Origin of the sequence: Streptomyces sp. NPDC092369, from assembly GCF_044755245.1 — a bacterium.
Lineage (GTDB): Bacteria > Actinomycetota > Actinomycetes > Streptomycetales > Streptomycetaceae > Streptomyces.
This window is the reverse complement of sequence record NZ_JBIVQP010000008.1, coordinates 374,771-430,061: the sequence shown is the minus strand read 5'-3', so window position 1 is coordinate 430,061 and position 55,291 is coordinate 374,771. Positions and strand designations below refer to the sequence as shown.

Genomic DNA, 55,291 nt, shown 5'->3' with positions numbered 1-55,291 from the left:
GGGTGCCGGAGGCGTACACGCTCCCGATCACCGTCCCGGCCCTGCTGGTCGGCCACCTGCGGCGAAGCCGCGATCCGCGGACACAGTCCTGGACGGCGTACGGCCCCGGCCTCGCCGCGACCCTCCTGCCGAGCCTGGCCGCGGCCTGGACGGATCCGGAATGGCTGCGCCCCTTGCTGCTGGGCACCGCAGCGCTCCTCCTCACCCTGCTGGGCGCCCGCCACCGCCTCCAAGCCCCACTGATCCTCGGCGGTTCGGTCCTCACCCTGGTCACCCTGCACGAACTGGCCCCGTACCTGGTCCAGTTGACCGGCGCCCTCCCCCGCTGGGCGCCTCCCGCCCTGGCCGGCCTCCTCCTGCTGGCCCTGGGTGCGACATACGAACGGCGGATCAGGAACGTCCGCCAGGTACGAGAGTCCTTGGGCAGGATGAACTAGCTGAGCTCTCCAGCCCAGTTCCCCGCACCCGACTACGAAGGCATCCTGTCCCCGAGCAGCGCCAGATTCTCGATCGCGGCAAGCCCATACAACGCCGTGTCATTCGTGGACACCCAACGCGCCTCACTACCGGCAACCAGAGCAACCGGCCCCCTCAACTCCTCCGTCTTCCACGGCGAGGACTCCGTGTACCCGTCGGACCCGTAGAACTTCGCCCACGCCCGCTTGGCCAGCGCAGCATCCCCCGTCTGGACGGCCGCGTACGCATCGAGCCGCGAATGCCCCTGGAACAGCAGCAGAGTTCCGAAGTTGGAGCCATAACGGGCGGCCTGCTCCGCCTTACTGGCATTGAAGTACCGGCAGTAGTCGAAGTACGCCTCGTTGAACGCAGGCATGTCCACCAGGTCGATCAACTCGGCGCACAACTCATTGAGACCGAACACGGCCGAGAGATGGGACACGGAGACAACAGGCGCGGCGGCAATCGCGAACCGGCCGGTGTCGAGGTCGTACAACCCACTGCCCTGCACAAACCCATTGGGCTGCGCAGCAATCGTCGACATCGTGGACAGCACCCGCGCCCGCGCCTTCTCCCACTTCGGCCCCTTGCGCTCCCACTCCGTCAACCACGCCGACACCAGCCCGCTCCAGTCCGTCCCGAACCCGATCGACAGAGCGTGCCGGTCAGGCGTGTACGGCTCCGTACGGATCTTGCGGATCGGGTCGAGCACGAGAAACGTCTCGTCCGAGTCGACGTTGGCGTGCATGAGGTCTCCGACCCGCTCGTCGGCGGTGAGGAAGTAGTAGTAGCGGCGGTAGGTGGTGTTGGCGATGCGCTGTTGCTTGGCACTGTCGGCGTAGTGCTGCACACCGTGCCGGGTACCGAGGCCCGCCCACTCCCCCAGGTGGTACACGTCCACCTCACCCGTGTGCCGGGTCATCGACTCCGCGAACCGGAAGATGTCGGCGCGGCCCGAGCGGAGGTACGCGAACCAGAGCCACAGGTCGGGCGAGAGCTCGGAGTTGTCCCAGGCGTAGCCGCCGATGTCGTACCGCCACTGGTGTCTGACGGTGTCATAGGTGTGCATGATGTCGCCGTAGTCCCAGAAGCCGTACCAACGGCGTTGCTCCACCTGGTCCTTGTAGTAGGTGAAGAGGAAGTCGAGGTGGTCCTCGATCTTCGCCTTGGCGGGTGTGGAACGGTCCGGCTCGGAGTAGAGACCCGGGCCGAAGACCTTGGCCTTGATGAGCTGCTTCGGCGGGGCGGCCAGCTGCGGCAGCACCCGTACGGCCTCGACCTGTTGAGCCAGAACCTCCGCCGACGGGGTCGACTCGTTGGCCCAGAAGAGGAGTTCGGAGGTGCGGGCGATGCCGTACGGGGTGCCGAACCCGGGTTCGTAGTCCTCGTAGGTGATCTCCAGGCCCTGGAGCTGTTCGGCGTAGGTGTCCTGGCCCATGCCGTCGTGGTAGAAGCGCAGGTCCATGGGCTGTGCCTCGGGTGACCAGAGCCAGAGGGTGACCTCGGCCTCGTCGGTTTGGGCGTCGCGGATGTCGAGCTGGGCGGGGTGCTTCTCCCAGAAGTACCGCAGTCCGAAGGAGAATCCGCCGCTCGCGCCGCCGACGTACCCGAACCCGGACGCCCGCCCGCCACCGCCGGCGCCGATCCAGCCGTGCCCCTTCTTGGTGCGCTTGCGCAGGGTGAAGCCGTCGGCGGAGAGCTGGGAGAGGGTGTAGTCGCCCCACTCGGGGATGTACTGCAGGCGGGTGGTGACTCGTTGGTCCCAGGTGGCCGGGTCGGGGAGCTTCTGGCCCGCGTACTGCGCCGCCTGTACGGCAGCGCCCGGGTCGCGGCGCAGTCCGGTGATCCCCTTGACCGCCTCCCGTAGCAGGCCGGTGCCCTCGCCGCCGATGCGGATGTGCCGGTCGTAGGCCTCGTCGCGCATCGGCACGCCGAAGCGGACGCCGAGCCCGCGGATGAAGTCGCCACTCGCCTTGCCCGGTTCCTGCTTCCCGTCGAAGGTGATGGTGTGCACCATGCGGAAGGAGTCGGCACCGGCGTAGAAGTACAGCCGGATGGAGAACGGCAGCCAACTCCGGCCGCCCTTGCGGTGCTTGCCGTCGATGCGGACCACGGCCCGCACTGGGCCGTCCTGTTCGACGGTCACCGCACCGATGGCGCTCTCGAAGCGCTCGTACTTGACCGTGCCCTGGTCGCCGTCCTCGATCTCGGGCTGGCGCAGCAGCACGAGCCGCCCGTTCCTGGCGATCTCCGTCGAGCCGCGCTTGACCGATTTCACCAGTGTCGAGCCCGACTTGCCGATCTTCACGTCGATGACGCCGGTCGAGACGTCGATGGTGCCGCCGCTCCGGTCGACGGTGACCTTCTTCTCGGGCGCACTCGTCGCACCGGCGGTGAGGGTGAGCTTGCCGGCACCCGAACTCAGCGCGTGGGCCGTCCACTTGAGGGAGCCGTCCGGCCAGTAGGCGATCGGCCACGACTGCACGGGCACGGCCTTGCCGTCCGCGTCCGTCAGCGCGAAGGTCTGGTCGGCCGGGTACGCGCCCTTCGGCCAGGGGACGCCGACGGTGGAACCCGGGGCGGCACCGAGACCGCCGTCCTCCAGCCAGTCCAGGGTCACCGGATCGGCATCGGCCGCCTCGGCTGCGGGCGCGGCCTGCGCGTCCCTGGCGCCCAGCGCCCAGCTGAACTGCGCGGCGGCTCCGGCGACGGCGGCCGCCTTGAGAAGGGACCTGCGAGGGATGGGGGACATGACCTTCCTCTCCACAACTAGTCAGGGGCATGACAGATCGAGAAACGGCGCTCAGGGCACCGACTCCGGTCGAGGGCACCGTCCGTCAGCGGCGCCGACGGCGCTCCTCCACTGCGACGGCCGCCGCGACCACGGCTCCCAGGACAGGCACCGCGAGCGGCGCGACGAACAGGGCGGTCAGCGTGACGACGGCCAGCCCGCAGACGACCAGGAGGGATCCGGCGGGATCCAGCACCGTCCGCCGGCCGGCGTCCGCGAGCAGCCCCCGCCAGGCGGCACCCGGCGTCCATACGGCCGCCGCCCGCAGCAGGGCCACGGCGAGTCCGATCGCCGCGAAGATGCCGACAGCTCCGACGAGCCGCCCACCGGGAATCCCGGCCCGCGCGGCCAGGACGTCCACCCAGACCGCGCCGAGCGCCACCCACCCGACCAGCCCGACGACCCATCCCCCGCGCACCGCCGTACGGACGTCATCCACGAACTCCCGCCAGCCGCCGACCTGATGGGACGTCCGCCGCCGAAGGTGCCGTGCCCCGGCGGCGATTGCCGCCGGGTAGGTGACAACTCCCAGCGACGCCACGGCGATCCACACCCCGGTGAGCAGGCATTCGGCGAAGACCGCGAACCGTTCGGCGAGCGCCGATTCCTTGCGTGCTTTCACTCGCGCCTGGGCCATGGGTACCGCCTCAGCCCTTCAGTCCGGAGGTCGCCATGCCGTCGATGAGGTAGCGCTGGAAGGCCATGAAGAAGGCGATGACCGGCACCAGCGCCACGAGCGACATCGCGATCATGCCTCCGTAGTTGGAGACGCCCTCCTGGTCGCGGAACATCATCAGGCCGAGCGAAACGGTGTATTTGGAGGGGGTGTTGAGGTAGATCAACGGCCCCATGAAGTCGTTCCAGGCGTTGATGAAGGTGAAGATGGCGGCGGTGATGACGGCGGGCCGGCACAGCGGCAGCACGATCGACCAGTAGGTCCGTAGATGGCCGCAGCCGTCGAGCTTCGCCGCCTCGTCCAGTTCCCGCGGCAGCCCTCGCATGAACTGCACCATCAGGAAGACGAAGAACGCCTCGGTGGCAAGGAACTTACCCGCCACGAGCGGCACCAGGGTGTCGACGAGTTCGAGCTTGCGGAACATCACGTACTGCGGGATGAGCAGGACGTGGTAGGGCAGCAGCAGGGTGCCGATCATCAGCGTGAAGAGCAGGTTCCGCCCCGCGAACCGGATCTTGGCGAAGGCGTAGGCGGTCAGCGAGCTCGACACGACGACGCCGACCACCGCAAGGACCGCGTACATCAGCGAGTTGACGAAGAAGCTGCTGATGGAGATGCCGGAGATACCGTCGGCGAGCCCGGAGAAGTTCGACCAGATCGGCTTGGCGGGCAGCAGGTCGAGGCCGGCGATGATGTCCTTGCTCGGCTTGAAGGAAGCGCCGAGCACCCAGATCACGGGGTACAGGACCACCGCGAGCAGGAGGAGCGCGCCCACGTGCCACACGAGCGATCCGGTGCGCCGCCGCTCGCTGCCGGTGCGTACGACTGGGCTGGTTGCACTGGTCACTTGGCGGCCTCCTCGTAGTGCACCCACTTCTTCTGCGACCAGAACAGGACCGCCGTGACGAGCGCGACCGCGACCACCAGCGTCCAGGCCATCGCGGAGGCGAAGCCCATCTGGGCCTCCTTGAAGCCCTTCTGGTAGAGGTAACAGGTGTAGACGAGCGTGGCGTCGGCGGGCCCGCACCGGGTGTCGGAGACGACGTACGCGGAGCCGAACACCTGGAACGCGTGAATGGACTCCAGCAGCACGTTGAAGAACAGCACCGGGGAGATCATCGGCAGCGTGATGTTCCAGAACCGCCGCAGCGGTCCTGCCCCGTCCACCTCGGCGGCCTCGTACAGCTCCCGCGGGACCTGCTTGAGCCCGGCCAGGAAGATGACCATCGGCGCCCCGAACTGCCAGATGCTCAGCGCCACCAGGGAGTACAGGACGTAGTCCGGGTTGCCGATCCAGCCGCCGACGTCGACCCCGAAGATCTTCTGCGTACGGTCCACGACGGCGTCGTCGGAGAACAGCGCCCGCCAGACGAAGCCCACGGAGACGCTGGCGCCGATCAGGGAGGGCAGATAGAAGGCGGCCCTGTACAGCCCCTCCCCCCGCCGCTTCTGGGCGAGCAGCAGCGCGACGCCCAGCGCGAGCAGCAGCTTGAGCGGGGTGGCCACGACGACGTACTTCAGCGTGACCTCGACCGACTTCTGCCAGCGCGGGTCCTGGAACATGGTCGTGAAGTTGTCGAGGCCGACCCACTTGGGCGGGGTGAACAGGTTGTAGCTGGTGAACGCGTAGTACAGCGACGCGATCATCGGCCCCGCGGTGAGCAGCAGGAACCCCGCGATCCACGGTGACATGAAGAGGTAACCGGCGAGGTTCTCGCGCCGCCGCCCGCGCCGCCCGGCGACGGGCGGCGCGGCCCGCTTCCCGGCCGGGCGCACGGGCGCTTCCTTGACGAGCGTCATGGCGGTATGTCCCCTCAGCCCGCGAACGCGGCCTTGGCCTCGCCGAACAGCGCCTTGGCGGCGTCGGCCGGCTTGGACTTGCCCTGGGCCACCTCGCCGCCCAGGCGCAGGAACGCGGCCTCGATGACGTCGGCGCCGGAGGGGTGCGGGGTGATCTTCCCGAGCACACCGGCGTCGGCGACCTCGGTCTCGTAGGCCGCGACGCCCTTGTTGTTGGCGTCGGTGGGCTTGAACGCGTCGTACTGTTCCGTGGTGGCGAGGATGCCGCGGTCGTAGCCCATGATCTTTCCGACCTCGGGGTCGTGGACCATGAAGTCGATGAACTGGGCGGCTTCCTTGGGGTGCTTGGTGCCGGCGAAGGCGCTGAGCATCAGCGAACCGAGGTACTGGCCGGTGTCCTTGCCGTCCGTCGTGGGGATCGGCGCGAGCCCGTAGTCCGACTCGCCCTCGCCCTCGTAGCGGATGGAGAAGTTGTCCCAGGTGAACTCGGACGCGGCCAGGCCGGCCGAGAGGCCGGACTTGGGCTTGACCTGCTCGATCTTCTTCGGGTCGGCGACCAGCCCGGACTTCACGCGCTTGTAGCCGTCGGCCCACCACTGGGTCAGGTCGTCCTCGGTGAAGCCGAGATCGGAGTCGGTGAAGAAGGCCTTGCCGTGCTGGCGCAGGTAGAGGTCGTAGAGGTACATGATGCTGAAGTAGCCGGTGTCCCCGGCGATCTTCAGCTTGTCCTGGATCGTCTGGAGGGTGTCGAAGTAGTCGTCCCAGGTCCAGCCGAACTCCGCCGTCACGCCCGCCTTCTTGAAGGCCTTGAGGTCGATGACGAGCGCCATGGTGTTGGCGCCGACGGGCACACCGAGCTGTTTTCCGTCGGCCTGACCGGCTGTCAGAACTCCGTTGCGGAAGTTCTCCAGACTCAGATTCCCCGAGTCCGCCTGCGTCTTGAGGTCCATGAGAACTCCGCGCTTGTCGTACTTGCGCAGAAAGCCGACCGCATTCTGGAAAACGTCCGGCGGATTCCCACCGGAAGCCTGCGTCTGGAACTTCTCCCAGAACGCCTCGTAGTCGGTGAATTCGGGCTTGATTTTGATCTTCGGATACTTCTTCTCGAAGAGCGCGATGGTCTTCTTGATGGCGATGGTGCGCGGTTCGCCGCCCCACCACGCATAACGGAGCGTCACATTCCCGTCTCCGGAACCGCTTTCCCCGCCGCAGCCCGTCGTCGCCGCCAGCCCGAGCGCGGCCGCCGAAGCTCCGGCGGCCTTGAGGATCGTACGTCTCTCGACATTCCTGCTGGTTCCCACAGTCGGGCCCCTCCCCGGCATCGTTGCTGCTCGCGTGAATCGTTTCAAGTAAGCGCTTGCTGGCACAAGGTACGGAGGGTCCAGGGGCGCGTCAACGATTCGGACAGGAATTTCTCAACGGCCGGTAAGGCGCGGCAGAGGGCTCAGCGACGGGAGGAGGCGGCCGGCGTGACGCCGCCGCAGGTGGGAGGCGTGCGACCGACGGGTCGAACGGGAGGCGGCTCTCTGGGAAAACGCCCTGGAGCAGGTGTTTGAGAGGGCATCAGGGACGGCCGTACGGACGCGCACACGACTGCGGCCCACCTGCACTGAAGCAGATGGGCCGCCGTCTCCGGGTGGGCGATACTGGGTTCGAACCAGTGACCTCTTCGGTGTGAACGAAGCGCTCTCCCACTGAGCTAATCGCCCGGACGCAGGAAGAAGATTACCCCATGTCAGGGGGTACCCTGACCGTCGGTGAGCCGCGGCGGAGCCTCCGCGCCGGTCACTGGTCCTTGATGTTCCAGGGCATCTCGAAGCCGAACTTCCACAGGTAGACGCCGACCAGGGCCGCGATGATCACGAGGCCGATCGAGGTCAGGATGATGTTGCGTCGCCGCACCTTGGGGTCGAGGGCCTTCTGGGCCGCCTCGGTGACCTTGCGCTTGGTCCAGCGCAGCACCAGCTGGGCCCAGACGAACTCGGTCGCCCAGATCGCCATGCCGCCGAAGATCACGACCCAGCCGGGTCCCGGCAGCGGCAGCATCACGATGCCGGCGGCCACGACCGCGAGGCCGATCACGAAGATGCCGACCTGCCAGCTCAGATGCAGGACGCGGCGCGCCTTCACGAACTCCGGCGCCTTGGAGCCGAGGCCCCGCTCACCGTCTGTGGCGTCCGTCTTCGTCACGTCCGCGCCGTTCCCGTCCGATGCCACGGCGACCTCGCCGGGCTCGTCACTCCCCGTATCCATACGGCCAAACCCTACCGGACGGAAACCGGTCACCGGAATGGTCGTACCGTGCGAACAGGCTCTCGGCCGGAAGAGTTACGTAAAGGCACGCAAAACACTCAGAGGGGTTTACAACGGCACCGTAGGTGGCATGTCGATTTCGCCGACGTGCGAATCCCCGAGCGCACACTGAGCGAAAGGCCCTGGCGCTTATGAACACCACGGTCAGCTGCGAGCTGCACCTGCGCCTCGTTGTGTCGAGCGAGTCATCCCTGCCTGTCCCCGCAGGCCTGCGGTACGACACGGCCGACCCCTACGCCGTGCACGCCACCTTCCACACCGGAGCCGAGGAGACCGTCGAGTGGGTGTTCGCCCGCGACCTCCTCGCGGAAGGCCTCCACCGGCCCACCGGCACCGGCGACGTCCGTGTCTGGCCGTCGCGCAGCCACGGTCAGGGCGTCGTGTGCATCGCCCTGAGCTCCCCGGAGGGCGAGGCCCTCCTGGAGGCCCCGGCGCGAGCGCTGGAGTCCTTCCTGAAGCGAACCGACGCCGCCGTGCCTCCCGGCACGGAACACCGGCACTTCGATCTCGATCAAGAGCTCTCGCACATCCTGGCGGAGAGCTAGGCCCGCGGCCCCGCAAAGCCGCCCGGCGCCGTCGACTCGGGGAGACGGCTCGGGCTTCGACATCCGCATACCGTGCGCACCGGCGCCGTCACCGCGATCCCTCGCGGTGACGGCGCCGGTGCGTGGGCGCGAGGAACTCCGGCGGGAAGGGCTCCCGCACGAAGGGTGAGGGGCCGGAACCCGTGCCTCGACCGGCCGAGCCATTACCATCGGCCAGCAACGGCGGGTGTGTGCCCGACCCCCAGGCCAGGGAGCGAAACGTGCTCATCACCCACGACACCCGGTGCGCCCTAGACACTGTGGTGGACCTGGTGAACACCGCACCGGAGGACGAGGCGACCCCGGAGGGGCTGCCGGACACCGCGGCTCTCGAGGAGTTCGTGCGAAACCACGAGATCAGCGACGTCGGGATCCTGTCGGAGTTCGACCTCTCGGCGGTGCGCAGGATCCGCGGCAGGTTCGCCGCGGTCTTCGCCGAGGCGGACCCCCGCGCCGCGGCCCGGCAGATCAACGAGCTGGTCGCCGCCGCGGGCACCACCCCGCGCCTGACGGACCACGACGGCTACGACTGGCATGTGCACTACTTCGCGCCCGGCGCCTCCGTCGCCGACCACCTCGCCGCGGACTGCGGGATGGCGCTGGCCTTCTTCGTGGTCGCCGGTGAGCAGGAGCGGCTGCGGCGCTGCGAGGCACCGGACTGCCGGCGCGCCTTCGTCGACCTCTCCCGCAACCGCTCGCGCCGCTACTGCGACAGCCGCACCTGCGGAAACCGGTTGCACGTGGCCGCGTACCGGGCGCGTCGCAAGGAAGCGGCGGGCTGAGCCGGCCCTGACATCGAGCCGGCCGTGGGTACCGAGGGTGGTGTCGTCGTGGTCCCCGACGGGTGACGTCGGGAACCACGGGTACGGCTCACAGCAACAGCAGGTCGTGCAGCGCAGCCATGAGCAGCAGACACCCGATCACCGCAAGGAAGATCATCAGCGGTGGCTGGGAAAGGGCGAAGAGGCATCCACGCGGCTCGTTCTCCGGCGGCGCGGCTTCCCTCTGGGGCGTGTCCAGCATCTCGCGGCGATGATGTCCTAGACCGCACCCCCCGCGCGATCAACACGCCCGGAATGACTGGGAGTTCGCCGAATTCCGTGTTGTCCGTTTCGGGTCGTGATCACTTCCGGACAGCGAGGTGATCCACTGTGTCGTTTCAGTCGTCATGCACCGGACATATGCGCCGCCGCGCGATTCATATGCCGTGCTTCTTGAGGATGGCCTCGATGTCGCTGAAATCGTCCCCCGCGCCCGCGTTCGCGCGGGGCGCGTTCGCCGGACGGGTGGACGCCCGGGTGCTCGGACCCAGCGAGGGTGCCGAGGCCCTCGGGGCGACCGGCGCCTCGGACTGCTGCGCGGCCCGGGCCGCCCTGCGCTCCTTGCGGGTGCCGCCGCGACGGCGCTCCACGGCGCGCGTCCCCATGAACAGCAGCCACGAGGCACCGAGCACCACGAAGCCGGCCCAGGCGGTCGGGCTGAACGCGGTGTCCGCCACCCACCCCACGACACCGGTCATCACCAGGCCGACGGGCACGAGCGAGTAGGCCGCGATACGGGCGGCGGAGAGGAAGCGCTTGCGGTACGCGGTGACCGCCGCGATGCCCAGGCCGGCCGCGGACACGGCGGAACAGACTGTCTCGGCAATCATCCGGTCCTCCTGGCGGGCCTCGGTCGGGCGCGGTCGCTTCGTCCCTTCCATCCTGCACCGCCCGACCCCCGCGGGGCCATGCTCCGGCCGGACATCAGGGACATCTCCGGGTCGGCTCATCCGCAGGTGCCGGTCCCGGGCCCACCGCGAGGTGCCCCATCAGGTATTTCGATGGCGGGCCGCCCGACGTCCGATTGGGGCGTGCGGGCCCGGGCTGGAAGACTGTGGCCATGAGTGACTCCTCCCCCGAACTGCCCGCCGCACCCGTTCTCGAGGTGTGGTGCGAACTCCAGTGCCCCGACTGCCGTGCCGCCCTGACGGATCTGCGCGCCCTGCGGGCCCGCTACGGCGACCGGCTGGAGCTGCGGCTGCGGCACTTCCCGGCGGAGAAGCACCAGCACGCCTTCGCCGCCGCGCAGGCCGCGGAGGAGGCGCTGGAGCAGGGTCAGGGGTGGCCGTACGTCGAGGCCGTGCTGGAGCGGGTCGCGGAGCTGGACCGTAAGGGAGAACCCTTCCTGGTCGAGGTGGCCGGTGAACTCGGTCTGGACGCCGAGGAGTTCGACACCGCGCTGATCGACGGTCGGCACATCCTGATCGTCGACGCCGACCAGGCCGAGGGCAAGGCGATCGGCGTGACCGGCACCCCGACGTACATCATCGGCGGGGTGCGCCTGGACGGCGGCAAGAGCCAGGAGGGGCTGCGCGAGCGGATCGAGGAGATCGCGGACCGACTGCTGGCCGGACAGCAGGACGCCTGACCGGCGGCTCCGGCCGCGGCTCGTGCCTACAGCAGTGACTTGTACAGGGCGTACCGCGTCGTCTCGTAGCCGAGGGACTCGTACAGCCGCTCGGCCGGGGTGTTGTCGGCGAACACGTTGAGGCCGAGGGTGCGGCGGCCGGCGGCGATCGCCTGGGTCTCCGCGAGCAGCATGAGCGAACGGCCGTGTCCGCGGCCGCGGTGGGCGGGGTCGGCCTCGACGTCGTAGACGAAGGCTCCGTCCGGCGTCAGCGCCACCCACAGGGTGCCCACCTGTGTGCCCTCGTGTTCGAGGACGCTGAACAGCATGTTCTCGGTGGCGAGCCCGCGCGGCAGCAGGGTCTCGTGGTCGCGCCGGGCCTTCGCGTACGCCTCGGCCTCGGGGACGCCCCGGTCGATCCACACGCGCGCGTACGCCTCCGACTCGTGCGCGTGCCACGCCTCGAAGTCGGCCTCGGTCATGGGTCGGCCGTGGCTGCCTGCGGGCAGGGCGGGCGGGGTGTCGCCGAGCGGCTTGCGCATGCCGCGGTTGCGCGGGACGTAGCCCACCGCCTTGACGAGCCGCAGGGCCGCTTCCGCGTCCGCGGCCACGCTGATCTCGATCTGGCGGCAGCCCCAGCCGCGCGCCACCTCCTCCGCGGCCAGCGCGGCCACCGTGCCGCGGCCCCGACGGCGGTCCGGCTCCTCGATGCGCAGGTCGACGATGCGGGCCACCGCGTCACCGAAGGCGGGCGAGGTGCCGAGGTGGAGGGTGCCGACGGGACGGCTGTTCACGCACACCTGGTAGTGGCGTGAACGCGTCCCGTCGACGGCGCGCTGGAGCGGCTCGGTCGGCCGCAGGGTGGTGGTCATCAAGGGAGTTCTACCCGCAGTCGCCGCCGACGTCTGCCCAATTTATTCGGCTCACGGATCTTGGTCGTCGCCCGACCGCTCGTCGAAGATGCGCATGGCCTTCGCGGTCACCGGGCCCGGTGCGCCCGGGAGTTCGCGGTCGTCGACGCGGTGCACGGCCTGGACGTCGCGCAGGGTGGAGGTGAGGAAGACCTCGTCGGCCCGCTGCAGGACGTCGAGCGGCAGGTCGGTCTCCTTGGCGCCGGTCCATTCGACCGCCAACGCGCGCGTGACGCCCGCGAGGCACCCGGAGGCGAGCGGCGGGGTGTGGATCTCGCCGTCCAGGACGACGAAGACGTTCGAACCGGTGCCCTCGCAGAGCTGCCCGACCGTGTTGGGGAACAGCGCCTCGGACGCGCCTTCACGGTGCGCGCGGGCCAGGGCCACGACGTTCTCGGCGTACGAGGTGGTCTTCAGGCCGGTGAGGGCGCCGCGTTCGTTGCGGGTCCACGGGACGGTGATGGCCGCCGTGGAGTCGGCGCGGCGGGTGGTCTCGCCCAGCGCGACGACGAGGGTGGGGCCGCGGTCGCCGCGGTCCGAACCGAGCGGGCCGTGGCCGCCCGTGTACGTGATCCGCAGGCGGCCGAGCGGCATCGGGTTCGCGGCCAGCACGGCGGCACAGGCGCGGCGGACCTCGTCGTGGTCCGGGTCCGGCAGGCCGAGGCCGCGCGCGGAGCGGGTCAGCCGGTCCAGGTGCCGGGTGAGCGCGAACGGCCTGCCGTCCACCGCCTTCAGTGTCTCGAAGATGCCGTCGCCCACGGTCAGTCCGTGGTCGAAGACGGAGACGCGGGCGGACTCGATGTCCTGGAGCCCGCCGTCGAGCCAGATCTTCACGTCAGTCCCTCTCCACTCACCTCGTACGCCCCCGACGCTATCGCGAGCAGCCGGCCCGCCTTCAGCTCGGTCTCCCGCCACTCCCCCTCGGGGTCGGAACCCCAGGTGATGCCGGCACCGGTGCCGAAGCGGAGCTCCCCCGCCGCCCGGTCGATCCAGAACGTACGGATCCCGACGGCCAGTTCGCCCGTACCACGGTCCCCGTCGACCCAGCCGATGCCACCGCAGTACGGGCCGCGGGGTGCCGTCTCCAGGGCGTCGATGATCCGCAGGGCGCTGGACTTGGGCGCGCCGGTGACCGAGCCGGGCGGGAAGGCGGCGGCGAGCAGTTCCGGCCAGCCGGCGCCGTCGCGCAGCTCGCCGTGGACCGTCGACACCAGGTGCACGAGCCCCGGGTGCTTCTCGACCGCGCACAGGTCGGGCACGGTCACACTGCCGGTGGCGCACACCCGCCCGAGGTCGTTGCGGACCAGGTCCACGATCATCACGTTCTCGGCGTAGTCCTTCTCCAGGAGGTCCGCCTCGGTGCGCCCGGTGCCCTTGATCGGCCCGGACTCGACGATCCGTCCGGCTCGGCGCAGGAACAACTCCGGGGACGCGGTGGCGATCTCCACACCGTGCTCCGGCAGCCGGATCGTTCCTGCGTACGGCGCCGGGTTGCCGCGGGCCAGCAGCGCGGTCAGGGCGTCCACGTCGGCGCCGGCGGCGACGGGCGCGGCGAGCACCCGGCACAGGTTCGCCTGGTAGACCTCACCGGCCGCGATGTGCTCCCGGATCCGACGCACCCCCGCCGTGTACGCGACGCGGTCGAGCGACGACGTCCAGTCACCGACCGCCGGCCCCCGCCACCGCCCCGGCACCGGCGCGGGCACCGGCTCCTCTCGTACGTCGCTGAAGCGCGCGCAGGTCAGACGGCCCTCGAAGTCCGCGGCGACGGCCCAGAAACCGGTCGAGTCCAGGGCCGCGGGGTCGTCGGTGACGTCGAGGAGCCCGGTGGCGACGCGGTCACCGAAGCGGGCGAGGGGCGGGAGGTCGAGCACGCGGTCGAGTCTATGGCGGGTGTCGGGGAGGTGGCCCGGCCGTGTCCCCGAGGATGCCCAGGCCACGCGCGTGAGCGGGCGCAGCGCAGCACGCTGCACAAACGCGTTTTTGTACTGGCCCCGGAATCCGCTAGAGTTCAACACGTCGCCGGGCCGCGCACGCGAACCGGAAACGACAAGCGGACGTAGCTCAGTTGGTAGAGCGCAACCTTGCCAAGGTTGAGGTCGCCAGTTCGAACCTGGTCGTCCGCTCGCAGGAAATGGGGGATCTTCCCGACCCCCGCACTCCTGGTGGAGTGGCCGAGAGGCGAGGCAACGGCCTGCAAAGCCGTCTACACGGGTTCAAATCCCGTCTCCACCTCCAAGGACGATTAGCTCAGCGGGAGAGCGCTTCCCTGACACGGAAGAGGTCACTGGTTCAATCCCAGTATCGTCCACTGGAGCCTTCCGGCTTCTGGAGCCGTGAGGCTTCGACCCCGCGCGATTAGCTCAGCGGGAGAGCGCTTCCCTGACACGGAAGAGGTCACTGGTTCAATCCCAGTATCGCGCACGCAGTACTCGTGATCTCCGGGTCACGGTCCCGAGGACGATTAGCTCAGCGGGAGAGCGCTTCCCTGACACGGAAGAGGTCACTGGTTCAATCCCAGTATCGTCCACACACCGAAGCCCCCAGCCGTCTCGGACGGTTGGGGGCTTCTTCGTGGTGCGTGCGTGTGGTTCCGGTCAGCTGGAGAACAGCATGTGGCCGAAGCTCTTGTGTCGGTGGTGACCGCCGTGACCGCCGTAGTGGCCTCCGCCGTGACCGCCGCCGTGCGGGGCGCCCCAGGCGGGTGCGACCGGGGCGGGGTAGCCCTGCGGGCCCGGGGGCGGCGGGGCGGGCTGCTGCCACTGGGACTCCACGCGGGTCAGCGCCTCGAGCTCGCCGTAGTCGAGAAAGATCCCGCGGCAGTTGCTGCACTGCTCGATCTGAACGCCGTTGCGGTTGTACGTCTGCATCGACCCATGACACTTCGGACACTGCATGGCCGGCTCAACTCCTCGCCCGTCGGACCTGTTTCCCGTTTCGCCAGGACAGACTCCGTCCGGCGGCGGTCGGTTGCACCCTACTTCGGGAAACCGGGGGTCAACTCCGGTGGGGTCGAACTCATTCGGGCGCATGCGTCGATCACGGACATCTCGATCTCGTCCAGGGGGCGGTGCTCGGTGGTCGCCTTGACGATCGCGCGGGCCGCCGTCTGGACGGTGAGGGCGCGGGCGGGGACGTCAAGGGCGGGCCAGGGGTCGCCGTCGGGCGGGACGGCGGGGCCGCCGGCGACGCGGTACGCGGTGAGGAAGCGGGTCCACTCGTCGGGTGGGAGGAGGCCACAGGCGTACCAGGCCGCGGGGCGGGCGAGGTCCCAGGCGGGGACGCCGGTGCCGAGGTCGTCGACGTCGATGAGGAGCCATGGGCCGTCAGGGGCCGGGTGGCGGACGAGTTGGCCGAGGTGGAGGTCGCCGTGGCAGAGGGTGGTGCGGTCCGGCATGGGGGTCTCGGCGCGGGCCCAGGTGGGGAGGGTGGACCAGGCGGCGAGGACGGGGGGTACGGCGGGGCTTTCGGCGGCGGTGGCCTCGGCGGCGGCGCGGAGGCGGGCTACGGCGTGGGCCGCTTTGGCGGGGCCTTGCATGGGGGGCAGGGGGGTGCGTGGGGTGGGGGCGAGGGATACCAAGGGGGTGCGGTGCAGGTGGGCGAGGAGGGTTGCCGCGGCTTCCCAGGGGGCCGCGTCGGGGTCCTTCGGGTCCACGGGGGTGCCGTACGGCCAGAAGGTCACCAGGCGGCCGTGCAGGTCGACGGGGGCCGGGAGGAGTGGGGGGAGGAAGACGCCGGGGAGGTGGGCGGCTGTGGCGAGGCGGGTGGTGAGGTCGGGGAGGGGGGTGGCCGGGGCGTGGGCCTTCGCGACGGTGTCCGCGTGGCGGACGACTGTGGCGTCGGGGCGGTCGGCGAGGGTTTCCGTGCGGTCGCTTCCGCGGAGGCAGGGGCAGGTGGGGGTGCGTGTGTGTGCCGTGGCCCTGGCTCGGGTGGTGAGTTCGGTGAGCAGGGGGGTGGTGGGCACGGGGCTCCCTGGGGGTGGGTGGGGCTGTTGCACGAGCGTACGGTTTTCGCCCCCGCCGCCCCTACCCGTCCCATCCTCCAGGGGCTTTGCCCCTTCGACCCCACTGGGGGCTGCGCCCCCAGACCCCGCCACGGCCCTGAACGGGCCTTGTCCTCAAACGCCGGACGGGCTGGATGATGCGGACCGGTGTGCAAGAGGCGCAGCCACCTCGGGGTGGGTGGGGGTTCGGGATGGCGAAGGCTCGGTTTTGAACTCCGGCTGGCTCGAAAGCCAGAAGAACGCGTCGTGGCGTTTTCGGGCAAAGCAACGCCGGCGCAGCTCCCCAGCTGCGCCGGCGTTTTGCCGTCCGCCGCACCCCCGTCCCCACGGGGTTTCATGGGTGGATGTCCCCGCCCGGACCGCTCTTCCGGGCCTGGGGTCGCCGCTCAGCGCCCCAGCATCACGCCCACGGACGACGCCTGTGTCGCCACTGTCTCCCAGCCGTCGAAGACGAGGAGCAGCAGCGCGGCCAGAGGGAGGGCCATGAGTGTCGCCACCAGCGGGTGGCGGCGGCCCTGACGGCGGGGGCGGAAAGCGGTGTGCGCCTTGCGCTCCAGCGTGCGGATCTGTGCCCGCGGTGCCGTGTAGGCCATGGTCCCTCTCCTGACCGAACTCAGTTGTCGTTGGCAGCGGCGGGTGTCTGACCTCGGGGGACGAGTGCTGCACCCGCCGCTTGACCTCAAATCTAGGCGTCCGGCCCCTGGCGCACGTCATGCCCTCGTACCGATTCCCGGGCCTCCCGGAGGATGAGCCGTGACCTGGGAACTACTCCCCTGGGTGGAGACGGAGTCCTAGGTCTCAGGGTCTTCCCGGAGGGGCTGTCCGGTGTGCCCTGCCTTCTCCGAGCTGTCCTCCCTGGGCACCGGCTGTTCGACCAGGGCCAGCACCCGGGTCGCCATGAAACGGGCCGTGCGGACCACGGAACCGCTGCGGGTGACTTCGCTCACTTCCACGACACCTCGGCGCACCGCCGTCTCGACCCGACGGCCCGCCCTGCTCGCTACCACCTCGTATGTCCTTGTCGTGTCCCCGGCGTCCACGACTATCTCCACGCGATCACCCTTCACGCACTCAATCCCCCTTCTGTGGCGGGTGGTTGGGATCACAGCGCGGGCGAAGTCCCGCTGTTCACGCGGTCCCTGACCACTCTTCAAGTCTCCCACCCGGCACTGACAATCCATCTGGGCGAGAGGGCGCGGCCTCTGCGCGCGGGCGGCCGTGGAAACGTAAGCTGTCGCTCGTCACACGGACCGGGCAGCGGGGATGAACATGGCGATGATGCGCCTGAGGCGCGAGGACCCGCGTGTCGTCGGCTCGTTCAGGCTTCACAGACGGCTCGGCGCGGGTGGGATGGGCGTTGTCTATCTGGGCTCCGACAAGAAGGGGCAGCGGGTCGCGCTCAAGGTGATCCGGCCCGATCTGGCGGAGGATCAGGAGTTCCGCTCGCGGTTCGCCCGTGAGGTCTCCGCCGCGCGACGGATCAGGGGCGGGTGCACCGCTCGGCTGGTCGCCGCCGATCTCGACGCCGACCGGCCGTGGTTCGCCACGCAGTACGTGCCCGGGCCCTCGCTGCACGACAAGGTCGCCGACGAGGGGTCGCTCGGCGCGGCCGAGGTGGCCGCGGTGGGCGCCGCGTTGTCGGAGGGGCTCGTCGCCGTGCACGAGGCCGGCGTGGTGCACCGGGATCTCAAGCCCTCCAACATCCTGCTGTCCCCCAAGGGGCCGCGGATCATCGACTTCGGCATCGCCTGGGCGACCGGGGCCTCGACGCTCACCCACGTCGGTACGGCCGTCGGCTCGCCCGGCTTCCTCGCGCCCGAGCAGGTGCGGGGGGCCGCCGTCACGCCGGCCACCGACGTCTTCTCCCTCGGCGCGACCCTCGCGTACGCCTCGATGGGTGACTCGCCCTTCGGGCACGGCAGTTCCGAGGTGATGCTGTACCGCGTGGTGCACGAGGAGCCCCAGCTGCACGGCGTCCCGGACGCGCTCGCCCCGCTGGTGCGGGCCTGTCTGGCGAAGGACCCGCAGGACCGGCCCAGCACCCTCCAACTGTCGCTCCGCCTCAAGGAGATCGCCGCCCGCGAGACCCAGGGGCTCGGCGACGTCCGGCCGCCCGCGCCGCGCGCCGGCGAGGCGGACCGGCCCACCGGGCGGCTCTCGGACACCTATCCGGACCAGCAGCGGGCCGTCCAGCGGCGGCCTTCGCAGGGGACGAAGGGTTCGCAGGGGGGACAGCAGGGCTCGCAGTCGGGGCATGGGGGGCAGGGCAATCCGGCGGGCTCGCAGGGTTCGGCCGGGCCGCGGGGCAACGCTCCTTCTCGGGGCAGCGGTGCGTCCCGTGCGGGCGGTGGCGGTCCGTCGTCGTCCCGCGCGGGGAGCCGGAACACGCCTCCGGCGCGGAACACGACGCGTTCCGGCAACGGCAGTGGGAGCCGGCCCGCGCCGCGCAGCGGTGCTGGGCGGCCGGGGCCCAGGAACACGGGTACGGGTCGACGGCCCGCCAATCCACGGCTGTTGAGACAGCGGCTGTTCGTGTTCGTCGTGGTGACGCTGCTCGTGGCGCTCGGCATCGCCGCCGCGCAGGGGTGTCAGGGGCCGTCAAGGGGGCTCGGCGGGGACCGGGATGTCGTACGGCAGGAGCAGCCGCCCGCGGACCGGGCGTCTCAATAGGGCGTCGGCCCCGATGGGGTGTCAGAGGGTCGGCAGGATCCGCTCGAAGAACTCCCGGTCGGCCTCGAAGACCGGGCTCAGCGCGAGGTACTCCTCCGGTGTGACCCAGCGGGCCTCGGTGACCTCGTCGCCGTCGGGGACGGGCTCGTCGGTGGAGTTCTCGGCGGTCCACCAGTGCAGGCGGAAGTGGCCGTCGTCGGTGAGTGACTCCCAGACCTTGGCGCCCGGGGAGACGGTCAGGCCGATCTCCTCGTGGACCTCGCGGACCAGGGCCTGCTGCTGGGTCTCCCCCGGTTCGAGCTTGCCGCTGAGGGGTTGCCAGTAGCCGGGCCGGGCGACGGTGGGGCCGCGCCGGACGACCAGGACTCGGCCGTCGCGGCGCAGTACCGCCACGATCGCCTCGCGCCGTGCCATCGGCTACGCCTCGGGGCGGCCGGTGGCCACCGCGTAGAAGGCGACCGCTGCCGCCGCGCCGACGTTCAGGGAGTCGACGCCGTGGGACATCGGGATGCGGACCCACTCGTCGGCGGCCACCAGGGCCTGCGTGGAGAGGCCGTCGCCCTCCGCGCCGAGCATCAGGGCGACGCGGTCCATCCGGTGCGGGGCCGCCTCGTCGAGGGATCTGGCCTTCTCGTCGGGGGTGAGGGCGAGGAGGGTGAAGCCGGCCTCGCGGACCGACTCCAGGCCCTTGGGCCACGTGTCGAGACGGGCGTACGGAACCGAGAAGACCGCACCCATGGAGACCTTGACGCTCCGGCGGTAGAGCGGGTCGGCGCAGTCCGGTGAGAGCAGGACCGCGTCCATGCCCAGGGCCGCGGCCGAGCGGAAGATCGCGCCGATGTTGGTGTGGTCGTTGACCGACTCCATGACGACCACGCGCCGGGTGGTCTGGAGCAGGTCGGCTGCCGTCGGCAGCGGCTTGCGCTGCATGGAGGCGAGCGCGCCGCGGTGCACGTGGTAACCGGTGACCTGTTCGGCGAGCTCCGGGCTCACCGCGTAGACGGGGGCGGGGAGTTCGTCGATGACGTCACGCATGACGTCGACCCACTTCGCGGACAGCAGCATCGAGCGCATCTCGTAACCAGTGTCCTTGGCCCGTCTGATGACCTTCTCGCCCTCGGCGATGAACAGGCCCTCGGCCGGTTCGCGCTTACGGCGCAGCTCTACGTCGGTCAGGCCCGTGTAATCACGCAGGCGCGGGTCGTCGGGATCCTCAACGGTGATGAGATCGGCCACAGGGTGATACTGCCTTGTCCTGGGTGTGGTGCCAACGGCTGGAACGGGGTTGGGTTACCCGTGGTTACGCGTGCCTCTTGGGGCCCACGTCCACGACCTCGCCGATGACGATGACCGACGGGGCCTTCACTTCCTCCGTACGGACCGTCTCGGCGACCGTCGCGAGGGTCGCGTCGACGCGCCGCTGACCTGCCGTGGTGCCCTCCTGGATCACGGCGACCGGCGTATCGGGGGACTTGCCGTGCGCCACGAGCGTTTCGGCCACCTTCCCGATCGTGCCGACGCCCATCAGGATCACCAGCGTGCCGGTCAGCCGGGCGAGGGCCGGCCAGTCGACGAGGGAGCGCTCGTCGTCGGGGGCGATGTGTCCGCTGACCACGGTGAACTCGTGCGCGACACCCCGGTGGGTGACCGGGATGCCGGCCGCGCCCGGGACCGAGATCGAGCTGGAGATGCCGGGGACGACCGTGCACGGGATGCCGGCCTCGGCGAGCGCCTGGACCTCCTCCATCCCCCGGCCGTAGACGAACGGGTCGCCACCCTTCAGTCGTACGACCGACTTGCCCTGCCTGGCGTGTTCGATCAGGGCGTTGTTGATGGCTTCCTGGGCCATGAAGCGGCCGTAGGGCAGTTTCGCCGCGTCGATCACCTCGACGCTCGGGGAGAGTTCGGCCAGGAGGTCGCGGGGGCCGAGGTGGTCGGTGATGACCACGTCCGCCTCGGCGAGCAGGCGGCGACCTCGGACGGTGATGAGGTCCGGGTCGCCGGGGCCGCCGCCGACGAGGGCGACGCCGGGGGTGCGGGTGCGGTGGTGGGGGGCGACGAGGGTGCCGTCGCGCAGGCCCGCGACGACCGCGTCCCTGATGGCGGCGGTGTGGCGGGGGTCGCGGCCGCGGGCGTCGGTGGTGAGGACGGCCACGGTGACGCCCTCGCTGTGGCCGGTGGCCGGCGTCCAGGCGGTGGCCTGGTCGGCGTCGTCCGAGCGGACGCACCAGACGCGGTGGCGCTCCGCTTCGGCGGAGGCGGCGGTGTTGGCCTCGGGGTCGCTGGTGGCGATGAGGGCGTACCAGGCGTCGGCGAGGTCGCCTTCCGCGTACGGGCGCTGCTGCCAGGTGATCTCGCCCGCGTCCGCCATCGCCTCCACGGAGGGGGTTGCTTCGGGGGATACGAGGAGGATGTCGGCGCCGGCCGCGATGAGTGCGGGGAGGCGGCGCTGGGCTACCTGGCCCGCACCCAGGACGACGACCCTGCGGCCGGTGAGGCGGAGGCCTACGGGATAGGCGGGGTGTTCGGCCATGGGGGTGCGGCTCCCTGGTGTGGCGGTGGTGCGATGCGGATGCCCTGACGTGCAGATTTTAGAGGGCGGGGAGATTCGCGGCGGCTCGGGTGTGCGGTGGCTGAGCTCTGGTGCCGGGTGCGCAACCGAGGCTGCGTACGGGAGTGACCCGGAGTAGTAGCACCCCGGGTCAGCCAACCTGCCGCCCCTACTTCTCCGTTACCCCCGCCGAATCGAACGTCGCCACCTCGTGCATCGCCCTGGCCGTGCTCTGTACCAGCGGCAGAGCCAGTAGCGCGCCTGTGCCCTCGCCGAGGCGGAGGTCGAGGTCGACCAGGGGACGGAGGCCGAGTTTGTTCAGGGCGGCGACGTGGCCCGGTTCGGCGCTGCGGTGGCCGGCGATGCAGGCCGCGAGGACCTCCGGGGCGATGGCGCGGGCGACCAGGGCCGCGGCGCCCGCGCTGACGCCGTCCAGGATCACCGGCGTACGCAAGGACGCGCCGCCGAGGAGGAGGCCGACGATGGCGGCGTGTTCGAAGCCGCCGATCGCGGCGAGTACGCCGATGGGGTCGGCCGGGTCCGGCTGGTGGAGTTCGATGGCGCGGCGGACGACCTCGGTCTTGCGGGCCAGCGTCTCGTCGTTGATGCCGGTGCCACGGCCCGTGACCTCGGCCGGGTCGGTGTCCGTGTAGACCGCGATCAGGGCCGCGGACGCGGTGGTGTTCGCGATGCCCATCTCACCGGTGAGCAGCGCCTTGTTGCCGGCCGCGACCAGGTCGCGGGCGGTCTCGATGCCGACCTCGATGGCCTGCTTGGCCTCCTCGCGGGTCATGGCGGGGCCGGTCGTCATGTCGGACGTACCCGCGCGGACCTTGCGGGGCAACAGGCCGGGTGTGGCCGGGAGTTCGGACGCGACGCCGACGTCCACCACGCAGACCTCGGCGCCCACCTGGGTCGCGAAGGCGTTGCAGACCGCGCCGCCACCGAGGAAGTTGGCGACCATCTGGGCCGTCACCTCCTGCGGCCACGGGGTGACGCCCTGGGCGTGGACCCCGTGGTCACCGGCGAAGATCGCGACGGCCGCGGGCTCCGGGATGGGCGGCGGGCACTGCCGGGACAGCCCGGACAGCTGGGCGGAGATGATCTCCAGCATGCCGAGCGCGCCGGCCGGCTTGGTCATCCGCTTCTGCCGCTCCCAGGCCTCGCCGAGCGCCTTGGCGTCCAGCGGGCGGATCTGGGAGACGGTCTCGCCGAGCAGGTCGTGCGGGTCCTCGCCGGGCAGGGCGCGGCGGCCGTACGTCTCCTCGTGCACGACCCACGACAGCGGGCGGCGCTTGGACCAGCCCGCCTGCATCAGCTCGGGCTCCTCCGGGAACTCGTCGACATAGCCGACGCAGAGGTAGGCGATGACCTCAAGGTGCTCCGGCAGGCCGAGCGCGCGGACCATCTCACGCTCGTCGAAGAAGCTGACCCAGCCGACGCCGAGGCCCTCCGCGCGGGCGGCGAGCCAGAGGTTCTCGACCGCGAGGGCGGCGGAGTACGGCGCCATCTGCGGCTGCGTGTGACGGCCGAGGGTGTGCCGGCCGCCCCGGGTCGGGTCGGCGGTGACGACGATGTTCACCGGGGTGTCGAGGATGGCCTCGATCTTCAGTTCCTTGAACTGCTTCGCCCGGCCCTTCGGCAGCGACTTGGCGTACGCCTCGCGCTGGCGCTGGGCCAGTTCGTGCATCGCGCCGCGCGTCTCGGCGGAGCGGATGACGACGAAGTCCCAGGGCTGCGAGTGGCCGACGGAGGGCGCGGTGTGGGCCGCCTCCAGGACACGCAGCAGCACGTCGTGCGGGATGGGGTCGCTGCGGAAGCCGTTGCGGATGTCGCGCCGCTCACGCATGACCTTGAGCACGGCCTCGCGCTCGGCGTCGTCGTAGGCGGGCGCGGCCGGGCCGGTGGACTGTCGTGCTTCTGCCACTGCGGCCGTGCTCTCTTCCTGCTCGGCGGCCCTGGTGTCCAGGTCCTCCGCCTGCTGTACGACGTCGGGGTCGGCCTCCCGGGGCGCGGGAACCGTGCCGACGGCCTCCTCCTCCGCGGGGAGGGTGAGGGGGTGCGGCGGGGTCGGCGCGAGGTGCGGAGTGGTCGGCACCGAGCCCTCGACGGGGACGAACTGGCCGACGGGCTGTTCCGGCGCCACCTCCGGGGGAAGGGCAGCGGACTCGGGCGCGTTGCCGGTGACCGGCCCCTGGGGGGCGAGGGTCGCATGACCTTCCGGCGCTTCCGCAGGGGCGTCGGAGGGGGTGTCCGTGGCGGCCGACGCGACGACCGCGAGGGGCGGCACCGGGTTGGGCGCGAGCGTGCCGTGCGGTTCGGCGTCCGGGATCGCGGGCTGCGCGGGCTCGTTCCAAGGGGTGGACTCGGGGTCCACCGGCTGGACGGACGGCTCGTGGGATACGGCCATGTCGGCGGCCGGAGCGGCGACTTCCGTCGGCTGCGGGGCCGCTGCCGTGTCGTGCGGGGCCGGCGTCGTGTCCGCGGGCTCGGGGAACGGGAGGACCTGGACGGCTTCGACGAGATCGGGCTCGGTCGGTTCCGGGGTCTGCTCCCCGACGGGGGCGAGTGCCGTCGGTTCCACGGCGTCCGGAGCGGGCTCGACGGCGACCGCGTGGACGGCGGAGTCGTCGTGGGCGACCTGGGGCTCGGGGGCCTCGAATGCCATGGCGGCCTCGGGGTCCGGTGCCGGCGGCGGCACTGCCTCAGTCGGCGGCACCTCGAAAGCCTGCACCGGCTCGGGTGCGGCGGCCTCGACGAACTGCCCGTTGTCGGACGCCGGGATGTTCTCCGGGACCTGCCCCGCAGCGTCCGGACCGACGGGCTCGGCCTCAGCGATGGGTTCGGCGTCGGGCGTCACGTCCGCCACGTGCCCCGTCTCCGGGAACGTACCGACGATTTCTCCGGCATCCGCGCCGGCCCAGGCCGCCTCGACGGCCGCCGCGTCCGGACCGACGGGCTCCACCGGAACGTCGGCCTGCTCGAACTGCGGCACGGAGTCGGCGGGAAGGCCGGGCGTCCCGTCCGCCACGGGCGCGAGGGGAACTCCCGGAAGGCTGTCCGCGGAGCCCTGGTCCCCCGCTACGACGAACGCGGGCTCGACGCCCTGTCCGTTCTCCGCGGCGAATCCGCTCTCGGCACCCTGGCCACCGTCCGCGCCGAACCCGGCGCCGGCGCTCTGTCCGCCCTCCGCGGCGGACATGCCCACCGGAACCTGGCCGTGCTGAAGGCCGTGCTCGTAGTCCGCTCCCCCGGCCTCCGGACCCGAACCGCCGTATCCGGCATCGCCGTTCGGCTCAAGGTTCGGCGCCGCCTGGGGGTCGTATGCCGGCTCCTGCTCGGCGACGGCCACCGGTGCGGGCGCGGCAGCGGACACCTCCACCGGCTCGGGGCTCTGCTGCTGGGGCGGAACAACCGTTTCGGCGGCCGGTGCCTCGGTGATGGCCGAGGTCTGGACCGGCGTCTGGACCGCCGCCTGTGACGGGGCGGCGCCCCAGGGGCTCGCGCCCTGCGGGGGCAGGTCGCTCAGTGGCTGGGAGGCTTCGAGGTACTCCGGGCCGGCGGGGGTCGGCGGGGCGGACTGCCACACCGGCGCTCCGGTGGGGCCGCGGTCGGCGAGGGAGCGGACCGGGCTCGCGGAGGCGTTGGGGGTGGGCGGGCCGAGGTGCAGGGGGCGGCGCGGCTGGACCGGGGCCGACGCGGGCGTCGGGTCGGGCAGGCGCACGCCGTTGAGGTCGACCGAGCCGCTGTCACGGCCCGCCGTCTCGTGCGGGCCGGGTTCGTGGACGGTCTCGACGACCGGCTCGGGTGCCGGCGGGGCGACCTCGTTGCCCCAGGGGCTCTGCGCGCCCGGGAGCAGCAACAGGTCTTCGTCCTCGGCGGTGGTCTCGGAGAGGTAGGTGTACGCGCCGTGCGGGGGGACGCCCGGCTGTTCCACCATGCCTGCGCTCTCCGGCAGTCCCTCGCCCGGGACCTGGCCGGTGTCCGTCATGCGTACCCCTCGCCCATCGGTTAGTGCTTCTACGTCCAGCCCACCGGGGACGGCGCACCGACCGCCCCCGCAGTGAAGAACGAGCGTGCCTGTCCAGCGGCACGAACGACCCGTCCGTAAAAGGCGACAAAGCCATTCAGTGGCATTGTCGCGGCCGTTGCCCCGCCTTGGCAGCTTGATCCGCGACGGGCCGCTGTGGACTGCGCCACGTTGCGCGTCCCCCGGTTGTGCCGTACCACACCCCATCCCAAAACGGGCGCGTTTTCCGGACATTGACGAACGAAGTGCCGGGCCACCCGATGCGGTACAACGGTCGGCCAGCCTACCGCGCGCGGTACGACTACAGGATCACCGGGACGGAATAAAACAGGATCACTGGGGCGGTACGGGGCTCACGTGGTGCGCTCCGGGAGCACGCCGCTGAGCAGGAACGCGACGCTCCGCTCCTTCTCCGTCCACGCGCGGATGTCCAGTTCGACGGACTGCAGGAGGGCGCACTCGACGCGGTAGCCGTGCTCCGTCAGGTCCCGGCCGAGGAGTTCGGCCGCGTCGCGGGTGGCGGCGTGCGCGACGATGCGCTGCGGGCGGCGGTCGACGACGGCGGAGACCACGGCCGCTCCTCCGCCGCCGACGCGGACCACGTCGGGTTCGGGGAGGTTCTCCAGGACGTGCGGGGCGGTGCCGTGGATGATCTGCGGCTGGACTCCGAAGCCGCGCGCGACGGCCTCGGTGCGGGCGCAGGCGGCCACATCGCGGTCGACGGCGATGACGGCGGCGCCGGCCCGTGCGGCCTCGACGGTGAAGGCGCCGCTGCCGCAGCCGATGTCCCACACCAGGTCGCCCACGCGCGGTCCCAGGCGGGCGAGTTGGGCGGCGCGCAGCAGATCCGTCTCGCCCTCGCCGAGGTGACCGCCGTAGGACTCGTCGGGCAGTACCCAGCCGCGGGGTTCGGTGCCCGGGTCGCGACCGGCGAGCCAGCCGCCGCCCTCGCCGTCGACGCCCGGTCCGGCGGAGCCGCCGATGACGATGACGACGTTCGGGTCGCGCCAGGAGTGGTCGGCGGCCTTGTCGGAGGTGACGACGGTGACCTGCTCGCGGTCGGTGCCGAGTTCCTCGCAGATGACGAAGGTGCGGTGCACGCCCTCCAGGAGCAGGCCGAGTTCGGCCGGGCCCGCGCCCGGCGAGGTGAGGACGGCGACCTTGGCGTGGGCGCGGCACACGTTCACCGCGCGGCGCAGGGTGCGGCGGTGGGCGACGACCACCTGCGCGTCGTCCCAGGGCATGCCGGCCCGGGCGAAGGCGGCGGCGACGGAGGAGACCGCGGGGACGACCTCGACCTCCAGGCCGAACTCCGGTGCGCGCAGGGTGCGTACGACTCCGAAGAACCCGGGGTCGCCGTCGGCGAGCACGACCGCGGAGCCGCGGTGGGCGGCGATGCGGCGGGCGGCGAGGGCGACGCTGCCGAGGCGGATGCGTTCGGCGCGGGGCGGTACCTCGGGAAGCGCGAGGTGGTGGGCGGAGCCGGCGACCAGGGTGGCGGCGCCCAGGGCGGAGCGGGCCGCGGCGGTCGGCGGCGAGCCGTCCCAGCCGATCACCGTGACGCGGTCGGCCATTGTCGTCAGTCTCCAGGGGGTTTACGCAGGTCGGGCTCCGTGAGGGTACCTGGTGTCAGGTGCCGCCGCCGGGGGTGCTGTCCCCCTCGTGCCCCGAGGGTTCAGTTCCAGTCGGTGTACGAGGTGAAACCGCTGGTGTCGGCGAGCTGCTCGCCGGCGCCGTCGAGGTCCTCGGGCAGCAGACTCCACACGATGAAGTCGGTGCGCACATCGCTCCAAGTGCCGTCCTCGGCGCGGACATGCGCTATGCAGGCACCGCGCAGGACGCCCTCGCTGATGCAGCCGATCTTCTGCGCGACCTGTTGCGAGGCGGTGTTGTCGGCCGCCGTGCGCAGCTCGATCCGCTCGAACTTCTGGTCGGTGAACAGCCATTGGGCGGTGGCGAGCGCGGCCTCCGAGGCGTAGCCCTCGCCGCGGGCCCACGGGCCGACGATGTACGACAGTTCGGTGGAGCGAACATGCCAGTCGGTCTTGGCGAGTTGGATGACGCCCACCAGACGCTGGGTGAGGAATTCGGTGACGGCGAAGTCGAGTCCGCGGCCCGACGCGCGTTCGGTGGGCGCGTACTCGGTGATCCAGGCGCGGGCGCGGTCCTCCGTGTACGGCTGTGGCACGTCGGTCCAGGCGCCGACCTGTTCGTCGTTCATCATCTCGGCCAGTGCGGGCACATCGTCCTCGTCGAGGGGACGCAGCACCAACCGCTCCGTGCTGATGGAGATGTTGGGGAAGGTGCTAGTCATGCGCCGCTCCGTAACCTTCGGAAAACATGCAGGGCCTGCTGAACTGCCCAGCATGCAGCATGTCGCCACCGAAACGCACCACGGGGCCCACCCCAAGTGAGGGAGTGGACCCGGTGCGTGGCGATACGCGACTAGAACGACGGGATGACGGAGCCGTCGTACTTGTCCTCGATGAACTTCTTGACCTCGGGGGAGGTGAGGAGGGTGGCGAGCTTCTTCACCCGCGGGTCCTTCTCGTTGCCCTCCTTGACCGCGAGGAAGTTGCCGTAGGGGCTGTTCTTCGCGGACTCCAGGACGAGGGCGTCCTTGGCGGGCTTGATGTCCGCGGAGATCGCGTAGTTGCCGTTGATCACCGCGGCGTCCACGTCGTCCAGGGAGCGTGCGGTCTGGGCCGCCTCGACCTCCTTGAACTTGAGGTTCTTCGGGTTCTTGGCGATGTCCTGCGGGGTCGCCTCGTTGCCGGCGCCGTCCTTGAGGGTGATGAGCCCGTTCGCGGCGAGCAGCTTCAGCGAACGCGCCTCGTTCACCGCGTCGTTGGGGACGGCGACGGTCGCGCCGCTCTTGAGGGCGTCGACGCTCTTGACCTTGTGGGAGTAGAGGCCGAGCGGCTCCAGGTGCACCGTGACGACGGGCACGATGTGGGTGCCGCGCTTCTTGTTGAAGTCGTCGAGGTAGGGCTGGTTCTGGAAGTAGTTGGCGTCCACCGAGCCGTCCTCGGTCGCCGTGTTCGGGACGATGTAGTCCTGGAACTCCTTGACCTCCAGGTCGAGTCCGGCCTTCTTCGCCAGGTTGTCCTTGACGTAGTTGAGGATCTCGGCGTGCGGGGTCGGGCTCGCGGCGACGACCAGCGGGCCGCTGTAGTCGGACGAGGAGCCCGCGGAGTCCTTGTCCGAACCGCACGCGGTGAGCCCGAGGGTGAGGGCTCCGGCGGCGAGGACAGCGGTGGTGATCTTTGCGGTGTTACGCACGAAAAGTGCCTTTCCTTCAGGGTGCAGCGACCCCGCGTTGGGTGTGCGGGGCGTTCTGGGTGGGGTGGCTCAGACGGTCTTGCTCGTCGCGGTGGACGCCTTGAGCAGCCGGAGCCTGGGGGCGGGTCCGGACTGACCGGCGCGCCGGTGCAGTGAGCGGGCCGCGTAGTCGCCGGCGAACTGGATGAGCGAGATGACGACGGCGAGGATCGCGACGGTGATCCACATCAGCTGGGTCTCGAAGCGCTGGTAGCCGTAGCGGATGGCGATGTCGCCGAGGCCGCCGGCGCCGACCGTGCCGGCCATGGCCGAGTAGCCGATGAGGGCGACGATCGTGGTCGTGGTGGAGGAGATCAGTGAGGGCAGCGACTCCGGTACGAGGACCTTGCGCACGATCGTCCAGGTGTTGCCGCCCATCGACTGCACGGCCTCCACGAGCCCGCCGTCCACTTCGCGGACAGCCGTCTCGACCAGGCGCGCGAAGAAGGGGATGGCGCCGATGGCGAGCGGCACGATGGCGGCCTCGCGGCCGATGGTCGTCCCCGTGATGGCCCGCGTGAAGCTCATCAGCGCGACCATCAGGATGATGAACGGCATCGACCGGGCGACGTTCACGACCTGTCCGACGACCTTGTTGGCGACGACGTTCTGCAGCAGGCCGCCCCGGTCGGTGAGGACGAGCAGGACGCCGAGCGGCAGCCCGCCGAGCACGGCGATGAGGGTGGACCAGCCGACCATGTAGAGGGTGTCCCAACACGCCTGGGACAGCAGCGGCTGCATCTCGGACCAGGTCACTTGGCACCTTCCTTCACGAGCTGGGGCTCGCCCACGATGTCGATCTGCAGGCCCTGTTCGCGCAGGAAGCCGATGGGCACGACGTTGTCCTCGTAGCGGCCGGGCAGTTCGATGCGCATGCGGCCGACCTGGAGTCCGCCGACGGTGTCGATGGCGGCGCCGAGGATCGATATGTCGATGTTGTAGGTGCGCGAGAGCTGGGAGATGACGGGCCGGGTGGCGGCCTCGCCCTGGAAGGTGACGTCGACGACCGTGCGGTCGGCGCCGGTGGCCTCGCCCTCGACCGGGAACAGCGCGGCGGCCAGCTCGGAGCCCGGGGTCGCGAGCAGCTCGCTCACCGTGCCGGACTCGACGATGCGGCCCCGCTCCATGAGCGCGGCGGAGTCGCAGATGGACTTCACGACGTTCATCTCGTGCGTGATGAGCAGGACGGTCAGACCCAGCTGCTGGTTCAGGTCGCGCAGCAACTGGAGGATCGAGCGGGTGGTCTCCGGGTCGAGGGCGCTGGTCGCCTCGTCGGACAGGAGCACCTTGGGGTCGCCGGCCAGGGCGCGGGCGATGCCGACGCGCTGCTTCTGGCCGCCGGAGAGCTGGGCGGGGTAGGCCTTCGCCTTGTCGGCGAGCCCGACCAGGTCGAGGAGTTCGAGCGCCTTGGCGGACCGCTCCTTCCCCGACTTGCCGAGGATCTCGAGCGGCAGCTCGATGTTGTCCTGGACCGTCCGCGAGGACAGCAGGTTGAAGTGCTGGAAGACCATGCCGATACGGCTGCGCGCCTGCCGGAGTTCCCGGCCGGCGCGGGGGCCGCGGCCGGCCAGGGCGGTCAGGTCCTGTCCGGCGACGGTCACCGTCCCGGCGGTGGGGCGCTCCAGCAGGTTGACGCAGCGGATGAGCGAGGACTTGCCGGCGCCGGACTGGCCGATGACGCCGTACACCTCGCCTTCGCGGACGTGGAGATCGACGCCGTCCAGGGCGGTGACCTCCCGGCCGCGCGAGCGGTAGACCTTCGTGAGGCCTGATGTCGTGATCACTGGGGTTTCCGTCACTGTCGAGTACGCGGGCGTGGGTGTGCCCTGGTACGGGAGACAAGGGGGTGCGCGGGGCAGGGTGGTCACGTACGGCGTTCGACGACGTACGGACATGCCGCAGCGGCTCGCTTCGGGGCGCGAGTCTCAGGGGGTGGTGCGAGGGGCCCTCTAGAAGGCGCACATTCGACACATACAACGAGCACCGGGCGTCAGGGTCGCCTCGGTCGCAAGGGTGCGTTCGCTCGTCGTGGTCATGTGATCAGTAAAGCAGACGTATGGTCCTTACCAAATGCCGCTGTCCGCATGCTGGACGGCCACGGACACCTTTCAGCCGCGTACCGAGATCTCCACTGCCCCGGCGACGACCAGCGCGGACAAGGCCGAGAGGTCGTTCACCACGAGGTCGGCGGTGAGCTCGTGGGCCTGGTGGGTTGTGGTCAACGCCACGGTGGTCATGCCGGCCGCGCGGCCTGCGCGCAGGCCTGCCGGGGCGTCCTCGAAGACGACACAGCGGGCCGGGTCGACGCCGAGTTCGCGGGCGGCGCGGAGGTAGGGCTCGGGGTCGGGCTTGCCGCGCGTGACGTCGTCGGCGGTGATCAGCGTCTTGGGCAGGATGCCGACGGCATCGAGCCGGGCCTCGGCGAGGGGGCGGGTGGCGGAGGTGACGACGGCCCAGCGGTCGGGCGGCAGGGAGTCGAGGAACGCCTTCGTGCCGGGCAGCAGGTGGACACCCCCGTTGGGCACGTCCTCCACCTCCAACTGCTCGATCCGCGCGACGGCCGCCGGCACGACGTCGGCGGGCAGCAGATCGGCGGCTATCTCCGCGGCCGTGCGCCCGTGCAGTTCGACGCCCCCGAACGCCTCGGCGCTGATGCCGTACTCCCGCGCCCAGCCGGTCCAGCAACGGCGTACGGATGCGAGGGAGGAGACGAGCGTGCCGTCGTTGTCGAACAGGAGGGCCTCGGCGTGGATCTTCATGTTCCCGACCCTACGTCGCACGGCGGGGGCGACGGCATCGGGCCTTTTGGCCCGTAATAGGGTCGCGGCATGCTTGATGCCCTGACGCTGGTGACCGGTGTCGCCGCGCTGCTGCTCGCCGCCTGGTGCGGGTGGGCCGCCTACCGCGATCAGCCGACGAAGGACTGGCACTTCATCGGCATGGCCGTGGTGTCGTTCCTGGCCGTGGTCCAGCTGGTGGTCGGGATCGTGCAACTGGCGCGGGGCGAGAAGCCGGAGCAGGGCACGGCGATCTTCGTCGCCTATCTGATCGGCGCGTTCGCGTGCGTCCCGGCGGCCGGCTTCATGTCCCTTGCGGAGCGCACCCGCTGGGGTTCGGTGACGGTCGCCGCCGGCGGTGTGGTGCTGGCCGTCCTCGAAGTGCGGCTCTACGACATCTGGGGAGGGTGAGTTGACCACCGTGGAAGAGAACCTGGACGAGAAGGCCGAACGACCCGTTCGGCTCGTCAGCGGGCCGGGCATGCTGCTCGTCTGGTTCTACGGCGTGATGGTCGTCGGCGCGGTCTCGCGCTCCGTCTACCAGATCGCCACCGAGTTCGACCGGGCGCCGCTCGCCTACTCGCTGTCGGCGCTCGCCGGTCTGGTGTACGGCTTCATCACGTACTCGCTGGTCCGCGGCGGTGAGACGGCCCGCAAGGCGGCACAGGTGTGCTGCGCCGCCGAACTCGCGGGTGTGCTGATCGTCGGTACCTGGACGCTGGTCGAGCCCTCGGCCTTCCCGGACGCCACGGTCTGGTCGGACTACGGCATGGGGTACGTCTTCATCCCCGTACTGCTGCCGATCTCCGCGCTGTACTGGCTGCGCAAGAACCGCGCCGTCAAGCCGTAGGAGCGCTTCAGGCGGTGGTGGCGTACGCCTCCGCCTTCTTCTCCAGGACGATCATCGGTACGCCGTCGGCGCCCTGGGAGGTGCCGACCGTCTCGTAGCCGACCCGGCGGTACAGCCGCAGGTTGCCCTCGCTGCGGTGGCCCGTGTGGAGGCGGAACCTCGTGGCGCCGCGCTCCTCGACCAGGGCGCCCTCCGCCGCGCGCAGCAGGCGTGCGCCGATGCCGTGGCCCTGGAGGCGGGGGTGGACGCAGAGCTTGCCGATGGCGGCCGAGCCGTCCTCGGTGATCCGGCCGCGCACCGAGCCGACCACTTCCTCGCCGAGCCGGGCCACGAAGACGCAGTCCGCGGCCACCTCCTGGCGGACCGAGTCCAGGGTCTGGACGAGCGGGTCGATGCGGTAGTTGCCGTACAGCGCCGCCTCACTCTGGAAGCTCAGGTACTGGAGCTTGAAGATCTGCTCTGCATCCTGCTCGGTCGCCACCGAGATGGTCACGCTCATGCCCATGTGCGCACGCCTCCCGCTCACCTGATCGCCTGTAGTTCTCACTCCTATCCCCGTGCTTCGGGTGCCGCAACCTCCGGCGCGAGCAAACGACGGAGACATCCAAGACATCTGGAGCGTTCCGGGCCGAGACTTCCCTGTGAGATACCCAACTCCCCGGCGATTTCCCGGTATGTCAGGTCTTTCGGGGAGAGCAGGGCCTCCAGCAACCGGGGGCAGCGGCCGGGCAGCCGGCGCACGGCGTCGCGCAGGGCGCGGTGACGGGCCGAGGTGAGGGCGAGGTGCTCGGGGTCCCGGGCGGCCTCGTCGGCCGGTTCGGTTTCGTAGGGCCGCTCGATGCGGTGCGTACGGCGGGTGCGGCGGACCTCGGAGCGGACGGCCCGGCGCAGCCAGCCCTGCGGGTCGCGGGGCGGTCCGTCGGAGTCGAGGCGCTCCAGGAGGCGGAGCCACACGGCCTGCTCCAGGTCGCTCGGTTCGGTTCCGGAGGCATATGCCTCGGCGGAGGCCTCGGCGGCGAGCAGCGGGCGCAGGGTGGCTACGAGATTGTGCGTCATATGCGGCACGACGCGGCCGCCCGGGCGATGGGTTGCCCGGGCGGCCGACTGTCACCCCAATCGGGGCTTCGCGCTCAGCTGTTGACGAACGACTCGGCCGTGGTTCTGTCGCGGCTCAGCCCTTGAGGAAGTCCGCGCGGGCCAGCAGCCCGGTGTCGGCGTTGTCGGTGAAGACGCCGTCGATACCCGTGGCGAAGTAGCGCTTGAAGGCGCCGAACGCGTCGCCGTAGGCGTCGACGTCCGAGCCCTTGCGGTACTCCAGCGGCAGGAAGGGGTTCTCGTTGCGCATGGTGTAGGGGTGCAGGATCAGGCCCGCCTTGTGCGCGTCGGCGACCAGGGTGGTCTCCTTGTTCAGGCTGCCGTCGGCGTTCTTCGTGATGATCAGGTCGAGCGTCGGGCCCAGGCCCTGCGCGTACGTCGCTATCTCGCGCAGGCCCTTCGGCTTGACCAGGTCGTCGGTGGTGCGCGGGTCGCCCTGGTCGATGAAGTCGAAGGGGCGGGTGCCCGTGCCGGACAGCAGCACCGCGAGGTTGTTGTCGACCAGCTTGCTGATCTTCTGGATGCTGGTCGGCTCGAAGGACTGGATGAGGACCGGCGAGTTCCTGCGGTCCTTGCCGTGCTTGCGCAGGGTCTTCGCGAGCAGCTTCTCGATCTCGAAGCCGCGCTTGCGGAAGTAGGTGGGGTGCTTCATCTCGGGATAGATGAAGACCTGCTTGCCGCGCTTACGGGTCTGCTCGTCCTGCCACCTGAGCACCTCTTCGAAGGTGGGGATCTCCCAGCGGCCGTTGTAGAGCGTGTTGTGCGGGCGGTTGGCCGGAATGCGCTCGATCGCGCGCAGGGTCTTCAGCTCGGCGAGCGTGAAGTCCTCGGTGAACCAACCGGTGGTGGGGACGCCGTCCAGCGACTTGGTGGTCTTGCGGGAGGCGAACTCGGGGTGGTCGGCGACGTCCGTGGTGCCGCCGATCTCCGGCTCGTGCCGGCAGACCAGGTGGCCGTCCTTGGTGAGGACCAGGTCGCCGGCCTCGACGATGTCGGCGCCCATGTCCAGGGCCAGGTCGTACGAGCCGAAGGTGTGCTCCGGGCGGTAGCCGCTGGTGCCCCGGTGACCGATGATCGTCGGCTTGGGCAGGCTGCTCGGTCCGCCGCCGTGCCCGTGCCCGGCACCCGTCGCGCTCGCGGTGCCCGACAGACCGAGGACGGCCCCGCCCGCGCCGAGTACCGCCGCACCGAGGAGCGCCCGTCGCCCGGTACCGCCTGACTGCTCGTTCTCCTGCGCTCCCATGAGCGACTCCCTGACCTCGGCTTGATCTAGTTGTCTCTGCGCGCCGATCGTAGGGTCGTGGACATGACGCGAGGGAGACCCCGGCCGGAACACGCGGGTGACGCGGGATGTCGCATCGGGAGACGTCGTCCGGATCGCCGGGGATTCCCCGCATAGGAATCTCCGTTCGAGGTACGCGACCTCCGTCACATCGTTCCGTCCCGGTTACCGACTGCCAACTGGGCGCCACCGCAGGTAAACGCGGGTCAACAGTGCGTAAGACCTCGGTGAACCGGCGGTCCCCGATGTGCACGACCGGTCGAACCGCGAGTATCGTCCCGACCTGCACAGACTCATATCGAACCCCTTGACACCGGAGGGCCCGTTGTCCCGCTTCGCGCTCATCAAGGCACTGCTCGGACCGATCATGCGCCTGATGTTCCGCCCACAGGTCGAGGGCGTGGAGCACATCCCGGGCGACGGGCCCGTCATCCTGGCCGGAAACCACCTCACGTTCATCGACTCGATGATCCTTCCGCTGGTCTGCGACCGGCAGGTGCTCTTCATCGGCAAGGACGAGTACGTCACCGGCAAGGGCTTCAAGGGCCGCCTGATGGCCTGGTTCTTCACCGGCGTCGGCATGATCCCGGTGGACCGGGACGGCGCCAACGGTGGTGTGGCCGCGCTGATGACCGGGCGCCGGATCCTGGAGGAGGGCAAGGTCTTCGGGATCTACCCCGAGGGCACGCGGTCGCCCGACGGCCGGCTGTACCGGGGACGCACGGGCATCGCCCGGCTCACGATGATGACGGGCGCGCCCGTCGTTCCGTTCGCGATGATCGGCACGGACAAGTTGCAGCCGGGGGGTGCGGGGATTCCCCGCCCCGGGCGGGTCACTGTTCGGTTCGGTGAGGCGATGGAGTTCTCCCGGTACGAGGGGATGGACCGGGATCGGTATGTGCTGCGGGCTGTTACGGACTCCGTGATGACGGAGGTCATGCGGTTGTCCGGGCAGGAGTACGTGGACATGTACGCCACGAAGGCCAAGGCTGCGTGACAGCCCCGCGCCCCTTAAGAAGGTTGGCTTTCGAGCCGTTGGCCCCGAAGCATGAACCATGCTGCGACCGCCGTTGCCAGTAGGACGATTGCGCCTACCCCGGATGCCAGGCTGAGGCCGTCGACGAAGGCCCCTCTGGCTGACGTCAGCATTTCCCGAGCTGTCTGGGTCGGCATACTGTTCGCCGCCTCGACCGCTCCGCCCAGCGATTCATGCGCCCCGCTCGGCGTGCCCGCCGGAGACGCGAAGCCCCGGTACACGCCCGTCACGATCGAGCCGAGTACGGCGATTCCGAGGGCCGCGCCCAGTTCGTACGCCGTTTCCGAGACCGCTGAGGCCGCACCCGCCTGCTCCTTCGGTACGGAGGAGAGGATGACGTCGGCCGTCACCGTGAAGGAGAAGCCGGCGCCGACGCCCACCACCAGCAGCGCGGCACCGAGGATCGGGTAGCCGGTCGACTGGCCCAGCGTCGTGAGTACGGCGAGTGCCAGACCCACCGCCGCCAGGCCGCCCGCGACGACCGAGCGGACCGAGAAGCGCCGGGCCGCGCGACCCGCGATCAGACCGGCCGCCACCGCCCCCACCGCCGCGGGGATTTCGGCCAGGCCCGCCTCGAACGGGCCCCTGCCCTGGACGAGTTGCAGGTACTGGGAGAGGAAGAACACCAGCCCGGACAGGCCGAGGATGGTCAGCAGGTCGGCCAGGACGGCCGCGCTGAAGCCGCGGTTGCGGAACAGACGCATGTCCAACAAAGGTGCGGGAAGCGTGAGTTGGCGGCGCACGAACCAGTACAGGGCCGCCGCGCCCACCGCGCCCGCGGCGAGCGAGTGCCACTCGAAGCCGTGTGTCGCCGCTTCCTTGACCGCGTAGACGACACCGATCACACCGACCAGGGACAGCGCGACGCTGATCATGTCCCACGGACCCGGGTTCGGGTTCTTCGACTCGGGGAGCATCTTGATGCCGACCAGGACGAGGACCGTCATCACGGGCAGGTTGATGAGGAAGACCGAGCCCCACCAGAAGTGTTCGAGCAGGAAGCCGCCCGCGACCGGGCCGACTGCCGTACCGGCGGATGCGGTTGCGCCCCAGATACCGACCGCCAGGCTCCGCTCGCGCGGGTCGTGGAACAGGTTGCGGATCAGGGCGAGGGTGGCCGGCATGAGGGTCGCGCCCGCGACGCCGAGCAGGGCGCGGGCGAGGATCATCAACTCCGGTGTGGACGCGTAGGCGTTGAGGACCGATATCGCGCCGAAGGCGGTGGCGCCGAGCAGCAGGATGCGCTTGCGGCCGATGCGGTCGCCGAGGCTGCCCATGGAGACCAGGAGGCCGGCGATCACGAAGGAGTAGACGTCGCCGATCCAGAGGAGTTGGGTGCCGGACGGCTTCAGGTCCTCGCTGATGTAAGGGGTCGCGAGACCGAGGACGGTCGCGTCGACGGCCACCAGCAGCACGGCGAGCACGAGGACGGACAGCGCGAGCCAGCGGCCCGGGCGCTTCACCGCCTCGGTCGTGGACGCCGGCTGCAGGGTGCTGGTCATGATTCCTCTCTCCGTGTGTCGTCTCTGCGTGTGTCGTCTCTGCGCAGCGCGCCGCCGAGCAGCAGCTCGGCGATCATGCGCGTGAAGTCCTTGGGGGCGCCCTTGCCGCTCTGCACCATCCAGGCACCGGAGGCCAGCAGGCCGAACAGTGCCTCGGTGAGCCAGGCGGGCGTCAGGTCGATACGGAACTCACCGCTGTGCTGGCCGCGCCGGAACACCGCGGTGATGCGGTCGTCGATCCGGGCCCAGCCCCCGTGCTGTTCCTCGCCCTCGAACAGCTGGTTCTCGGTGTAGAGGAAGGCGAGCAGACCGGCGGCCGGTTCGACCTCGCGGACGAGCCGCCGTACGGCGTCCTCGGCGGGGCCCTCGTCCAGCCGCGCCGCCTCCAGGGCGGCCTCGCACTCGGCGATACCGAGCGCCTCCAGCGCCCGTACGAGCGCGTCGCGGCCAGCGAACTGGCGGTGCAGCGTGGCCCGGCTGATCCCGGCCGCCTTGGCGACCTCGTCCATGGTCGCGGTGGATTTACGGGTCAGCAGGGCCGCGGCGGCGCGGAGTACGTGGTCGCGATCGAGAGCCATGAGACAACCATAAACCATATGAGACATTCCTGTCTCATGACGGGCATGGCTGTCTCATGGCTGGGTGGTCATCAGGTCAACTGGTCACCAGGTCACGAGGGACTTGTCAGTGCCAAGGCAGCTGTCCGCGCTTCTCCCAGTACGACTGCGGGTCCTCGACGAGCGTCGCGAGGCGGGAGAGCTGGTCCTCGTCCAGGTCCACGACCGCCGCGTGCAGGTTGGACGCGAGCTGGCCGACGGTCGCGGCGCCGGAGAGGACCACGCCTGCCCAGGGCTCGCGCAGGACCAGGCTCAGGGCGACCGCGTCCGCGCCGAGGCCGGTCTCTCGGGCCACGGCCTTCAGCGCGTCCGGCGCGTACGGCTCCGCCAGCCTTCCGTTGGCCATGCCCTCCTTGACGATCACCGTGAGACCGGCGTCGTGCGCCTCGGCGAGGGCCGGGGCCGCCGAGGTCTCCAGGGCGTTGTACGTCGACTGCACGGTACGGAAGAGGGGCTCGCCGTCGACCGTCACGGCGAGGGCGGCCCGGATGGCGTCCGCCTGGGCGGGGCCGCTGGTGGAGAAGCCGATGGTGATGCCCTGGGCGGCCGCCTCCGCCAGTTTGGCGTGCAGCTCCTTGTCCGTCAGGGCCGGGCTGTCCGGGGTCACGGAGTGGATCTGGTAGAGGTCCAGGCGGTCGCCGAGCAGTTCGGCGGTCTCGCCGCGCTGGCGGTCGTAGGTCTGGACGGAGTGGTCCTTGACCTCGTGCTTCTCGGCGTCCGTGGTCCAGCCGGCGGTGTAGGTGTAGCCCCACTTGCTTCCGACGACCACGTCGTCGATGTCGGGCCTCGCGTGCAGCCAGTCGGCGAGGAACTCCTCGCTGCGGCCGTAGGAGCGGGCGGCGTCGAAGTAGCGGACGCCTTGCGCGTACGCGGCGTCGAGGAGTTCGTGGGTGCGGCGGCGCATGGCGTCGACGCCACGGTTCTCTCCGAGGGCTTCTTCTCGGCCCAGGTTGATGTAGCCGGGGCGACCTACTGCGGCGAGGCCGAAGCCGATGTGGCAGGTGGGGGTTGTCGCTGTGGCCAGTCGGGCGAAGGGCATCGCGGGCTCCGTTTCGGTCGGCTCCGGTACGGCTGCTGACCAACGTAACCCGTGATGACCTTCGCTTCAGAGCTCGGGTGGATGCGGTGGTTTCGCGGGTGCGGGCGCGTTGTGGTTGCTCGCGCAGTTCCCCGCGCCCCCAAAGCGCCTGCGGCCCTTGGGGGCAGATTGCCCAGGCCTACTTCTTCCTGGCCGTGGCCCATTCCTGCTGGGCCGCCACGTCCTGCTTCACTTCCGCCAGTTGGATCGCCACTGCGCTCGGGGCCGTTCCGCCTCGGCCGTTACGCGACGCCAGCGCGCCCGGCACGTTCAGGACCGTCCGGACCTCCGGCGTCAGGTGGGCGGAGATCTTCGCGAACTGTTCGTCCGTCAGGCCGTCCAGTTCGATGCCCTCCGCCTCCGCGACCTTGACGCACTCGCCCGCGACCTCGTGGGCCACCCGGAAGGGGACGCCCTGCTTGACGAGCCACTCGGCGATGTCGGTGGCGAGGGAGAAGCCGGCCGGGGCCAGTTCCTCCATGCGGTCGCGGTGGACGGTGAGGGTGGCCATCATGCCGGTGAACGCCGGGAGCAGGACCTCGAGTTGGTCGATGGAGTCGAATACCGGCTCCTTGTCCTCCTGGAGGTCGCGGTTGTACGCCAGCGGGAGCGCCTTGAGCGTGGCCATGAGGCCCGTCAGGTTGCCGATCAGGCGGCCGCTCTTGCCGCGCGCCAGTTCCGCGATGTCCGGGTTCTTCTTCTGCGGCATGATCGACGAGCCCGTGGAGAAGGCGTCGTGCAAGGTGACGAAGGAGAACTCCTTCGTGTTCCAGATGATGACCTCCTCGGCGATCCGGGAGAGGTTCACGCCGATCATCGCGGTGATGAAGGCGAACTCCGCGACGAAGTCACGCGAGGCCGTGCCGTCGATCGAGTTGGCGACCGAGCCGTGCTCGAAGCCGAGGTCCTTCGCCACCGACTCCGGGTCCAGGCCGAGGGACGAGCCCGCCAGGGCGCCGGAGCCGTACGGGGAGACCGCCGTGCGCTCGTCCCACTGGCGCAGGCGTTCCGCGTCCCGGGACAGGGGCTGGACGTGGGCCAGGACGTGGTGGGCGAACAGGACCGGCTGGGCGTGCTGGAGGTGGGTGCGGCCGGGCATCGCCACGTCCGGGTGGGCCTCGGCGAGCCCGATCAGCGCGTCCTGGAGGTCGGCGATCAGGCCGCCGATGGTCCGGGCGTGGTCGCGCAGGTACATGCGGAAGAGCGTCGCGACCTGGTCGTTGCGGGAACGGCCCGCGCGCAGCTTGCCGCCTAGGTCGGCGCCGAGGATCTCCAACAGGCCGCGTTCCAGGGCCGTATGGACGTCCTCGTCGGCGATCGTGCCGACCAGGGTGCCGTCGGCGACGTTCGCTTCGAGCTGGTCCAGGCCCGCGAGCATCCGGGTCAGCTCGTCGTCCGTGAGGAGGTGCGCCTTGTGCAGCACGCGCGCGTGGGCGCGGGACCCGGCGATGTCGTAGGGCGCGAGCCGCCAGTCGAAGTGGACGGACGCGGACAGCTTCGCCAGGGCCTCGGCGGGACCGTCGGCGAAACGGCCGCCCCACAGCCGTACGTCACCGCTGTTGCTGCTCACTTGCTCGTACTCCTCGGAGGGGGTGGAAGGAACGGGGGGTGGATGTGCCACCGCCTCCCCACCTTTTCAGGTGAGGAGGCGGCTGTCAGGTCAGCGTGCGTGAGGCACCCGTCGGTGTCAGGCCAGGTCCCGCTTGGCGGCGATCTTCGACGACAGGCTGTAGATGTCGATGAAGCCCTTGGCTGCGGCCTGGTCGAAGGTGTCGCCGGTGTCGTAGGTGGCGAGGTTGAAGTCGTACAGGGACGACTCCGAGCGCCGGCCGGTGACGACCGCGCGGCCACCGTGCAGGGTGAGGCGGATGTCGCCGTTGACGTGCTGGCTGGCCTCGTCGATGAAGCCGTCCAGGGCGCGCTTGAGCGGGGAGAACCACTGACCGTCGTAGACCAGTTCGCCCCAGCGCTGCTCGACCTGCCGCTTGTAGCGGGCGAGTTCGCGCTCGACGGTGACGTTCTCCAGCTCCTGGTGGGCCGTGATCAGGGCGATCGCGCCCGGAGCCTCGTACACCTCACGGGACTTGATGCCGACCAGGCGGTCCTCGACCATGTCGATGCGGCCGATGCCCTGGGCGCCGGCGCGCTCGTTGAGCTGCTGGATGGCCTGGAGGACGGTGACGGGCTTGCCGTCGAGGGCGACCGGGACGCCCGCCTTGAAGGTGATGACCACCTCGTCGGCGTCGCGCTGGACGGCCGGGTTCTGGGTGTACTCGTAGATGTCCTCGATCGGGGCGTTCCAGATGTCCTCCAGGAAGCCCGTCTCGACGGCGCGTCCGAAGACGTTCTGGTCGATGGAGTACGGGGACTTCTTGGTGGTCGCGATCGGGAGGTTCTTGGCCTCGCAGAACGCGATCGCCTTGTCACGGGTCATCGCGTAGTCGCGGACCGGGGCGATGCACTTGAGGTCGGGGGCGAGGGCGACGATGCCGGCCTCGAAGCGGACCTGGTCGTTGCCCTTGCCGGTGCAGCCGTGGGCGACCGTGGTGGCGCCGTGCTTGTGGGCGGCGGCGACCAGGTGCTTGACGATCGTCGGCCGGGAGAGCGCCGAGACCAGCGGGTAGCGGTCCATGTAGAGGGCGTTGGCCTTGATCGCCGGGAGGCAGTACTCCTCGGCGAACTCGTCCTTGGCGTCGGCCACTTCGGCCTCGACCGCACCGCACGCGAGGGCGCGCTTGCGGATGACGTCCAGGTCCTCGCCACCCTGGCCGACGTCGACCGCAACGGCGATGACCTCGGCGCCCGTCTCCTCGGCGATCCAGCCGATGGCGACGGAGGTGTCCAATCCGCCTGAGTAGGCGAGTACGACGCGCTCGGTCACGGGTTTCTCCTCACAGTGCATTCGCTGACATGCATGAGTATGCAGCACTCTGCATGGTTCGTCAATCCGGAGTGCGGGAGACGTCCGGCGAGGGCCGGGTCGGAGTGCGGGCGAGGTGGGGCGGCAGGAATTTTGCAGGTTCCTTGAACATCAGAAACCGCTTGCCCGTACCTCTCGCCGAACGCAGGCGCCGCGTTTGTAAACACCGAACACTCCCGACACACCCCCGACTTGAGTGAGGCATCCCCATGTCCAGGGCCCTTCCGAAGTACAACAAGCGCCGCGTCGCGTTCATCGGCGGTGCTGCCGCACTGGTGCTGTCCGGCGCGGTGATCGCCGGTTCCGCACTGGCCGGGGAGTCGTCCAAGAGCAACGGGAACAGCGCCCGGACGCTGGCCGACCCCGGCACGATCAGCTGCCCGGACGTCGCCTCGCAGCTGCCGGCGATCCCGGCCTCCGCCCAGGCCGAGGTCGACCGCAACCTCGCCCTCCTGCAGACCCAGATCGACGAAGCCAACAAGCGCCTCGTCGACACCGTCGGCCAGGGCGGCGCCAACTTCGTCCAGAACGCCATCCTCGGCCCGCTGGAGGACAAGCGGATCGCCACCGTCAACCGCATCGCCACCGCCATCGGCCGCACCGCCGAGAAGCCGACCGGACTGGACGCGCTCGCGCCCTGCGCCCTGAACGCCGGGGGCGTCGCCGACAACGGCGGCGACACGGGCACGGGTGACGACACGGGCGCCGGCGACGACGTGTCCGCCGCGCCCAGCGAGACGGCCGCACCGGCGGACGACGCGGCGGGCGGTGCCGAGAACACCGGCGTCGGTACGATCAGCTGCCCCGACGTCGCCTCGCAGCTGCCGGCGATCCCGGCCTCCGCCCAGGCCGAGGTCGACCGCAACCTCGCCCTCCTGCAGACCCAGATCGACGAAGCCAACAAGCGCCTCGTCGACACCGTCGGCCAGGGCGGCGCCAACTTCGTCCAGAACGCCATCCTGGGCCCGCTGGCCGACAAGCGGACCTCGACCATCGACCGCATCGCCATCTCCATCGGCCGCACCGCCGAGAAGCCGGCCGGACTGGACTCCCTGGCCGCCTGCACGCTCACCCAGTGACGTGACAGGCGCTGTGGCCGCCCCGAGTGAGCGCCGGCCGGGGTGGCCACGGCGGGGTCCTGTACGCGTCATGACGCATACGAACCCGACAATTCCTTAGACAGTCGAAAGAATTGCGTTCATAATCGGCTGACGTGGGAAAGACATACGAACGCATAGACGGCAGACTGCGCACCTTCATCGAGGCGCAGCCCCTCTTCTTCACCGCGACCGCTCCCCTGTCCGGCGACGGGACGGTCAACCTCTCCCCCAAAGGCCTCAAGGGTTCCTTCGTGGTGCTCGACGAACTCACGGTGGCCTATCTGGACTTCGCCGGGTCCAACGCGGAGACGATCGCGCACCTGCGCGAGAACGGTCGGATCACCCTGATGTGGTGCGCCTTCCAGGGCCCGCCGAACATCGTGCGGGTGCACGGCCGCGGCGAACCGGTCTTCCGGGACGACCCCCGCTTCAAGGAACTCCTCACCCGTTTCCCGGACATCGACCCCACCCAGCACGGGCTGCGCGCGGTCATCGTCGTCACGGCCGAACTCGTCCGGGACAGCTGCGGATACGCGGTGCCCTACATGTCGTACGACGAGGACCGTGACCTGCACCGCAAGCGCTTCGCGCGCGAGGACGACGACTCGCTCAGCGCGTACTTCACCAAGAAGGACCACATCGCCACGAGCCTGGATGGCCTACCCGGGCTGCCGTTGCCGCTGCCGCCCTCTACGGTCTGAGCCATGCGCTCAGCTCTCGCCGCCGGCTCCCTGGTCTCCGCCTCCCTCCTCGTGCTCGGCGCCGCGGCGCCCGACGCCGCCCCGCCGCTGCCGGCCCGCATGGCCGACACCGGGGGCGGCAGCCAGCTGATCACCGCCGTGGCCTCCTCGACCGGGTCCACCACCGGGACGGTGACGTGGTGGGACCTGCGCAACGGGCAGTGGGTGAAGGCCGGTTCGGCCGCGGCCCGCTTCGGGGCGAAGGGGCTCGTCGAAGGCACGACCCGCAAGCAGAGCACCAACACCACACCCACCGGTCTGTACGACCTGCCCTTCGCCTTCGGCATCAAGGCCAAGCCGACCGGTTCGACCTACAAGTACCGCGCGGTGCACGCCAGTTCGTGGTGGTGCGAGGACAACTCCTCGGTCTTCTACAACCGTTGGACCGAACCCCGTCCGAAGGACTGCCGCGCCTCCGAGTCCGAGCAACTCGCCTCCTACACCACGCAGTACGCCCACGCGCTCGTCGTCGGCTTCAACTACCACCAGCGGGTGCGGGGTCGCGGCGCCGGGATCTTCCTCCACGTCAACGGGCGTGGGGCGACGGCCGGTTGTGTGTCGGTGCCCGGCGACGCGATGCGCAGGATCCTCACCTGGGTGCGGCCCTGGAGCGAGCCGCACATCGCGATCGGCACGACGGGCGGGAGCACGGCGATCACCCGCTACTGAGTCGTAGGAGACTCCGGGGACGGCTGAACACACGGGCGTCACGGCACGTATCTCAGGGCCAAGGGACCACGCCTACCCCCTTGCCCCCGTTCCCGGAGGAAACGTGACCACCACGCTCGCAGGCGGCCGTGCCGCCCGCCGCCAGACGATGCGCCGCATCCGTCCGCGCCGCTCCCCGGCGACCGTCCTGCTGCTCGCGGTGTTCGCGGGCGCGGTCGGCGTGCTGTGGCTGTGGTGGCACAACACACCGTCGATCGCCGACAACAACAGCAGGATCCTCAACGCGGGCCGGATCACCGGCCTGCTGGCCGGCTACCTGATGGCGCTCGTCGTGCTGCAGATGGCCCGGGTGCCCGCCCTGGAACGCCGGGTGGGATCGGACCGGGTGGCCCGCTGGCACGCGATGTCAGGCCGCTACACGGTCTGTCTGGTGCTCGCGCACGTGTTCCTCACGATGTGGGGATACGCGCTGCAGGCCGGCAAGTCGCTCGGCGACATCGTCCAGCAGACGATCGACTCCGTGAACCAGCTGCCGGACATGGGCAAGGCCGCCATCGGCACCGGCCTGCTGTTCTTCATCGGCCTGATCTCGGTCGGCGGGATCCGCAAGCTCATCCCGTACGACACCTGGTACCACGTCCACCTGCTGACGTACGCGGCGGTCTTCCTGACCTTCTGGCACCAGATCTCCACCGGCAACGACTTCGCCGTCGAGCCGACCGCCAAGACCTTCTGGTACGTGCTGTACGGGGCGGTCACCGCGCTGGTCCTCTGGTACCGCATCCTCGCCCCGATCCGGCTGAACTTCCGCCACCGCATGCGCGTCGAGGCGGTCATCGAGGAGACGCCGGGCATCGTGTCGGTGCTCATCAGCGGGCGCAAGCTGCACCGGATGGGCGCGCAGGCGGGGCAGTTCTTCCGCTGGCGGTTCCTGGCGCCGGGCATGCGGTTCTCCTCCCACCCGTACTCGCTGTCGGCGGCGCCCCGCCCCGACATGCTGCGGATCACGGTGAAGGCGATCGGCGACCACAGCGCGCGGCTGCGCGAGCTGACGCCCGGCACCAAGGTGTGGGCCGAGGGCCCCTACGGCGCACTGACCGCCCAGCGCCGCAGCCGCGGCAAGGTGCTGCTGGTGGCGGGCGGGGTCGGCATCACGCCGATGCGGGCGCTGTTCGAGACGCTGCCCGGCGCCTCCGGCGACATCACGCTGCTGTACCGGGCCAACACCACCCAGGACCTGGCCCTGTGGGACGAGCTGGCGGCCATCGCCAACGACCGCGGCGCCCGCCTGATGTACGCGGTCAACAGCCCGGACGGCGAGCGCCCCGACATCTCGGCGGAGCGGCTCAAGCAGAAGCTGCCGGACATCGACGACCACGACGTGTTCATGTGCGGCCCGCCCGGGTTCGCGCAGTCCGTGTACGAAGCCTTGCGCGGCGCGGGAGTGCCCGCCCGCCGCATCCATCACGAGTCGTTCGAGATGTGAGCGACGGGACTTCAGGAGCTTTGAACCGATGAGGAAGAGTCATCCCATCCGGCGTGTCGTGCTGGCCACCGCCGCCACCGTCTCGGGCGTGGTGCTGCTGCTGTCGCTGAAGCCGGCGTCCGACCCGGACGCCGCGGCGGCCGGTGTGATCCCGCAGCAGACGGCCGGGGCCCAGGAGTCGCCCCAGGGCGGCGCCGCGGCCCCCGGCGCGGGCACCGTCGACGGGGACCCGGCCCAGACCGAGTACGGCGTCGTCCAGGTACGGCTCACCGTCGCAGGCGGCAAGATCACCAAGGCCGAGGCGATCCAGGCCCCCAAGGGCGGCACCAGCGACCAGAAGACCGCGCTGGCCGTCCCGAAGCTCAACCAGGAGGCCGTCGCCGCGCAGAGCGCGGACATCGACTCGGTGTCCAGTGCCACGTACACGAGCGGCGGCTACAAGCAGTCCCTCCAGTCGGCCATCGACAAGATGAAGGCGGCCGGCAACGCGCAGGGCGGCGGTACGGGGTCCTCCCCCGGCACCGGCTCGGGCTCCGACTCCGGCTCCACGCAGGCGAAGACGGTGACGGGGGCCGTCGCGCAGACGATGTACGGCGCGGTCCAGGTCCGCATCACCGTCGCAGGCGGCAAGATCACCAAGGCCGAGGCGGTGCAGGCGCCCAAGGGCGGCACCAGCGACCAGAAGACGGCGCTGGCCATCCCGAAGCTGAACCAGGAAGCCGTCGCCAAGGGCAGCGCGGACATCGACTCGGTGTCGACCGCCACGTACACGAGCGCGGGCTACAAGCAGTCCCTGCAGTCGGCGCTGGACCAGGCCGGTGGCTGAGGCAGTGGCCGAACCGGCAGCGGCTCCCGCCGCGGTACGTCATGCGGAGGAGGTCATGGGGACCGTCTTCTCCTTCGACATCCGCGGCGGGGAGGCCGATGCGGTGCGCGCGGCGCTGGAGGAGGCCGTCGCCGGACTGCACCGGGTCGACGAGGTGTTCAGCACCTACCGCGACGACAGCCAGCTCTCCCGGCTGGCGCGCGGCGAGCTGACCCTCGCGGAGTGCGATCCCGAGGTGGCCGAGGTCCTCGAACTGGGCGCCGAGGCAGGGCGGTTGAGCGACGGCTGGTTCAGCACGACGTACCAGGGCCGGCTCGACCCGACCGGCATCGTCAAGGGCTGGTCCGCGGAACGCGCGGCGCGCCTCATCCGGGCGGCCGGCGCGACGGGCGTCAGCGTCAACGGCGGCGGCGACGTCCAGCTCCTCGGCGTCCCCGGCCCCCAACGCCCCTGGCGCGTAGGCGTGTCGGACCCGATCCGCCCCGGCGGCCTCGCGGCGGTCATCTCGGCCGCCGGCATGGACGAACTGGCGGTAGCCACGTCGGGCACGGCGGAACGCGGCACGCACATAGTCGACCCCAGCACCGGCCGCTCCGCGATCTCGGACTTGGTGGCGGTGACGGTCGTGGCCCCCCAACTGACGTGGGCGGACTGCTGGGCGACGGCGGCTTTCGCGATGGGTTCGAGACAGGGCCTACGGTGGCTGGAGTCGCTGCCGGACGTGGAGGCCCTGCTGATCACGGCGGGCGACGAGGTGAGATGCACAGGGGGCTTGGCATCTCGACTGGGTTAACTGCACGCACCTAAGGGGCGCGGGGAACTGCGCGACCAGCCACGACGGGCCCGCACCCGACGAGCAACCTCAATGCCCGTTCTGAGCCAACCTCAGCAGATGCTCCGCGAGCGCCTGACCCCCCGTAGCCTCCCGGCTGATCAACAGCAACGTGTCATCACCGGCGATGGTCCCGAGAATGTCATGCAGCTCGGCCTGATCGATCGCCGACGCCAAGAACTGCGCAGCACCCGGCGGCGTTCGCAGAACAACAAGATTCGCCGAAGCCTCCGCGGAGATCAGCAGCTCAGAGGAGAGCCGCCGCATCCGCTCCTCCTTCGCGGACTCCCCCAACGGCGCCCGGGGCGTACGGAAACCCCCTTCACTGGGCACCGCGTAGATGAGATCACCCTCGGTGTTACGGATCTTCACGGCGTTCAACTCGTCGAGATCCCGGGACAACGTCGCCTGAGTGACCGTCAGGCCGTCGTCCGCCAGCAGCTTGGCCAGCTGGCTCTGCGACCGCACCGCCTGCCGATTGAGGATGTCCACGATCCGCCGATGCCGTGCGGTCCGCGTCTGCGGCACGGCGGGCCCGGCATGCTGTACGTCGTCGTCCTGCGCCTGACTCATCGTCGTCGTCTCATTCCCGGATCATCCGTCCCCGTGTGCCTCGTCCAGGACGCCGGGCAGCGCAGCGATCAACGCGTCCACCTCGTCGTCGCGCAGATTCAGCGGTGGCATCAGCCGTACGACGTCGGGGGCGGGCGCGTTCACCAGGAAGCCGGCCTCCTGAGCCGCCTGCTGCACCTTGGGCGCGAGCGGCTCGGTGAGCACGATACCCAGGAGGAGGCCCGCGCCCCGGACATGGCCGATCACGGGATGGCCGAGTGACTCGATTCCGTCCCGCAACTTCTCGCTCTGCCGCTTGACGTTCTCCAGCAACCCCTCGTTCTCGATCGTGTCGAGGACGACGAGTCCGGCGGCGCAGGCGACGGGGTTGCCGCCGAAGGTCGTGCCGTGGTGACCCGGCTGGAGCAGCTCGGCGGCGCGTCCGAAGGCGACGGTGGCGCCGAGCGGCAGCCCGCCGCCGAGTCCCTTGGCCAGGGTCACGACATCGGGCAGGACGCCGTCGTGGGCCTGGTACTCGAACCACTGGCCGGTACGTCCGACGCCGGTCTGCACCTCGTCCAGGACCAGCAGCGATCCGGTGGCGGCGGTGATCGCGCGGGCCGCCTTGAGGTAGCCGGGCGGAGGTACCACGACGCCGTTCTCGCCCTGGATCGGTTCGATGACGACGATCGCGGTCCGCTCGGTCACCGCGGCGGCCAGTGCCTGCGCGTCGCCGTAGGGAACATGCGTGACGTCACCCGGCAGCGGCAGGAAGGGCTCCCGCTTGCCGGGCTGGCCGGTGAGCGCGAGGGCGCCCATGGTGCGGCCGTGGAAGCCGCCCTCGGTGGCGACCATGTGCGGCCGGCCGGTCAGCCGGCCGATCTTGAAGGCGCCCTCGTTGGCCTCGGCGCCCGAGTTGCAGAAGTAGACCTTGCCGTCCCGGCCGAAGAGCCGGAGGAGCCGTTCGGCGAGGAGGACGGGCGGTTCGGCGATGAAGAGGTTGGAGACGTGGCCCAGCGAGGCGATCTGCCGGCTGACGGCCTCGACGATCGCCGGGTGGGCGTGGCCGAGCGCGTTGACCGCGATGCCGCCGACGAAGTCGACGTACTCCTTGCCGTCGGCGTCCCACAGTTTGGCGCCCGCGCCGCGCACGAGGGGCAGCCGCGGGGTGCCGTAGTTGTTCATGAGCGAGCCCTGCCACCGCTCCGTCAACTCTTCGTTGGCGGTCATTCGGCGTCCCCCTCCTGCTCGTCGGCCACGACCATCGTGCCGATGCCCTCGTCGGTGAAGATCTCCAGCAGGATCGAGTGCTGGACCCGGCCGTCGATGACGCGGGCGGTGGTGACTCCGCCGCGCACGGCGTGCAGACAGCCCTCCATCTTCGGCACCATGCCGGAGCTCAACTCCGGCAGCAGCTTCTCCAGTTGGGAAGCGGTGAGGCGGCTGATCACCTCGTCGCTGTGCGGCCAGTCCTCGTAGAGGCCCTCGACGTCCGTGAGGACCATGAGGGTTTCGGCGCCCAGTGCCGCAGCGAGTGCCGCAGCCGCCGTATCAGCATTGACGTTGTAGACATGTCCGTCGTCCTCGGAGCGGGCGATCGAGGAGACGACCGGGATCCGGCCGTCGGCGAGCAGTGCCTCGATCGCGCCCGTGTCGATCGCGGTGATCTCGCCCACCCGCCCGATGTCGACCAACTCGCCGTCGATCTCGGGCCGGTGCTTGGTGGCGGTGATGGTGTGCGCGTCCTCGCCGGTCAACCCCACGGCCAGCGGCCCGTGTTGGTTGAGGAGCCCGACCAGTTCGCGCTGGACCTGTCCGGCGAGCACCATGCGTACGACGTCCATGGCGTCCTCGGTGGTGACGCGCAGGCCGGCCTTGAACTCGCTGACGATGCCGTGCTTGTCGAGGGCGGCGCTGATCTGCGGGCCGCCGCCGTGCACGACGACGGGCTTGAGACCGGCGTGGTGCAGGAACACGACGTCCTGGGCGAAGGCGGCCTTCAGGTCCTCGTCGATCATGGCGTTGCCGCCGAACTTGATGACGACCGTCCTGCCGTTGTGCCGGACCAGCCAGGGCAGCGCCTCGATGAGGATCTGGGCCTTGGGCAGCGCGGTGTGCTTGCGGGTCTGGTTGCTCATGACGAGTACGCGCTGTTCTCGTGGACGTAGTCGGCGGTGAGGTCGTTGGTCCAGATCGTCGCGGTCTCGGAACCCGCGGCCAGGTCGGCGACGATGTGCACCTCGCGGTAGCGCATGTCGACGTTGTCCCGGTCCTCGCCGACACCACCGTTCTTGCAGACCCAGACGCCGTTGATCGCCACGTTCAGCTGGTCCGGCTCGAAGGCGGCCCTGGTAGTCCCGATCGCGGACAACACCCGTCCCCAGTTGGGGTCTTCGCCGTGGATGGCGCACTTGAGGAGGTTGTTGCGGGCGATGGAACGGCCCACCTCGACGGCGTCGTCCTCGCTCGCGGCGTTGACGACCTCGACCTTGATGTCCTTGCTGGCACCCTCGGCGTCCCGGATCAGCTGCTGCCCGAGGTCGTCGCAGACGGCGCGTACGGCTGCGGCGAACTCGGCGTGGTCCGGGGTGACTTGGGAGGCACCCGAGGCGAGCAGCAGCACGGTGTCGTTGGTGGACATGCATCCGTCGGAGTCGACCCGGTCGAAGGTCGTGCGCGTGGCGTCCCGAAGGGCCTTGTCCAGTACGTCGCTCTCGACGTCGGCGTCGGTGGTGAGGACGACCAGCATGGTGGCGAGGCCGGGGGCGAGCATGCCGGCGCCCTTGGCCATTCCGCCGACGGTCCAGCCGCCCTTGCCGTCCTGGCCGCCCTTCGTCACGACGGCGGTCTTGTGGACGGAGTCCGTGGTCTTGATGGCGATGGCGGCCTTCTCGCCGCCGTGCGGGGAGAGTTGGGCGGCGGCGGCCTCGACTCCGGGGAGGAGCTTGTCCATCGGGAGCAGCAGGCCGATGAGCCCGGTGGAGGCGACGGCGACCTGGGCAGCACTCAGGCCGAGGGTGTCGGCGACCTTCTCCGCGGTGGCGTGCGTGTCCTGGAAGCCCTTCGGGCCCGTACAGGCGTTGGCGCCACCGGAGTTGAGGACGACGGCGGAGACCTGCCCGCCCTTGAGGACCTGCTCGGACCAGAGCACCGGCGCGGCTTTGACGCGGTTGGAGGTGAAGACGCCCGCGGCGGCGAGGCGGGGCCCGTTGTTGACCACGAGGGCCAGGTCGGGGTTGCCGTTCTCCTTGATCCCGGCGGCGATGCCCGCGGCCGTGAATCCCTGTGCTGCCGTCACACTCACGGCGCGACTCCGATCGTGGTCAGCCCGGTGGACTCGTCGAGCCCGAGGGCGAGGTTCATGCTCTGCAGGGCACCGCCCGCGGTGCCCTTGGTCAGGTTGTCGATGGCGCTGATCGCGATGATCCGTCCCACGGCCTCGTCGTACGCGACCTGCACCTGAACGGCGTTGGAACCGTAGACGGACGCCGTGGCGGGCCACTGCCCCTCGGGGAGCAGGTGGACGAAGGGCTCGTCGGCGAAGGCCTTCTCGTAGGCGGCGCGGACGGCCTCGGCGGTGACGCCGGGCTTCGCCTTCGCGGTGCAGGTGGCCAGGATGCCGCGGGGCATCGGCGCGAGGGTGGGCGTGAAGGAGACGGCGACCCGCTCCCCCGCCACCGCGCCGAGGTTCTGGATGATCTCGGGGGTGTGCCGGTGGCCGCCCCCGACGCCGTACGGCGACATGGACCCCATGACCTCGCTGCCGAGCAGATGCGGCTTGGCCGCCTTGCCCGCGCCGGACGTACCGGAGGCGGCGACGATCACGGCCTCGCTCTCGGCGAGCCCGGCGGCGTAGGCCGGGAAGAGGGCGAGGGAGACGGCGGTCGGGTAGCAACCGGGCACCGCGATGCGCTTGGACCCCTCCAACGCGGCGCGGGCGCCCGGCAGTTCGGGCAGGCCGTAGGGCCAGGTGCCGGCGTGCGCGGAGCCGTAGAACCTCTCCCAGTCGGCCGCGTCCTTGAGCCGGAAGTCGGCACCCATGTCGACCACGAGCACGTCGGGGCCGAGCTGTTCGGCGACGGCGGCGGACTGGCCGTGGGGCAGGGCGAGGAAGACGACGTCGTGTCCGGCGAGGACTTCGGGGGTGGTCTCCGCGAGGACCCGGTCGGCCAGCGGCAGCAGGTGCGGTTGGAGCGCGCCGAGTCTCTGTCCGGCGTTGGAGTTGCCGGTCAGGGCGCCGATCTCGACCTCGGGGTGCGCGAGGAGCAGTCGCAGGAGCTCGCCGCCCGCGTATCCGCTCGCCCCGGCCACCGCCGCACGTACCGCCATGTCATCCTCCTCCTGGATGGCATGACTATACGTTTCGCTGCACGTTTATGCAATCCCGTCCGCTTCCGCCTTCGGCAGCATGATCCGCCGGGAGACCACGAACGTCACCGGGATCGCCGCCAGCGAGGCGAGCAGCGGGGCGTAGCGGCTGTCGAGGTGCAGCAGGTCGACGAGGATGTAGACGCCCGCTGTCGTGACCACGAAATTGGCGGCGTTGGTGAGCGGGAAGAGCAGGAATTTCCGCCAGGTCGGACGGGTCCGGTAGGTGAAGTGCGCGTTCAGGAAAAAGGATCCGGTCATGCTGATGGCCGTCGCGAGAATATGGGCCACCAGATAAGGGAAACGCGTGAGGAACACCAGGTAGGGGCCGTAGTACGTGCCCGTGTTCACCACGCCGATCACGGCGAAGACGATCATCTGGCGCGACAGCAGACCCCGTGATCCCGGAGAACTCGACGGCGGGGAACTCGACGATGGGGAACTGGGCTTCAGGGAACTCTCCATCACGGAATGAGGTCCTTCGTCCTGCCGTCCGACGGGCAGTCCGTCGTCCGCTCCACGTTGCTCGCCTTCACCAGGAAGTGCGGGCGCCCCTTCACCTCGTAGTAGATCCGGCCGGTGTACTCGCCTATGACTCCGAGCATGATCATCTGCACCCCCGCGACGCCGGTGACGGCGGTGATGATCGTGACATAGCCGGGGGTCTGGACGCCATGGACGAGGGCGGCGACCACGATCCAGCCGGTGTAGAGGCCGGCGCAGAGCAGCAGGCCCATGCCGAGGTAGAGGGCGGCGCGCAGCGGGCGGTTGTTGAAGGAGAGCAGCCCGTCGAGGCCGTAGTTGAGCAGGCCCTTGAAGGACCAGGAGGTGCGTCCCGCCTCGCGGGCGGCGTTCTCGTAGTCGAAGGTCGTGGCGGGGAAGCCGACCCATGCGAACAGGCCCTTGGAGAAGCGGTTGTACTCGGTGAGGTCCACGACCGCGTCCACCACCCGGCGGGACATCAGCCTGAAGTCGCCGACGCCGTCGACGAGTTCGACGTCCATGAGGCGGTTGACGAACCGGTAGTAGAGGCGGGCGGTGAGGGTGCGGGCCACTCCGTCGCCGGTGCGGGTGCGGCGGGCGATGACCTGGTCGTAGCCCTCGGCGCGCAACTCGACCATGCGCCTGATGAGTTCGGGCGGGTGCTGGAGGTCCGCGTCCATGACGACGACACAGTCGCCGGAGGCGTGGCGCAGACCGGCGAGCAGCGCCGCCTCCTTGCCGAAGTTGCGGCTGAAGGAGACGTACCGCACGCGCTTGTCGAGCCCGGCCAGCCGCTCCAGGACCATGAGCGTGCGGTCGCGGCTGCCGTCGTCTATGTACACGAACTCCATGTCGTGGCCGAGCGGGAGGAGTTCCTCCGCGACCTTCTGGATCCGGTCGTGGAAGCTCTCTATGACGTCCTCCTCGTCGTAACAGGGTGCGACGATCGAGATCAGCATGGACTTTCCCCCCTGGGAAACGGTCGCCGAGCGCGGGTCATGCGCTCGCCCGGTCAAGGTGTCTGGTGGTCGCGGGCTCCGGGTCCTGCGGCCGAGCGGCCCGTCGGCGGCGGACGGCGCCGAGGACGCCGAGCAGGATCAGGGTGAGCAGCGAAGCTCCTCCGACCGCGCTGCCAAGGCGCAGCCCTGGCGGGTGGAAAGTGCAGATCAGAGTGGTCGAGGAGCCGTCCAGCGGTACGGCGATCAAGCCGTGGTAGGCCTTGGCCGGTGCGGCGGAGTGGTCGCCGGCGGCGCAGCGCCAGCCGGCGATACGGGGAGCCGCCACGACCGCGATTCCGGTGCTGCCGACAGGGAGTTGGGCCTTGATCGTGCCGTCGTCCACGCTCACCGTGGTGGCGCCGGTGGCCTTGAGATGCTCGACGGCGGTGTGCAGCCGGGCGGTGTCCAGGCAGCCGACCGCGCCTTCGGGGACGCGGCTCGGCCGGCTGGGGGTCAGTTCGATCTTCAGTCGCCCGGAAGCGGGAGCCGTGCCGAGCGGCTGCATCGCGGCGATCTTGGTGCCGGGCGCGTCCGACCGGAACCGCCCGGCTGGCCCGTCGCCCAACCGCGCGGCGCCCGCGTAGTGCGGCGCCCACAGATAGACCTGGCTGCCGGCCGGGCAACTGGCCGTGATCGTAGGCCTGTTGGCGCTGCCCCTGTCGGGAACGTCGACGAGCATCCCGGGGTGGGCCGCGTTTCCGGCACGCGGCGGCTTGCCGCTGCTCGTGCGGACGGTGACATCGGGGACGGTGTAGACGCGGGCGCCGAGCACCAACTCCTGGTTGCGGTACGGGGATGCCCCGAAGTCCGCCCGCGAGGACGCGTCGGACGGTCGTACCGTGACCAGCGGCGGTACGTCCTCGCGGGTCACCGTGGAGCCGGAGCCGTCCTGCGCGAACCAGTTCTGGTGCGGGTCGGGCGGGTTGTGCACCCGGGCACCGACGGAGAAGACCGCGTCGGTGACGGAGTTGTCGAGGCTCTGCAGGCTGCGGCCCCGGGAGGTCCAGCCGTCGCCGAGCGCGGTGAGCGTGCGGCTGAGGACGTCTGCGGTGAGGCTGCTGTAGTACTGGGCACCCTGGCCGCCGACCAGGAGCGCGTCGTTGCCGACGGTCTGCTCACGGCCCGGGTCGGTGCGGTAGTCGGGCCAACCGTCCGCACGCGCGATCAGCGAGGCCTGCGTCTCCTGACGGTCCCCCCAGGGCGCGTAGTCGTCCATGGAGCCGAGCCGCAGCCTGCTCGCCACGACGGAGGTCGCGGCGGCCTCGCCGAACTGCCCGCCGAAGAGCAGGACGAGGGCGAGGCCGGCGAGCAGGGCCCGGCGGCGGGCGGGCAGCGCGGGGAGGTCTCCGCCGGAAGGCGGGGCGGGGCGTCGGGCGGCGGCTCGGATGCGATCGGCAATCGATCGCTCCCGACCGTCCGAGGCAGCGGTGCCGTCGACGCCGGCCGGGAAGCCTGCCGCGGGCTGGTTGCCGGCCGGGACGCCCGCCGCGGGCTGGTCGCCGCCCGTCACCGGGCCGTCGGCGAAGCCGGAACCGTCCGGCCGAGCCGGCCCCTCCGCGGAACCGCGGACCTCTGCGCGAGCGAAC

At 70.4% G+C, this 55,291-nt stretch carries 55 protein-coding genes and 6 tRNA genes (1 of these 61 only partly in view); 19 read left to right on the top strand and 42 right to left on the bottom strand.

Translation table 11 applies throughout. From position 1 onward, the window contains the following. Positions 1-437: the 3' end of an SCO7613 C-terminal domain-containing membrane protein gene (locus ACIQI8_RS39945; protein WP_402362346.1), read on the top strand. It extends 1,978 nt beyond the left edge of the window; only the last 437 of its 2,415 coding nucleotides appear in the window; its start codon lies off the left edge, out of view; the stop codon is at positions 435-437. Between the two features lie 32 nt (positions 438-469). Here the strand turns inward: ACIQI8_RS39945 and ACIQI8_RS39940 are convergent, their stop codons facing one another. From ACIQI8_RS39940 to ACIQI8_RS39910, 7 genes are all read right to left on the bottom strand, one after another. Next, positions 470-3,208, bottom strand: coding sequence for a Tat pathway signal sequence domain protein (locus ACIQI8_RS39940; protein WP_402362343.1), 2,739 nt, complete (start codon positions 3,206-3,208; stop codon positions 470-472). Positions 3,209-3,293: 85 nt separating this feature from the next. Continuing rightward, the gene (locus tag ACIQI8_RS39935) at positions 3,294-3,884 is read right to left on the bottom strand and encodes a hypothetical protein (RefSeq protein WP_402362340.1); all 591 of its coding nucleotides are present in this window, start codon (positions 3,882-3,884) and stop codon (positions 3,294-3,296) included. A gap of 10 nt (positions 3,885-3,894) precedes the next feature. After that, a complete protein-coding gene (locus ACIQI8_RS39930; RefSeq protein ID WP_402362337.1) occupies positions 3,895-4,770 on the bottom strand; it encodes a carbohydrate ABC transporter permease in 876 nt (291 codons plus the stop codon). Further along, positions 4,767-5,723: a carbohydrate ABC transporter permease gene (locus tag ACIQI8_RS39925; protein ID WP_402362335.1), complete on the bottom strand. Its 957-nt coding sequence runs from the start codon at positions 5,721-5,723 to the stop codon at positions 4,767-4,769. Before ACIQI8_RS39925 ends, ACIQI8_RS39930 begins: the two co-directional genes overlap by 4 nt. 14 nt (positions 5,724-5,737) lie before the next feature. Beyond that, on the bottom strand, positions 5,738-7,024 hold the full coding sequence (locus tag ACIQI8_RS39920) for an ABC transporter substrate-binding protein (RefSeq protein ID WP_402362332.1): 1,287 nt from the start codon (positions 7,022-7,024) through the stop codon (positions 5,738-5,740). A 336-nt stretch (positions 7,025-7,360) separates the two neighbouring features. Beyond that, positions 7,361-7,432: transfer RNA gene (locus ACIQI8_RS39915), tRNA-Val, on the bottom strand. Between the two features lie 76 nt (positions 7,433-7,508). Then, complete coding sequence (locus ACIQI8_RS39910) at positions 7,509-7,976, bottom strand: TIGR02611 family protein (protein ID WP_402362329.1); 468 nt, start codon at positions 7,974-7,976, stop codon at positions 7,509-7,511. A 191-nt stretch (positions 7,977-8,167) separates the two neighbouring features. Between ACIQI8_RS39910 and ACIQI8_RS39905 the strand changes: the two genes are divergently transcribed. Further along, positions 8,168-8,581: an SsgA family sporulation/cell division regulator gene (locus ACIQI8_RS39905; protein ID WP_004002642.1), complete on the top strand. Its 414-nt coding sequence runs from the start codon at positions 8,168-8,170 to the stop codon at positions 8,579-8,581. A gap of 260 nt (positions 8,582-8,841) precedes the next feature. After that, complete coding sequence (locus tag ACIQI8_RS39900; RefSeq protein WP_402362326.1) at positions 8,842-9,402, top strand: CGNR zinc finger domain-containing protein; 561 nt, start codon at positions 8,842-8,844, stop codon at positions 9,400-9,402. Between the two features lie 88 nt (positions 9,403-9,490). Here the strand turns inward: ACIQI8_RS39900 and ACIQI8_RS39895 are convergent, their stop codons facing one another. Further along, a complete protein-coding gene (locus ACIQI8_RS39895; protein ID WP_402362323.1) occupies positions 9,491-9,643 on the bottom strand; it encodes a hypothetical protein in 153 nt (50 codons plus the stop codon). Positions 9,644-9,818: 175 nt separating this feature from the next. Beyond that, a complete protein-coding gene (locus ACIQI8_RS39890) occupies positions 9,819-10,271 on the bottom strand; it encodes a hypothetical protein (protein ID WP_402362320.1) in 453 nt (150 codons plus the stop codon). Positions 10,272-10,501: 230 nt separating this feature from the next. Between ACIQI8_RS39890 and ACIQI8_RS39885 the strand changes: the two genes are divergently transcribed. Then, entirely contained in the window at positions 10,502-11,029 is a 528-nt protein-coding gene (locus ACIQI8_RS39885; RefSeq protein ID WP_402362317.1) for a DsbA family protein, read from the top strand. Between the two features lie 26 nt (positions 11,030-11,055). Here the strand turns inward: ACIQI8_RS39885 and ACIQI8_RS39880 are convergent, their stop codons facing one another. From ACIQI8_RS39880 to ACIQI8_RS39870, 3 genes are read right to left on the bottom strand one after another with little or no spacing between them, the layout of a single operon-like run. Beyond that, positions 11,056-11,880 carry a GNAT family N-acetyltransferase gene (locus ACIQI8_RS39880; RefSeq protein ID WP_402362314.1) on the bottom strand — a complete coding sequence of 275 codons (825 nt, stop codon included), beginning with the start codon at positions 11,878-11,880 and terminating at the stop codon, positions 11,056-11,058. A gap of 51 nt (positions 11,881-11,931) precedes the next feature. After that, positions 11,932-12,753, bottom strand: coding sequence for an aminotransferase class IV (locus ACIQI8_RS39875; protein ID WP_402362311.1), 822 nt, complete (start codon positions 12,751-12,753; stop codon positions 11,932-11,934). After that, complete coding sequence (locus ACIQI8_RS39870; protein ID WP_402362308.1) at positions 12,750-13,793, bottom strand: chorismate-binding protein; 1,044 nt, start codon at positions 13,791-13,793, stop codon at positions 12,750-12,752. Before ACIQI8_RS39870 ends, ACIQI8_RS39875 begins: the two co-directional genes overlap by 4 nt. A gap of 179 nt (positions 13,794-13,972) precedes the next feature. Between ACIQI8_RS39870 and ACIQI8_RS39865 the strand changes: the two genes are divergently transcribed. The 5 genes from ACIQI8_RS39865 (at position 13,973) to ACIQI8_RS39845 (ending at position 14,449) form a co-directional block, all read left to right on the top strand. Next, positions 13,973-14,045: transfer RNA gene (locus ACIQI8_RS39865), tRNA-Gly, on the top strand. Positions 14,046-14,083: 38 nt separating this feature from the next. Further along, positions 14,084-14,157, top strand: a tRNA-Cys gene (locus ACIQI8_RS39860). 1 nt (position 14,158) lies between these two features. After that, positions 14,159-14,230, top strand: a tRNA-Val gene (locus tag ACIQI8_RS39855). A 41-nt stretch (positions 14,231-14,271) separates the two neighbouring features. After that, positions 14,272-14,343, top strand: a tRNA-Val gene (locus tag ACIQI8_RS39850). Positions 14,344-14,377: 34 nt separating this feature from the next. After that, positions 14,378-14,449 (top strand) — tRNA-Val (locus ACIQI8_RS39845). A 67-nt stretch (positions 14,450-14,516) separates the two neighbouring features. Here ACIQI8_RS39845 and ACIQI8_RS39840 read toward each other — a convergent pair. From ACIQI8_RS39840 to ACIQI8_RS39825, 4 genes are all read right to left on the bottom strand, one after another. Beyond that, complete coding sequence (locus tag ACIQI8_RS39840; RefSeq protein WP_402362305.1) at positions 14,517-14,816, bottom strand: zf-TFIIB domain-containing protein; 300 nt, start codon at positions 14,814-14,816, stop codon at positions 14,517-14,519. An 80-nt stretch (positions 14,817-14,896) separates the two neighbouring features. After that, the gene (locus ACIQI8_RS39835; protein WP_402362302.1) at positions 14,897-15,883 is read right to left on the bottom strand and encodes a phosphotransferase family protein; all 987 of its coding nucleotides are present in this window, start codon (positions 15,881-15,883) and stop codon (positions 14,897-14,899) included. A 425-nt stretch (positions 15,884-16,308) separates the two neighbouring features. Next, positions 16,309-16,515: a hypothetical protein gene (locus tag ACIQI8_RS39830; protein ID WP_402362299.1), complete on the bottom strand. Its 207-nt coding sequence runs from the start codon at positions 16,513-16,515 to the stop codon at positions 16,309-16,311. 198 nt (positions 16,516-16,713) lie between these two features. Beyond that, positions 16,714-16,989: a hypothetical protein gene (locus tag ACIQI8_RS39825; RefSeq protein WP_124002793.1), complete on the bottom strand. Its 276-nt coding sequence runs from the start codon at positions 16,987-16,989 to the stop codon at positions 16,714-16,716. Between the two features lie 196 nt (positions 16,990-17,185). Here ACIQI8_RS39825 and ACIQI8_RS39820 point away from each other — a divergent pair, with 196 nt between their 5' ends. Continuing rightward, on the top strand, positions 17,186-18,592 hold the full coding sequence (locus ACIQI8_RS39820; protein ID WP_402362296.1) for a serine/threonine-protein kinase: 1,407 nt from the start codon (positions 17,186-17,188) through the stop codon (positions 18,590-18,592). Between the two features lie 21 nt (positions 18,593-18,613). On the opposite strand, the gene ACIQI8_RS39815 is transcribed toward ACIQI8_RS39820, so the two are convergent. From ACIQI8_RS39815 to ACIQI8_RS39770, 10 genes are all read right to left on the bottom strand, one after another. Further along, entirely contained in the window at positions 18,614-19,006 is a 393-nt protein-coding gene (locus ACIQI8_RS39815) for an NUDIX domain-containing protein (RefSeq protein ID WP_402362293.1), read from the bottom strand. Between the two features lie 3 nt (positions 19,007-19,009). Next, positions 19,010-19,828, bottom strand: a complete 819-nt coding sequence (locus ACIQI8_RS39810; RefSeq protein ID WP_124002790.1) for an RNA methyltransferase — start codon at positions 19,826-19,828, stop codon at positions 19,010-19,012. A gap of 64 nt (positions 19,829-19,892) precedes the next feature. After that, a complete protein-coding gene (gene cobA, locus ACIQI8_RS39805) occupies positions 19,893-21,125 on the bottom strand; it encodes a uroporphyrinogen-III C-methyltransferase (protein ID WP_402362289.1) in 1,233 nt (410 codons plus the stop codon). 187 nt (positions 21,126-21,312) lie between these two features. Then, positions 21,313-25,134, bottom strand: a complete 3,822-nt coding sequence (gene cobT, locus ACIQI8_RS39800; RefSeq protein WP_402362286.1) for a nicotinate-nucleotide--dimethylbenzimidazole phosphoribosyltransferase — start codon at positions 25,132-25,134, stop codon at positions 21,313-21,315. A gap of 392 nt (positions 25,135-25,526) precedes the next feature. Next, complete coding sequence (gene cbiE, locus ACIQI8_RS39795) at positions 25,527-26,747, bottom strand: precorrin-6y C5,15-methyltransferase (decarboxylating) subunit CbiE (RefSeq protein WP_402362283.1); 1,221 nt, start codon at positions 26,745-26,747, stop codon at positions 25,527-25,529. A 101-nt stretch (positions 26,748-26,848) separates the two neighbouring features. Further along, complete coding sequence (locus ACIQI8_RS39790; RefSeq protein WP_402362280.1) at positions 26,849-27,487, bottom strand: GNAT family N-acetyltransferase; 639 nt, start codon at positions 27,485-27,487, stop codon at positions 26,849-26,851. Between the two features lie 131 nt (positions 27,488-27,618). Next, positions 27,619-28,455 carry a MetQ/NlpA family ABC transporter substrate-binding protein gene (locus ACIQI8_RS39785; RefSeq protein WP_402362277.1) on the bottom strand — a complete coding sequence of 279 codons (837 nt, stop codon included), beginning with the start codon at positions 28,453-28,455 and terminating at the stop codon, positions 27,619-27,621. Positions 28,456-28,524: 69 nt separating this feature from the next. Continuing rightward, entirely contained in the window at positions 28,525-29,250 is a 726-nt protein-coding gene (locus tag ACIQI8_RS39780) for a methionine ABC transporter permease (RefSeq protein WP_402362274.1), read from the bottom strand. Next, positions 29,247-30,278, bottom strand: a complete 1,032-nt coding sequence (locus ACIQI8_RS39775; protein ID WP_402362271.1) for a methionine ABC transporter ATP-binding protein — start codon at positions 30,276-30,278, stop codon at positions 29,247-29,249. Before ACIQI8_RS39775 ends, ACIQI8_RS39780 begins: the two co-directional genes overlap by 4 nt. A gap of 324 nt (positions 30,279-30,602) precedes the next feature. Further along, entirely contained in the window at positions 30,603-31,253 is a 651-nt protein-coding gene (locus tag ACIQI8_RS39770) for an HAD family hydrolase (RefSeq protein WP_402362268.1), read from the bottom strand. Positions 31,254-31,322: 69 nt separating this feature from the next. Between ACIQI8_RS39770 and ACIQI8_RS39765 the strand changes: the two genes are divergently transcribed. Next, the gene (locus tag ACIQI8_RS39765) at positions 31,323-31,682 is read left to right on the top strand and encodes a hypothetical protein (RefSeq protein ID WP_402362265.1); all 360 of its coding nucleotides are present in this window, start codon (positions 31,323-31,325) and stop codon (positions 31,680-31,682) included. A 70-nt stretch (positions 31,683-31,752) separates the two neighbouring features. After that, the gene (locus ACIQI8_RS39760; protein ID WP_124003024.1) at positions 31,753-32,121 is read left to right on the top strand and encodes a hypothetical protein; all 369 of its coding nucleotides are present in this window, start codon (positions 31,753-31,755) and stop codon (positions 32,119-32,121) included. Positions 32,122-32,128: 7 nt separating this feature from the next. Here the strand turns inward: ACIQI8_RS39760 and ACIQI8_RS39755 are convergent, their stop codons facing one another. The 3 genes from ACIQI8_RS39755 to ACIQI8_RS39745 all read right to left on the bottom strand — a co-directional run bounded on the left by ACIQI8_RS39755 (position 32,129) and on the right by ACIQI8_RS39745 (position 34,459). Beyond that, complete coding sequence (locus ACIQI8_RS39755) at positions 32,129-32,626, bottom strand: GNAT family N-acetyltransferase (RefSeq protein WP_124003023.1); 498 nt, start codon at positions 32,624-32,626, stop codon at positions 32,129-32,131. A 44-nt stretch (positions 32,627-32,670) separates the two neighbouring features. Next, positions 32,671-33,177, bottom strand: a complete 507-nt coding sequence (locus ACIQI8_RS39750) for an RNA polymerase sigma factor (protein WP_402362262.1) — start codon at positions 33,175-33,177, stop codon at positions 32,671-32,673. A gap of 115 nt (positions 33,178-33,292) precedes the next feature. Continuing rightward, positions 33,293-34,459: a glycerophosphodiester phosphodiesterase gene (locus ACIQI8_RS39745; RefSeq protein WP_402362259.1), complete on the bottom strand. Its 1,167-nt coding sequence runs from the start codon at positions 34,457-34,459 to the stop codon at positions 33,293-33,295. Positions 34,460-34,823: 364 nt separating this feature from the next. On the opposite strand from ACIQI8_RS39745, the gene ACIQI8_RS39740 reads away from it, so the two are divergent. Beyond that, positions 34,824-35,495 (top strand): lysophospholipid acyltransferase family protein, encoded by a 672-nt coding sequence (locus tag ACIQI8_RS39740; RefSeq protein WP_402362256.1) that lies wholly within the window; start codon positions 34,824-34,826, stop codon positions 35,493-35,495. A gap of 14 nt (positions 35,496-35,509) precedes the next feature. On the opposite strand, the gene ACIQI8_RS39735 is transcribed toward ACIQI8_RS39740, so the two are convergent. From ACIQI8_RS39735 to ACIQI8_RS39715, 5 genes are all read right to left on the bottom strand, one after another. Further along, the gene (locus tag ACIQI8_RS39735; protein ID WP_402362253.1) at positions 35,510-37,036 is read right to left on the bottom strand and encodes an MFS transporter; all 1,527 of its coding nucleotides are present in this window, start codon (positions 37,034-37,036) and stop codon (positions 35,510-35,512) included. Further along, on the bottom strand, positions 37,033-37,614 hold the full coding sequence (locus tag ACIQI8_RS39730; protein ID WP_402362250.1) for a TetR/AcrR family transcriptional regulator: 582 nt from the start codon (positions 37,612-37,614) through the stop codon (positions 37,033-37,035). The genes ACIQI8_RS39735 and ACIQI8_RS39730 overlap by 4 nt, the downstream gene beginning before the upstream one ends. Positions 37,615-37,720: 106 nt before the next feature. Further along, positions 37,721-38,692, bottom strand: coding sequence for an aldo/keto reductase (locus ACIQI8_RS39725; protein ID WP_402362247.1), 972 nt, complete (start codon positions 38,690-38,692; stop codon positions 37,721-37,723). A 178-nt stretch (positions 38,693-38,870) separates the two neighbouring features. Further along, the gene (argH, locus tag ACIQI8_RS39720) at positions 38,871-40,301 is read right to left on the bottom strand and encodes an argininosuccinate lyase (protein ID WP_402362244.1); all 1,431 of its coding nucleotides are present in this window, start codon (positions 40,299-40,301) and stop codon (positions 38,871-38,873) included. A 117-nt stretch (positions 40,302-40,418) separates the two neighbouring features. Further along, positions 40,419-41,612, bottom strand: a complete 1,194-nt coding sequence (locus ACIQI8_RS39715) for an argininosuccinate synthase (RefSeq protein WP_401725098.1) — start codon at positions 41,610-41,612, stop codon at positions 40,419-40,421. A 248-nt stretch (positions 41,613-41,860) separates the two neighbouring features. Here ACIQI8_RS39715 and ACIQI8_RS39710 point away from each other — a divergent pair, with 248 nt between their 5' ends. From ACIQI8_RS39710 to ACIQI8_RS39685, 6 genes are all read left to right on the top strand, one after another. Continuing rightward, a complete protein-coding gene (locus ACIQI8_RS39710; RefSeq protein WP_402362241.1) occupies positions 41,861-42,730 on the top strand; it encodes a hypothetical protein in 870 nt (289 codons plus the stop codon). A 134-nt stretch (positions 42,731-42,864) separates the two neighbouring features. Continuing rightward, the gene (locus ACIQI8_RS39705; protein WP_402362238.1) at positions 42,865-43,452 is read left to right on the top strand and encodes a pyridoxamine 5'-phosphate oxidase family protein; all 588 of its coding nucleotides are present in this window, start codon (positions 42,865-42,867) and stop codon (positions 43,450-43,452) included. A gap of 3 nt (positions 43,453-43,455) precedes the next feature. Then, positions 43,456-44,160, top strand: coding sequence for a L,D-transpeptidase family protein (locus ACIQI8_RS39700; protein ID WP_402362235.1), 705 nt, complete (start codon positions 43,456-43,458; stop codon positions 44,158-44,160). Between the two features lie 103 nt (positions 44,161-44,263). Next, positions 44,264-45,646 carry a ferric reductase-like transmembrane domain-containing protein gene (locus ACIQI8_RS39695; protein ID WP_402362232.1) on the top strand — a complete coding sequence of 461 codons (1,383 nt, stop codon included), beginning with the start codon at positions 44,264-44,266 and terminating at the stop codon, positions 45,644-45,646. Between the two features lie 28 nt (positions 45,647-45,674). Then, on the top strand, positions 45,675-46,472 hold the full coding sequence (locus tag ACIQI8_RS39690; RefSeq protein ID WP_402362229.1) for an FMN-binding protein: 798 nt from the start codon (positions 45,675-45,677) through the stop codon (positions 46,470-46,472). Positions 46,473-46,476: 4 nt separating this feature from the next. Continuing rightward, positions 46,477-47,265: an FAD:protein FMN transferase gene (locus tag ACIQI8_RS39685; RefSeq protein WP_402362794.1), complete on the top strand. Its 789-nt coding sequence runs from the start codon at positions 46,477-46,479 to the stop codon at positions 47,263-47,265. Between the two features lie 69 nt (positions 47,266-47,334). Here the strand turns inward: ACIQI8_RS39685 and ACIQI8_RS39680 are convergent, their stop codons facing one another. The 8 genes from ACIQI8_RS39680 to ACIQI8_RS39645 all read right to left on the bottom strand — a co-directional run. Then, complete coding sequence (locus tag ACIQI8_RS39680) at positions 47,335-47,877, bottom strand: arginine repressor (RefSeq protein WP_124002766.1); 543 nt, start codon at positions 47,875-47,877, stop codon at positions 47,335-47,337. 21 nt (positions 47,878-47,898) lie between these two features. Then, entirely contained in the window at positions 47,899-49,086 is a 1,188-nt protein-coding gene (locus ACIQI8_RS39675) for an acetylornithine transaminase (RefSeq protein WP_402362226.1), read from the bottom strand. Beyond that, positions 49,083-49,994: an acetylglutamate kinase gene (gene argB / locus ACIQI8_RS39670; RefSeq protein WP_402362223.1), complete on the bottom strand. Its 912-nt coding sequence runs from the start codon at positions 49,992-49,994 to the stop codon at positions 49,083-49,085. Before argB ends, ACIQI8_RS39675 begins: the two co-directional genes overlap by 4 nt. Further along, positions 49,991-51,160 carry a bifunctional glutamate N-acetyltransferase/amino-acid acetyltransferase ArgJ gene (gene argJ / locus ACIQI8_RS39665; protein ID WP_402362220.1) on the bottom strand — a complete coding sequence of 390 codons (1,170 nt, stop codon included), beginning with the start codon at positions 51,158-51,160 and terminating at the stop codon, positions 49,991-49,993. The genes argB and argJ overlap by 4 nt, the downstream gene beginning before the upstream one ends. Further along, positions 51,157-52,185, bottom strand: a complete 1,029-nt coding sequence (argC, locus tag ACIQI8_RS39660) for an N-acetyl-gamma-glutamyl-phosphate reductase (protein WP_402362217.1) — start codon at positions 52,183-52,185, stop codon at positions 51,157-51,159. The genes argJ and argC overlap by 4 nt, the downstream gene beginning before the upstream one ends. Positions 52,186-52,230: 45 nt before the next feature. After that, positions 52,231-52,602 (bottom strand): GtrA family protein, encoded by a 372-nt coding sequence (locus ACIQI8_RS39655; RefSeq protein ID WP_402362214.1) that lies wholly within the window; start codon positions 52,600-52,602, stop codon positions 52,231-52,233. 86 nt (positions 52,603-52,688) lie between these two features. Then, positions 52,689-53,666 carry a glycosyltransferase family 2 protein gene (locus ACIQI8_RS39650; RefSeq protein WP_402362212.1) on the bottom strand — a complete coding sequence of 326 codons (978 nt, stop codon included), beginning with the start codon at positions 53,664-53,666 and terminating at the stop codon, positions 52,689-52,691. Between the two features lie 37 nt (positions 53,667-53,703). Further along, a partial coding sequence (locus ACIQI8_RS39645) for a YfhO family protein (RefSeq protein ID WP_402362209.1) occupies positions 53,704-55,291 on the bottom strand: 1,588 nt, incomplete at its 5' end.

What these genes read in the sequence shown, in the direction of transcription:
- ACIQI8_RS39940 (WP_402362343.1), bottom strand. Translation starts at nt 3,208, where the DNA reads ATGTCCCCCATCCCTCGCAGGTCCCTTCTCAAGGCGGCCGCCGTCGCC.
- ACIQI8_RS39935 (WP_402362340.1), bottom strand. Translation starts at nt 3,884, where the DNA reads ATGGCCCAGGCGCGAGTGAAAGCACGCAAGGAATCGGCGCTCGCCGAA.
- ACIQI8_RS39925 (WP_402362335.1), bottom strand. Translation starts at nt 5,723, where the DNA reads ATGACGCTCGTCAAGGAAGCGCCCGTGCGCCCGGCCGGGAAGCGGGCC.
- ACIQI8_RS39910 (WP_402362329.1), bottom strand. Translation starts at nt 7,976, where the DNA reads ATGGATACGGGGAGTGACGAGCCCGGCGAGGTCGCCGTGGCATCGGAC.
- ACIQI8_RS39905 (WP_004002642.1), top strand. Translation starts at nt 8,168, where the DNA reads ATGAACACCACGGTCAGCTGCGAGCTGCACCTGCGCCTCGTTGTGTCG.
- ACIQI8_RS39895 (WP_402362323.1), bottom strand. Translation starts at nt 9,643, where the DNA reads ATGCTGGACACGCCCCAGAGGGAAGCCGCGCCGCCGGAGAACGAGCCG.
- ACIQI8_RS39890 (WP_402362320.1), bottom strand. Translation starts at nt 10,271, where the DNA reads ATGATTGCCGAGACAGTCTGTTCCGCCGTGTCCGCGGCCGGCCTGGGC.
- ACIQI8_RS39885 (WP_402362317.1), top strand. Translation starts at nt 10,502, where the DNA reads ATGAGTGACTCCTCCCCCGAACTGCCCGCCGCACCCGTTCTCGAGGTG.
- ACIQI8_RS39880 (WP_402362314.1), bottom strand. Translation starts at nt 11,880, where the DNA reads ATGACCACCACCCTGCGGCCGACCGAGCCGCTCCAGCGCGCCGTCGAC.
- ACIQI8_RS39840 (WP_402362305.1), bottom strand. Translation starts at nt 14,816, where the DNA reads ATGCAGTGTCCGAAGTGTCATGGGTCGATGCAGACGTACAACCGCAAC.
- ACIQI8_RS39830 (WP_402362299.1), bottom strand. Translation starts at nt 16,515, where the DNA reads ATGGCCTACACGGCACCGCGGGCACAGATCCGCACGCTGGAGCGCAAG.
- ACIQI8_RS39820 (WP_402362296.1), top strand. Translation starts at nt 17,186, where the DNA reads ATGAACATGGCGATGATGCGCCTGAGGCGCGAGGACCCGCGTGTCGTC.
- ACIQI8_RS39815 (WP_402362293.1), bottom strand. Translation starts at nt 19,006, where the DNA reads ATGGCACGGCGCGAGGCGATCGTGGCGGTACTGCGCCGCGACGGCCGA.
- cobA (WP_402362289.1), bottom strand. Translation starts at nt 21,125, where the DNA reads ATGGCCGAACACCCCGCCTATCCCGTAGGCCTCCGCCTCACCGGCCGC.
- cobT (WP_402362286.1), bottom strand. Translation starts at nt 25,134, where the DNA reads ATGACGGACACCGGCCAGGTCCCGGGCGAGGGACTGCCGGAGAGCGCA.
- cbiE (WP_402362283.1), bottom strand. Translation starts at nt 26,747, where the DNA reads ATGGCCGACCGCGTCACGGTGATCGGCTGGGACGGCTCGCCGCCGACC.
- ACIQI8_RS39790 (WP_402362280.1), bottom strand. Translation starts at nt 27,487, where the DNA reads ATGACTAGCACCTTCCCCAACATCTCCATCAGCACGGAGCGGTTGGTG.
- ACIQI8_RS39770 (WP_402362268.1), bottom strand. Translation starts at nt 31,253, where the DNA reads ATGAAGATCCACGCCGAGGCCCTCCTGTTCGACAACGACGGCACGCTC.
- ACIQI8_RS39765 (WP_402362265.1), top strand. Translation starts at nt 31,323, where the DNA reads ATGCTTGATGCCCTGACGCTGGTGACCGGTGTCGCCGCGCTGCTGCTC.
- ACIQI8_RS39760 (WP_124003024.1), top strand. Translation starts at nt 31,753, where the DNA reads ATGCTGCTCGTCTGGTTCTACGGCGTGATGGTCGTCGGCGCGGTCTCG.
- ACIQI8_RS39755 (WP_124003023.1), bottom strand. Translation starts at nt 32,626, where the DNA reads ATGGGCATGAGCGTGACCATCTCGGTGGCGACCGAGCAGGATGCAGAG.
- ACIQI8_RS39750 (WP_402362262.1), bottom strand. Translation starts at nt 33,177, where the DNA reads ATGACGCACAATCTCGTAGCCACCCTGCGCCCGCTGCTCGCCGCCGAG.
- ACIQI8_RS39745 (WP_402362259.1), bottom strand. Translation starts at nt 34,459, where the DNA reads ATGGGAGCGCAGGAGAACGAGCAGTCAGGCGGTACCGGGCGACGGGCG.
- ACIQI8_RS39735 (WP_402362253.1), bottom strand. Translation starts at nt 37,036, where the DNA reads ATGACCAGCACCCTGCAGCCGGCGTCCACGACCGAGGCGGTGAAGCGC.
- ACIQI8_RS39730 (WP_402362250.1), bottom strand. Translation starts at nt 37,614, where the DNA reads ATGGCTCTCGATCGCGACCACGTACTCCGCGCCGCCGCGGCCCTGCTG.
- ACIQI8_RS39725 (WP_402362247.1), bottom strand. Translation starts at nt 38,692, where the DNA reads ATGCCCTTCGCCCGACTGGCCACAGCGACAACCCCCACCTGCCACATC.
- ACIQI8_RS39710 (WP_402362241.1), top strand. Translation starts at nt 41,861, where the DNA reads ATGTCCAGGGCCCTTCCGAAGTACAACAAGCGCCGCGTCGCGTTCATC.
- ACIQI8_RS39700 (WP_402362235.1), top strand. Translation starts at nt 43,456, where the DNA reads ATGCGCTCAGCTCTCGCCGCCGGCTCCCTGGTCTCCGCCTCCCTCCTC.
- ACIQI8_RS39690 (WP_402362229.1), top strand. Translation starts at nt 45,675, where the DNA reads ATGAGGAAGAGTCATCCCATCCGGCGTGTCGTGCTGGCCACCGCCGCC.
- ACIQI8_RS39680 (WP_124002766.1), bottom strand. Translation starts at nt 47,877, where the DNA reads ATGAGTCAGGCGCAGGACGACGACGTACAGCATGCCGGGCCCGCCGTG.
- ACIQI8_RS39675 (WP_402362226.1), bottom strand. Translation starts at nt 49,086, where the DNA reads ATGACCGCCAACGAAGAGTTGACGGAGCGGTGGCAGGGCTCGCTCATG.
- argB (WP_402362223.1), bottom strand. Translation starts at nt 49,994, where the DNA reads ATGAGCAACCAGACCCGCAAGCACACCGCGCTGCCCAAGGCCCAGATC.
- argC (WP_402362217.1), bottom strand. Translation starts at nt 52,185, where the DNA reads ATGGCGGTACGTGCGGCGGTGGCCGGGGCGAGCGGATACGCGGGCGGC.
- ACIQI8_RS39655 (WP_402362214.1), bottom strand. Translation starts at nt 52,602, where the DNA reads ATGATCGTCTTCGCCGTGATCGGCGTGGTGAACACGGGCACGTACTAC.
- ACIQI8_RS39650 (WP_402362212.1), bottom strand. Translation starts at nt 53,666, where the DNA reads ATGCTGATCTCGATCGTCGCACCCTGTTACGACGAGGAGGACGTCATA.